The organism is Lachnoclostridium phocaeense (genome assembly GCF_959599685.1).
In the GTDB taxonomy this organism is placed as follows: Bacteria; Bacillota; Clostridia; order Lachnospirales; family Lachnospiraceae; genus Claveliimonas; species Claveliimonas monacensis.
Genome location: NZ_CAUGIN010000016.1, coordinates 1 through 57,671, shown reverse-complemented (window position 1 = coordinate 57,671; position 57,671 = coordinate 1). Strand labels below are relative to the sequence as shown.

The following is a 57,671-nucleotide window of genomic DNA, read 5'->3' as shown; positions in this document are numbered from 1 at the left end:
AGTCACAACCAGAAGTATCCACAGATAGGGAGGGAAGAAGATCCAGTCTGAAAATTCACTGCCCAGTGCACGGATCCAGAATTCCGCTGTTAAGAGCAGCGGCACGAACAGGTCAAAAGCCAACTGACGCCACTCAGCTTTCCGTACATTGGCAAATCGTTCTTCTTCTGTGACGATTGGCGGCGCATCCGAATCCATGCGGCGGAAGATACAGAACTTGCGCTGTCCATCGATCAGTTCCCATCCAGCGACTCCACAGTAATCTGCGTATTCCACCGCCTGTCTCTCGGGCTTCAGGTCCATCTCACTGCCTTTGGGAAACACTTCCACGCAATACGTAATATCAACCGGCTCACCTTTTTCAAACAGCAGTCCCATCTGCCATTTTTTAAAATGCCATCCATCAAGCGACATCTCGTGCAGATATTCAGCAAATGCATCGCACTCTGTATAGCGAAAACTGTGGAACACCCGGCGTATCTTACCAGCCTGTACCTGTTTTTTCTTTCTTCCCATCTCAGTCACCTCCTGACTATCTGCATTGAACACAGTAATTATCGAGTATCGATATTTCTACTTTTATAATAATATCGACACTCGATATTGGCAAGTTCAACCTGCGTCATCCCCTTTTCCCTACGAAGTTTTGCTATCATACTTCCAGTTTACTCTACTCGTCCGATAGTTTCCCCGGTTAAGTTTCCGTCTCGACAAAGAAAAGGGGATCCACAGTTTCACTTTCACCTGTTCTTCCATCCCCGGCCTTTTCCATTTCCACCATTTCCGTCCTGTCCGCTGCCGATTTCTGTACCATCAGAAACACTGCTTTCACCGCCCGTTAAACTCTGAATCAGATCCAGGATCTCCCGCATGGACATATCCCGGATTTCTTCTGCGGTAACGGATGGATCAAGCTCCTGCAATTCTAAAAATGCCCGGTATTTTCCGTAGGAAAGCCCCAGCTCGTGGGCCTCCTCCACTTCCTCCGGTTTTGCCAAATAACAGTAGGCGTTTCTTTCTCCGGCAGTACAGGCCCGGACATCAGAAAGGATCTTCTCAGTCTGGTCTTTATCGTCCCCGACAACGGTAACCGTCAGAACACCGTCATTTGACAGCAGCGTCGCCACTTTTTCATTCTCCAAAACCTGGTTCACTGCCTCGGAATATCCCAGATTCCGTACATTAAGGGAGCTCGCCAGTTCATTACCGTCATCATTCCATCCCTCAACGGAAACCACCCGGTCAAATCGATTGACAGCCAGTTCAATGGAGGGATTAATATCCATGCTGATCTCTGCAGTCGGGGTGAAGTACAGCCAATATCCTCCCAGAAAAAGGAGAAGCATACAGGCTGCGGCCGGGAGGAAAGCTCTGAAACCTGCTTTTTTTGCCCGTTTATAGCCGTTTGTTTTCCGAAAAACATACTCCTTCGTCTTTTGCTTTAATTCTTCTTCGGCCTGCACCTGATCCAGCGCACTTTTCAGCCTGTCATTCATCTTCCTCACCTCCCAGCTTCTCCCGGAGCAGTTGCTTGGAACGGTTCAAAATCGTATAAACCGTATTCACATTTTTTCCCAGGATCCGGCTGATCTCCGGGGCCGTGTACCCTTCATAGTAATGCAGATACACGGCATCCTTATATTTGACGGGAAGCGACAGGACCGCCTCCAGAACTTCCCGGTGATTCGGCGGCATTACAGCCGGCTGTTCCATGATATCATCCAGCGAAATCGTGCGGCTGCGAAAAAAATTTTTCAGCAAATCCTTGCAGGCGTTTACGGTGACACGGAGGATCCACGCCTTTTCATGTTCCGCACTTTCAAACAATACGGAACTAAGGGCATATTTCAAAAAGACTGTCTGAAATATGTCCTCAGTATCCGCATGATTTTTTAAATGGATCATACAAAGCCGCCGGACCATATCCGCATACTGTTAAACTGCCCGGTTGACCTCCTGTTCACTCCGCATCGTATCCCCACCTGCTATTTCCTATCTTCCACGTCCGCCGCGAAATCCTTTGCCCTGTCCCGCTCTCTGTCTGGCGTCATGGTCGCAGACTCCATCGTGATCCGCATCTACATAATTTCCCCTGCAGTTATTTTGCGAGAGGCCTTCTTTTTGATCACTGGCATAGTTGTCACAGATGCCATCCTGGTTAGCATCCGTATAATTTTTCCCGCCTCCCTGGCCAGCCGCAAAAACACTGGTTGTGCCAGCAGCCAGTACCACAGCAGCCAACAAAACGCCAGCCCATGTCCTTTTCAACCGTTTACTCATACATCATACCTCCTGTCATTTTGAATAACCATATCCGGTTTCATCTATAACACGACCAAACAGGAGGAATCCATTCATTTTATTCTGATCTTTTTTCTATAATGTAGGACTGTAAGCTTTTCTGGCAGCCATTTTTCTCATAAAATGCTTCCACTCCCGGCTGTGCGCCAAAGAATAACATACTTGGCGTATGTTCTCTGGCAAGCGCAAGAAGTCTGCTGCCTATGCCCTGTTTCTGGTATTCCGGCAGAACCAGCAGCTCTGTAATAGTTCCAAAAAAATACCCGTCTGTAAGAATGCGCAGGCAACCCACAAGTTCATTCTGATCATAGGCTGTAATATTCAGAGTCTTTGTCAGCGCTTCCTGGGTACGCTCCATATCATAATCGCCCTTCCATATCCGATTGACAAAGGGAAGGAAAACCGAAGCGGTAAGCTCTCTGTCATTGATTTTGTATTCCATATCCCACCTCCGTGATCTTATCTCTGACAGGCATGTGCAAATTTCAAAAGTCCGAACACTTCACAAAATTCTATTTACGGTCAGATCCAGATCGTTCTTTTCTGTTTGGTTTTCTTTTAACAGCCAGCAATTTCATATAATCCTCAAACTCATCCGCATTGACCGGTTCAAACATGACCCACTTCCCATCGCGATAGGTTTTTGCCTCATCATACTGCCTGCATACAGAATCAGAAAGAGTATGCCGTATCTCTTCAAATTTTGTTCTTTCATCTTTTCCAAAGATGATCATAAATCCAATACAATTCCTTTTCGCATACAGGCAGCAAAGTGTTTTGCCACCTCTGCGGTATTTATACTCGTAAGTCCAATCTTTGCCGCCAGTGTTCCACAACTGTTCCATTTCATACTTCTCATCAATAGCCGCACACAGCTCCAGCCAGACATCAGCCAGCGATTGCCCGAGCAATTCTGTCATTGTTGATTTGGATGGTATATTCTCAAGCATGGTCACCCCTCCCTAAATTCAGTGTTGCAGTCTCTCTTAGTCTTTCATTTCCAGACAGCTACATTCCAACAATCTTCCTGACAGTATTGGCCGTCCTGATTGTCAGTTTGCCGGCGATGCCAGCACTGGCTGTTTTTGACCACCAGTTTGTCTTCTGATAATCCTTCCGGACAAACGACCAGAAGATCGCACCACCATATTCCAGGATCTGCTCCAGTTCTTTCTTAGGTTCTCCGATTTCGGCATACACATCAGAAAATGTGGCGGGTGATATGATGAATATCAGATTATCGTATATTTCCTTATCTTCTCCGCCCCACCAGTCCGGTGCATTCTGCAAAATATCTTCCAGTCTCTCCTTTAAGATAACGAAAACAGGGACGGCAAACCCAAACTGCTCCTCTACCATTGTTTCAATCTGCTCTGCAAGCTCGTCTGTATTGTCCTCCCCGCTTGAAAAAATCACATTTCCACTGTTCAGATATGTCTTGACTTCCGTAAACCCATGATTTTCAAAACTCTTCTTTAGTTCCGCCATCGGGATCTTATTTTTGCCGCTTACATTGATCCCCCGTAAAAATGCAATAAATCTTTTCATAGAAATATTTTACACTCTCCTTATTGTTCATTATGCACCTCATTATTTTCACATACAGGCAGCGGAAGTTTCAAAGCAGATATCTTACAATCATTGCAGCCCTCACAATAGGTTTTTCAGCTTTTCTGTTATATTGTCAGTTCCTTTTAACCCAGTCATGGGAACTTTGATGTTTCCCTCGGAAAGCCGATGGGAAATCTCCTCCATAAACAGTCCCATCCCCGGGATTTCAGCATTATGATCCGACGTTGTACTGACACCGCAATTAGGAGAGCGATCTGCTCCGATAATTCCCACAATATCAAATCCATGTTTCCTGTATTCCAGGATCTGATCCACTACATACTCTGCTAATTTTGTCAGTTTCCTGCACGGATCTCCTTTTTTCATTTCTGCACGTATCCGGGTGTTCTCTACGACCACCGGGCTGTCCGCGCCATAAATATTTCCCCTGTCAAGGCCCAGGCAGGTCAGCTCCGGACAAGGCATCTGAACAATACCAATATCAGCCTCAAGAAAAAAATCGACAACTTCCTTGAACGCAGCCGGATAAACTGCCGTGCCATCCGAAATGGCATTCTGGTTTAAAAAACAATGTGCAATAAATACAACTCTCTTGCTTCTTCCATCTTCAAACATATCCCACCTCCGCAGATCTTCTGCAATCTACAAAATACTGTTCAGCAGTATCCCAACAAAAATTGAACCTGCTCCCACGATCACGAACATCGTTCCCACCACACACTGGATAAGCTGGCCGCTCTTTTTGATGTAAGAGGACTTCGGATTTTTCAAGTTGTAAATGACACTGCATTCATTTCCCTCAACGAAAATGCCATTTGAGGTCCACCCTGTGTTTTGCATATATCTTATTCCGCATACATCGTACTCAAATACAGCCCTTGTACTTCGTCCGTCTGTTTCAATCCTGGTGATCCTGCCTGTTGTCCGGCCTTTGTATTTTATAAATTTGATATATCTGGGAACAGAAACAATAAGTCCCACCACTAGAAATAAAGCTCCCATGATCCAGAATGCTATCATAGCTGTCTCCCGCATTTCTACTTAAGTTCAAAAAGAACCTTCTCATAATCCTTCACGTAGTATCTGATATTTTTTCTTCCTCTCTCAACAACCGTATGCCCCTCTGCCTCCAGCTTTTCTTTCTGAGCAGCGATACCACCCGGGTATTTTGCGTTCAGCTCCCCGTTTGCCTTCAATGTTCTCCAGTAGGGCGTCTTATCCTCCGTCCGCTGATGACTTGCCCAGGCTGCAATAGATACAAAAATGCCTGCCGTGATCGGGTCTGTAAAATCAGCGCCATTCTCTTCTGCCAGATATTCTCTGATGGCGCCGACAGTAATGACTTTTCCCCGGGGAACCTTTTTCATAATCTCATCGTAGGTGACCGGAGGGGCAAAAAACATCTTTTCCCCGCCGTACTTTTTGATCGTAGCCTGGTCTGTGACGATCTGTATTCTGGGCATATCCGTGTCTTTGTGGAGCATTGCGTTAAAATCTTTCTTCTCTTCATTTGCCATGTCTCTCACCTCTTGCATTCATTATACAGAAGCATAATATCTCATACAATGAGACGGTTTAAAAAATTTCCCCTTTTTTATATCTGCTATTGAAGCGTAACATTTAAGCAGCGCAAATAACAAGAGAGCAGGAAAATCCTGCTCTCTTTCCAAACGATAATCCATTTTTCACAGCAGCAGTGTGACCAGATCATCTCTCGTCATACTCTGCCAAATATTTTTTCACATAGTCCACGTCGGACGGGCAGTCCAGGTAGTCGCTGCCGTACTTCTGACGGGTCTCCGCACCTTTTCCTGTGACAAGGAAGAGGGTCTTGCCCTCAGAACTCTCGATGGCAGCCTTGATCGCCTCTCCCCGGTCCTCGATCATCTCATATGGACAATTCTGCGCCTTTACATACTGGGCAATATCAGCAGATATGTCTGCCACTGGCTCATATCCCGGATCTTCTGCCACAAGATAGACTTTCTTTGCGTACTGTCCGGCCACAGTCCCAAGATCGCGGCGGCGGATCAGGGCCTTCTTTCCCGGGCATCCAAAGATTGCGACAATATCGTAATCCGGATACTCCTCTTTCATAGAAGAGAACAGTTTTTCAAAGCTCAGTTTATTGTGGGCGTAGTCCACGATAGCGATCTTGCTTTTATCTCTGCTGGCATAGAGTTCCATGCGTCCGCTGGACCGGGCCCTCTCAAGACCGGAGTGGATATACTCCCGCGGGATGCCCAGCTTTGTGGCCGCCGCTATGACGCCCAGGGCGTTTTCCACATTGAAAAGTCCGGGCATGGTGAGGACAAACTCCTCGTCAAAATCTGCGCATTTCACAGAGAACAGCGTCTCGTGCCCGTCTTTTCGGATATTGTAGGCGTAGAAATCTGCCTCCGGGTTCTTCGTGCTGAAGGTAAAATACTCTTTCGCGTCTTTGGCGTATGTCAGGATACGCTCAATATGATCTGCGTCCAGGTTGACAAAAGCCCGGTCCGCCTTGGCAAACATCCTCATCTTGGATGTGAAATAGTCCTCAAAGTCTTCGTGTTCGATGGGGCTGATGTGGTCCTCCGAGATATTGAGGAAGATAGCCGCATCAAACCGCATATCGTCCACCCGGTGATATTTCAGCGCCTGGGATGAGACTTCCATCTCTGCGTACTCAATACCGCAGTCCAGCGCATTTCTCAGGTGCTGCTGCAGCTCCACTGCCTCCGGTGTGGTGATGTGGGACTCCACCAGGCTCTTTCCGTCATAGATGTCAATGGAAGAAATGACGGCGCTCTCTTTTTTCCCCAGAGCCTCCATGTAATCATCCACCACAGCCTTCATGTAGTAAGCGGAGGTAGATTTTCCTTTTGTACCGCCGATTCCTGTCACCACCAGATTCTCCCAGGGACGGTTGTAGAAGAAATTGGCCAGCACGGACATGGCCTCCCTTATGTCTTTCACAAGGATACAGGGCACCTGCTGCTCCAGGTCAAAGGCCTTCTCACTGATATAGCAGACAGCTCCCCGCTCCACTGCCTCCCGCAGATAGGTCATCTTGAAAGCCGCGCCCTTGCAGATGAACATGGTGTCAGCCCCTGCCTCTTTTGAGTTGTAAGTAAGGTTGCGGATCACATGGTCCTCTTCCCCCTCCACTCTGTTCTCCAGGAGCATACCCCTCTTTTCAAGCAGCTCCACATAATCCTTCACGGTATAATACTGCATCTTTCCCATTTAACTGATCTCCCTCAATGATTTTCTTATGTATGTTTTTACTGGTTTTATTGATATTCTGCCCCTGAGCGCAGGATGGCCTCCCGCACCAGCACATCCATGGCATCCAGACATATGGTGGGTATCTCGTGCTTGCCCTTGAACACAGAGAGCTCGGTACAGGCCAGGATCACTGCATCGCAGTTCTTTCTCATAAACTCACTCATAACCCGGTCAAATTTGGCCCGGTCTCCTCTCTTTCCGCTCTTAATGTCATCATAGATCAGGGACATCACATCTCTTTGCCGCTCCGGTGAAGGTTTTACCGGCGTCACGCCCAGCTTTCGGCATTCTTTGTGATAGATCCGGGAACCGATGGTCCCGTCTGTCCCCATAATGCCGATCCGCTTCACATCCGGGAGCTCTCTCACTGCATATGCCACACTCTCATGGATCATGTCAATGATAGGAATGGACACAGCCTTTTGGATCTGCTCATAATAATAGTGGGATGTATTGCAGGTGATGGCAATATTGGCTGCCCCCAGCTTTTCCAGTGTCCTTGCATCCTCCTGCAGCATATGGACCAGCTTTTCGCTGTCCCCGCTCTTGATGGCCTCTGTCCGGTCCGGTATATCCGCATGGCTGAGAATCACCATGTTGATGTGATCCTGGTCTTTCTGCGCCTTTGTGTGGGCGATAACATTCTCATAGAAGTAGCTGGTGGCCTCCGGCCCCATGCCTCCGATCACGCCAAGTATCTTTTTTTCTTTTCCTTCTCCCATTGGCTCTCCCTTATTATTCCTGACAGTTTACTGGTAATATTTGTTGAAATAGCCGTACTGTTTCCAGTGTGTTTTCAGCATCCTAAGGAAACGCATAGGCTTCAGATCGCCCCGCATGAAGACAGGATTGACCATTTTCCCCTCTTTCACAAGCTTCTTCATCTTCGCCACCATGGCCGGATCTTTCACGTGCTTGTAGGCAACGCCCTTTGGCACTGTCATCCAGAGATGCTCCTCTGTGGCCTCCTCATAGGGCAGTTCCCGGTTGTAGATGTAATCCTCCACAAAGTATTTTGCCACATTGAACCCGGAGCCTGTCACATAGTAGTTGCTGCGCCCCTGTCTTGTGTTGATCTCAAAGAAACGGTAGGTACCGTCCCTCTTGTCATATTTGATATCAAAGTTGGAAAATCCCACATAGTGGAGATCCTCCAGAAGATTTTTCACTCTTCCCATGAGCTCCTGATTTGGCTCTGTGATGATGACCGCATGGTTGCCCAGGCCGTGGGGAGTATGTTCCTCAAGAAGCACATGTCCCAGGCACATCATCTTCACCTTCCCGTTCCGGTCAGAGTAGGATGTGAGGACCCTCATGTACTCGTCATTTCCCGGGATCATGTCCTGGATGATCAGATCATCGTCATATCCCGCATCGTAGATCTGGGTAATGATCTCCTCCAGTTCCTTCCTGCTGCCCGGCTTGTAGATCTTGTTCTGTGTGGGGAACGGGTGCTCCCAGTAGGCGATGCTGTTGGACGGTTTCAGGATCACCGGATAAGGGAAATCACAGGCAAAGTCAAGCCCCATCTCCTTCTTATATACAATGGTCTTTGGATAATCCACGCCGTGCTTCTCGCAGAGCTGATAAAACCGCTCCTTCTGCTGCAGGCTGTCCATCAGATCGAAGTCGATGTAGGGAGCAATGACATTGTCCGGCAGCTCGTTTTTATGACGGCTTGCCAGCGCCACATAGCTGTCCCCGCAGCCGATGAGCAGGATTTTCTTATCCTTATGCTCCCCGGCAAAACGACTGATCCTCTCCAGGAAATAGTCGTCCGTATCGATCTTCGGATTACCCTCGTATATCGTGATCTGGCTGTTGAAGCTGGGGCCTGTCTGGTACTTGCCAAAGACGTATGATTTTACCTGATACTGCTGGTAAAATGCCCGAGCCACACTGTAAGTATTAATATCCCCGCCAAGCAGGACGGGAATGAATTCTCTTTCTTTAAATTCCATGATTTCTGCCCTTCTCTCCGTACAGATTTATACTAGCATATTATAACGCAGGAATACCCTGGCTTGTCAAGTAATGCGCCCCTTTTGGGATCCCTTTTACAACTCTTCCAGCTCTTCCTTAAAGCCTTCTCCCACCACCTCATTGGACTCCATGATAATAGTAAAAGATTTGGGATCCACCTGTCTTGCCAGCCTTTTGATGGTGTACATTTCTTTATTGTTGCTGGCGCACATGACAATGTCCTTCTCCTGCCCTGTGTAACTGCCGGTTCCTTTGATGATGGTGGAGCCTCTGTCCAGGTATTCATCGATCTTGCCGGACACCTCTTTACCCTTGTCCGTAACGATCAGCGTCATTTTTCCTTCGTCTATACCGTACATGATGCGGTCCATCACAGTGGCCATGAGATACGTCACGATAAGGCCGTAGATAAATCCGTCCACATCCTTGAACACGATCACGCTTCCCAGCACAATAGTCATCATGTCCAGCACAAATGTGATCACGCCCAGCGTCATGTGGGGCTTCACTTTCCTGATCGCCACACTGATAAAATCCTGCCCTCCGGTGGATGAGCCTCTCATAAAGATCAGCGCGTATCCGACGCCTGTCAGCACGCCCATGCACAGAGCAGCCAGGAGTCTGTCTCCTTCATATACAGGAAGAAGAGGAGACACATAGTCCATCAGAAACGATGAGATGACCATGGATTTCACTGACTTCAGAAAAAACGTCCTTCCCAGAAATTTATAGCAGAAGATCGCCACCGGCACATTCAGTATAATGGTCCCCGCGCCCACCGGAATGCCAAGGAGGTGATACAAGATAATGGCCATGCCGGAAAATCCCGCCACCGGGAAATTGGCATACAGGGCAAAGTTATAAATTCCTATGGCAATGACCATACCTGCTACAATATCTATCAGTATGTCCATGCCTATCTCTTTCCAATTGATGCTTTTCATTTATTCTTTCTTCCTTTCCACTTCAATGACAGCTGCCCGTCGGATGCCCTCTCGTGGAAGAGCGGCGGCCTCTCTCCGGGCGTATCGCACAAAAAAGCAGCTGCAAACTATAGAATTATAATTCGCTGCTGCTCTTTTACTTATTCATTATATCGGTCTGTTCCTGGTCTGTCAATCGTTGGTGTCATCTTCCGCTTTTTTGAGAAAGCTGCCTCTCACCACCGCGTCCTCCCCGAACTTTTGGCGGATCTGATCCAGAGCCCGGGACAGTTTCTCCTGCTTCAGGGCGTTTGCAGAGCTTCTCTTCTGCTCTCTGGCTTCTGCAGGCTTTTCTCCCGGCACGCTTCCCTTACCCGCTTTTGCTGTTCTCTTTGCCATCTGCCCTGTCCCCGCCGGAGCCTGTGCATGAGGCAGGTCAAAGATGCTCATCTGCCAGGGCTCATCCTCCCTCACCAGCTTGGAGGTGCGGATGCCAAGAAGACGTATGGGCCGCCCGTCCCACAGCTCATCAAAGAGTTCCATGGCAGTCTGGTATATCCCTGTGTCGCTTGCCGTCTCTGCAAAGAGCTGCTTCTGATGGGAGCTGGTCTCAAAGGTGGCGTACTTGATCTCCACGCTGACCATGCCCGCCTTCTGTCCGGCTTTCCTGAGTCTTCCGCCCACGCTCTCGGCCAGTCCGAGGAGGATCTTGGCCGCCTCCTCCCACTCTGTCACGTCCGCAGGCAAGGTGGTGGAGTTGCCGATTCCCTTTGCCTCTGTCTTCCAGGTGACCACGGGGGAGTCGTCAATCCCGTTGGCAAAATTCCACAGCATCCGTCCGTGGCTTTTCAGATGCAGCTCCAGTATCTTAGGGTCCGCCTGAGCCAATTCTCCGATGGTGCGGATGCCCAGCTTTTTCAGCGTCTCCACGCTGGAACCGCCGGCCATGTACAGCTCCCGTACAGGTAGGGGCCACATCTTCACCTTGATCTCTTCCGGGAAAAGGGTGTGGACCCTGTCCGGCTTCTCAAAGTCCGAGGCCATCTTGGCCAGCAGCTTGTTGGAGGAGATACCTATATTGACTGTAAATCCGAATTTCTCCCGCACCCTGTCCTTGATCTCAAAAGCCGCGGACACGCAGGAGTGATACCTGTGGGCGATACCGGTGAAATCCAGGTAGCACTCGTCCACGCTGACCTGCTCAATGTCCGGCGTATAGGTGTGCAGGAACTCCATCAACCTTCTGCTGTACTCGTGATACAGAGCATGGTCCGGCGGCTCCATGTGGATATCCGGACACTTCCGCAGGGCATTTGCCACCGGCTCTCCGGTGTGTATCCCGTACTTTTTTGCCGGGATAGATTTGGCCAGCACTACGCCGTGTCTGGATTTCCGGTCCCCGCCTATGATGGCGGGAATGGTCCTGATATCAAGCGTGGCGCCGCTTTTCAACTGCTCCACAGCAGTCCAGCTCAGGTACGCCGAATTGACATCGATATGGAATATGATGCGGGACATAGGCTTTCCTCCTCTCCCCCCGGATCCGCGGATTTCTTCTTTCATTGTATCCGGCCCGCCGCAAATGTCAATAAATACACTGAAAAAGGGGCGACGCCTCTGTAAAGCGCCTCCCCTGTGTGTTTCATTTCTGGATATTGCGGACTACTATACAGCTGTCAGTCCCTCTTTTACCCTGGCCGTCAGTTTTCCATCCTGGTCATCTATGAGGATCGTGTCGCCGCTGCCCACATTGCCCTCAAGCATCAGCCTTGCGGCCGTTGTCTCCACATTTTTCTGCAGATACCGCTTCAGCGGTCTTGCGCCGTACATGGGCTCGTATCCGCCCTCCACGATGCGGGCCTTGGCAGCCTCTGTCAGCTCAATGCCGACCTCCTTCTCTCTCAGCCTGCGGTTTACGTCCGCCACCAGCAGGTCGATGATGTGGTAAATGTTGTCCTTTGTCAGAGGCTTGAACATGATGATCTCGTCCAGACGGTTCAGGAACTCCGGACGGAAATGAGCCCGCAGGTCGTCCGTCACCGCCTTCTGGCTTGCCTCGCTGATGTTTCCGTTCTCGTCAATCCCTTCCAGCAGGTAGGCTGAACCGATATTGGATGTCATAATGAGAATGGTGTTCTTGAAGTCCACGGTCCGCCCCTGGGAGTCTGTGATACGGCCGTCATCCAGCACCTGGAGGAGCACGTTGAACACATCCGGGTGGGCCTTCTCCACCTCGTCAAAAAGGACCACGGAGTAGGGCTTTCTCCTGACCGCCTCTGTGAGCTGTCCGCCCTCATCATACCCCACATATCCCGGAGGAGCTCCGATGAGCCTGGACACGGAATATTTCTCCATATACTCACTCATATCGATGCGGACCATATTATTCTCATCGTCAAACAGGCTCTGGGCAAGCGCCTTTGCCAGCTCTGTCTTACCCACGCCCGTGGGTCCAAGGAAGAGGAAGGAGCCGATGGGTCTTGTCGGGTCCTTGATTCCGGCCTTGGACCGGATGATGGCCTCTGTCACCAGCTCCACAGCCTCGTCCTGCCCTACCACACGCTTGTGCAGCTCATCGGCCAGGTGCAGGGTCTTGCTCCTCTCACTCTCGTTCAGCTTGGCCACCGGGATGCCGGTCCACTTGGAGACGATCTTGGCGATCTCATCCTCTGTCACGCTCTCATGCACAAGGGAGAGGTCCTCGTCTTTGACCTTCGCCTCCTCGGCCTCCAGCATCTTCTGAAGCTCCGGAAGCTTCCCGTACTGCAGCTCCGCCGCTTTCTCCAGGTCGTAGGACTGCTGTGCCTTCTGGATGTCGCCCCGTATCTGCTCAATCTGCTCCCTCAGCTTCTGCACTCTCTCCACGCTGACCTTCTCGTTGTCCCACTGGGCTTTCCTTGTGGCAAACTCAGCCCGCAGCTCTGCCAGCTCCTGCTGCAGATGCGCCAGGCGGTCCTGGCTCAGCCGGTCATCCTCTTTTTTAAGGGCTGCCTCCTCGATCTCAAGCTGCATCACCTTCCTGCGGAGCTCATCCAGCTCTGCCGGCATGGAGTCAAGCTCTGTCTTGATCATGGCGCAGGCCTCATCCACCAGGTCAATGGCCTTGTCCGGCAGGAACCTGTCTGAGATGTATCTGTGGGAGAGGGTGGCCGCAGCCACAAGGGCGCCGTCTGTGATCTTCACGCCGTGGAAGACCTCGTACCTCTCCTTCAGCCCGCGGAGGATGGAAATGGCGTCCTCCACTGTGGGCTCATCGACCATGACCGGCTGGAAACGTCTCTCAAGAGCCGCGTCCTTCTCTATATACTGTCTGTACTCATCCAGCGTAGTGGCTCCAATGCAATGGAGCTCTCCTCTGGCCAGCATGGGCTTCAGCATATTGCCGGCATCCATGGCGCCGTCTGTCTTTCCGGCTCCCACGATGGTGTGGAGCTCATCGATAAAGAGGATAATTTTACCGTCGCTGTTCTTGACCTCCTCAAGAACGGCTTTCAGACGCTCCTCAAATTCTCCTCTGTATTTCGCACCGGCCACCAGGGCGCCCATGTCCAGGGAGAAGATCGTCTTGTCCTTCAAAGTCTCCGGCACGTCGCCGCTCACGATCCTCTGGGCCAGTCCCTCCACGACGGCTGTCTTGCCGACGCCGGGCTCACCGATCAGAACCGGGTTGTTCTTTGTCTTCCTGGAAAGGATCCGGACCACATTGCGGATCTCGCTGTCACGTCCGATGACAGGATCCAGCTTCTGGTCTCTTGCACGGTCCACCAGGTCTGTTCCGTATTTGTTCAGAGTATCGTAGGTGGCCTCCGGATTGTCGCTTGTCACCTTCTGGTTGCCTCTCACTGTGGAGAGAGCCTGCAAAAAGCCCTCCCTGGAAATGCCCAGCTCCCGGAAGAGCTGCTTTATCTCCCGGCTGGGATGCTTCAGAAGTGCCAGGAAGAGATGCTCCACAGAGACGTACTCATCGCCCATCTGCTTCATCTCGTCCTCGGCGCTTATGAGTGCCTTGTTCAGATACTGTCCCACATAGGGCTGGCCGCCCTGCACCTTGGGCCGCTTTGCTATGGCCTGCTCCACCCGGTCCACGACCAGATTTTTATCCAGTCCCATTTTCTCCATCATCTTTAAGATCAGGCTGTCATCCTGGGTCAGCAGAGCATAGAGAAGATGCTCCTGCTCGATTTCCTGGTTGCCGTACTCCATTGCTGTCTTTTCGCAGTCCTGGACCGCCTGCAGGGATTTCTGTGTAAATTTATTTATATTCATAAAGGTCCCTCCTTGCCTTTCACTGAAAAGGCGCCCTCTCAGGCACCTGGTTTTCCTGTTCTATTAGGAATATAACACTTTTTATCAGCACTGTCAACACTCGAGTGCTAATTTCTGAATTTTTCAACCGTCTACCCCAACCTAGTAAAAATTCCCATAATATCCTCACTTTCAATTTTTAATTTCCTGTTCAGCAACTTAGGATTTACTTAACAATATGTGCCGTGATAATTGTATAACTATCTGAATTGATAGTGATTTTGATATTTTCAACTTCACAATACCAATTTTTACCTCGTTTGTATATATTGCATTTTTTATCTAGCATCTTATTTTTGCAATACTCAACAACATCATCTGTATCTATTTTTAGATTTCTTTTTATTCTACCAACTCCCATTTCAGTTGTATGAATTTTGTCAATATTATCAAGTAATATCTTTTTATTTTCCATTTTTCTCCTTAAATTCCAGTTTATCGCTCGTCATACAAATAGGGATTTGTCAATTTCTTTTCATATACAATAATGGATATGGATTCCCCTATACAACCAGTTCACCTATTGCATAATTTTCAATACCATATTGTAGTAACTGTTTTCCTACTCCTTGTCCTCTGTATTCATTTGAAACAAATAACATTTTAGGCGTCCCATCTCAAATCAAGTTTCATATCTTTTGCGATTTTCTCAACTCTATAACTGGTATTTGTCTATTAATCGCCTAATATATTGCGTACGGTTCCGTACTTTTACCGTCATACACAAATACCTTTATTTCCGTATTTTCATCTACTTCGGCATGAACACCCACTGTATATTCTTTATCGGTTACTTTCAGAAAAGAACAGCTGCCACCTGCGGGAATGTTATCAGAAACAATTTCCTTCTCTCCCGCGCTTAGTAAGTGAACAACAATATCAAAATCATTTCTATTCTGAATCGTCAGTGCTCCTGTTTGGGATATAACCTTTACATCAGAATAAGTTATTACATACTCGTCAGAGGATTCTGCACAAGATACTGAGCAATCCCACTGTGTTATATTCCCTGTAGCTTGGTCTTTTCTATATGATTCAGAAGACCTGTATATTACGAATATAAGAATTGCAATTATAGCAAATACAAGCAATGAACTTAATAATAATGTTATTTTTTTCTTCATTGCCATTCCCTCCACAAACTTCGATTTGTCGTCTTGTTCGACTTCTTGAAAAACTATAATTTAGTCAACTTGGAATTATAGTTTTAAATCATATTCTTTTGGGCTTTGAGCACTTATAGTCACAAATCTTAATTGCTCTTTTTTATCATAAGCATTTTTTAATATCATATATCCATTGATCATGCTAACAGAATATCTTTTTATAATGCTTTTTAAATTGTTGTATATTTTTTTGCTACTTTCATTATCATACCAAATTGTAGATACCGTTGTAGGCAAAATAGTATTCTCAGCATATAATCCACCCAAATCAATAACAATACTTGTTTCATTTGACTTTTGATTTATATGTTTATAATTATCAAGTCGTACTATTTTATCGCTTTTTATAACAAGATACTGATTTCCTATATGACTTCCATTAAGAGAAAAGCCAAAATTATCTGTTTTAGTAATGTCTGTTATTTTATTGCTATCGCTTTTACCGCACCGATAATAGTTTACTATATTGTTTTTTTGAAATTCATTGAATATATTTTCTAAATCTTTTTTCGTTCCAAACACTCGAAAGCTTCTTGAAATCATTTTAATCACCCTTACAACTTCCAATTTTCTGCTCGACAACTTCCAAATCATCAATCTATTTAGCCTATTATAACACCCTGAATATTCCCCTGTCATTCTATTTCTCGCTCATACGGAATGGCCATACAGAAAGGGAGCGGAACATCATCTGTCCGCTCCCTTTCAAATATTTTTTCATCATCCTCTGGAGACCGTCCACATCTCCTTGATCTGGCCGGAGATATCGCTGTAGTTCCAGGTCTTCTCCGTGTTGCTGATGCTGAAGGGGTCGTTGACCGTCACCTGGCCGTTCTCATAGCCGGTGAGCACGATGAAATGTCCCCCGTCCGTGAAATCCCCCGGCAGCATGCTGCAGATCACAGGGTGTCCTGCCTGCAGCTGGGCGGCGAGGGTTCCCTCATCCATCATTCCCTCCTGGCAGGTCAGGCCCCACTGCCGGGCGGCGCTGTCCAGGAAAGCCCAGTAAGTGTTGTTCTCCCCGTCTATGAAACCGTTCTCCTCGCTGTATTTCGCAAGCCGGTAGGGGGTGGCTGTCGTGTCGCCGGTCAGTCCCACGATGACCATGGACATGCAGGTAGGACCGCAGCCGCTTGAGGCAATGGTGCTTGTGCCGTAGGAGCTGTACCCCCACCGCTCGTCCCACTGGAGAAAGTGGGGAATGGCCCCGTTCCCTGTAGATGTCTCCACCGTCTCCGGAACAGGCTTATCTTTATTCTCTGCATAGTCCCGCACAAAATCCAGCGTCTCCTCATTCTGGTCAATAAGGCCAATGATCTCGTCCGGACATCCCTCAGCTCTCGCCTGCTCCTTCACAGCAGCGATCTCCTGGGCTTTCTTCTCCTCCGGTGTGAGCTGCTGCTCCCTGGCCTCCTGCTCCTTCTGGCGTTCTTCCTCCCTCTGCCGGGCTTCCTCCTGGATTCTCTGCTGCTCGGCATAGTGCATGGCAAAGCCCCCCGCAATGCCGGCTGCCAGGATGAGGACAGCTGTCCCCAGTATCAGTCTCTGTGTTTTTCTTCTGTCTCTCTGTTCCTTCAGACCTCTGCTGCCATCCGCAGATTTTCGCTTTTTGTCTTTCCAAATATGTATCACGTCTATCTTCCTCTTCTGCTATGGTTATTTTCTGATGGACAAGGCCGCCAGCAGAGCGCCTGCGGCAATGCAAATATCCCCCAGATTAAAGGTCAGTCTGGAAAGTCTCTTCCATCTGCTCTTAAAAGCTAAATAGTCCACGACCTTTCCCCGCATGGTGCGGTCGTAAAGATTGCTGAACGCTCCTCCGGTGAGAAGCATCATCCCCGCTTTTTCCACTGTATGTCCCTTTTTTCTCATAAGAAATGCATCCCGCACAAGAAGGACAGCTCCCAGCAGAGCTGAGAGCTTCATCACAAACTGAGGATATTTCTCCAGCAAATTAAAAGCGGCGCCCCGGTTGTACACTTTCCGCAGGATCAGATGACCGCCGACCATCTCCAGGTCCTGTCCCTCGGCCACATTGTCCAGGACATATTGCTTGATCCCAAGATCCAGAGCCGCGGCCGCCGCTGCAATGGTATAGAATATCATTTACATTTCCTCTTTTATGCGCACGATCTGCTCCTCGTATTTCTCGATCTGCTCATCTCTCTTCTCGATGGCCTCGCACAGAGCGATCATGTCCATATCCTGTATCTCATTTTTGGTAAATTTTTCGTATACGGCTTTTCCGATATCCTCGAAATCTCTCTGATTGCCCCTCTTCAAAAAGCGGATCTCACTTTTCAACTTCTGGACTTCCATCGTGTCTCCCGCCTTTTTGCTCAGATCACTCGCCACATCTGCCACTTTTTTCCCAAATTCATCAAAAAAATCTGCCATAATTCATCTCTCCTTTGCCTCAGATCTGTCTTAAGCGGTCCAGCGTCCTGTACAGATCCAGCGTTCCGTATCCCCACTCCCTGTTGGGATACGCTTCCCCCGGTCTCTGCCGCGCTCCAAGGATCAGCAGGTTCTTGAGCTGAAGGGTGTCCGCCCCTCTGCTGCCTGTGTAGTACAGGATCCATTCCATCAGGAGCGCCGCAGCACCGGCCGTGATGGCCGCAGCCGCGCTGGAACCGGACCGGACAGCAAACCTGCCGCCTGGCAGCGCCCCCTTCACATCTACTCCCGGGGCTGCCAGATCCGGTTTTATCTTGTCAGTTCTAGTATATCCTCTGCCGGAATGAATATCAACACTATTCTCCCGCCCATTGTAGAAAGCCGCTGTGATAGCCGAGCGCACTGCCGACGGGGAGGTAAGAGTGATGTCCGGATTGGAGCGCAGAAAGTAGACCTCCCCGTCCAGGAACTCCTGCACAGGCAGCCACATGTGAAAGGCGCCTCCCGCAAGCTGCACCGGCTCCACCTGGATCTTCCAGATGCCGGGAGCCGGCGCTCCAAAGCGGAAAAAGATGAGCTGGGAGTCATTTCTCTCCACCAGCAGGCGATAGTCCACAGTCACCAGAGTACCCTCAAAGACAAACCGGAACTGGGAGCTGCCTCCCTGGATAATGGGGATCCTGCCCCGCACCTCCCCGGAGGGGGAGACCAGGGATACAGTCAGGATGTTGGGTATGTCTGTCCACAGCTCTGCCACGAATCCGCGCACGTTTTCCCCAACCCGGATCTCCACCTCCTCCTGATCCTCCGCACTCTCCAGCATGCCATAAAAGTGGTGACGCATGGAGGCCTCATTGCCGGTCCCAACTACGATCCCTTTGTTGATACTGTTAGAATAGTATTCCAGCATCACCGCGAGAGGAGTGGTGCCATTGTGCCCACCCATAGAGCTCCCCAGGGCAATACACAGGATCAGGGGAAGCCCCCTCTTTGCTGCCAGTTCCGCCAGATACCGTATGCCCAGCATAATGTCATTTTCCTGGTAGCAGGGCGCATTTTCCGCTATATAGTAAAAATCCCGCAGATACTGTTTCGCCTCCTTCAGCTTGACAACGCCAATCACCGCCTCGGGAGCTGCCCCCAGAAACTGGTTCTCCTCGTCCGCTCCCCCGGCAGCCAGGCTGGCCACATAGGTGCCGTGTCCATTCTCATCCCGGCTGGGCACTACCGAAAAAGGATCTTCCTCCCTTAGTGCCCTGTCGATAGCTTCCCTTGTGTATTCACTCCCGTAAAACAAACCTTCCGGCATCTCTCCGTCCTGGACAGTCTGGTCCCAGATCGCCTCCACCCGGGTACTCCCGTCCAGGTTTCGGAACACAGGATGCGTATAATCGATACCTGTGTCCACAAATCCGATCATCACATTCTCTCCCATCAGCTCCAAAGTGGGGTAGTTCTGTACCGGAGTGATACCCGCCTGTCCCATAGCCGCCATATCCAGGAGGGTGTAGCACTGCGGGATAGAACTGTACGTAAAACTACCGAAATTCAGAGGGTCCGCCAGCACCTGCTCCACGTAGATCACATCGTACCCGGCCTGGGTCTTCTGCCGGCAGAGCTGTTCCTCCGGCACCGTAAACGCGATCCTGCTTCCTTCTGACTGTATAATAAAATCCCTGTACTCTTCCGAGAGGATCCGCTGACGGCAGATCTGTCTGTCCGCCATATAGAAAACACCTCATATACTTTTGTATTCAGTATATGAGGTGAAAATCACTCTATGACGTTTTTAAATCCCAGGACTTTCCCGGCCTTCCTTCTGTCTTCCTAGCTCTCCAGCCGCAGGGGAGCCTGTCCCCGGAGGGTGATGACCGGCCCGCCGGTACCCTCTATGTAGCTCTCCGTGATGGTGACCTGACCGATGCTGTCATCTTTGGGGATCTCATACATGATATCCAGCATAAAGTCCTCAATAATGGCGCGCAGCGCCCTGGCCCCCGTATCCTTCTTCATGGCCTTTCTGGCGATGGCGCGCAGGGCGTCCTCGTCAAAGTCCAGCTTCACTTCATCCAGCGCCAGCAGCTTCTGATACTGCTTGAGGATGGCGTTCTTAGGCTCTTTCAGAATCTTGACCAGCATATCCTCATCCAGTCCCCGGAGGGTGCAGATAATGGGAAGACGTCCCAGGAACTCCGGTATCATTCCGAAATTTCGCAGGTCTTCTGTGGATACCTTGGACAAAAGGTCTTTGTCCTGATCATACTTATCCTTCAGGTCCGCGTTAAAACCGATGGAAGACTGTTTGGTCAGCCTCTCCTTGATGATGTTGTCCAGATCCGGGAACGCGCCGCCACAGATAAAGAGGATGTTCCTGGTGTTGACCGTGGTCAGAGGCACCATGGCGTTCTTGCTGTTGGCCCCTACCGGCACTTCCACTTCACTGCCCTCCAGAAGCTTGAGCATTCCCTGCTGTACAGACTCACCGCTCACATCCCGCTGGTTAGTATTCTTCTTCTTGGCGATCTTGTCGATCTCATCAATGAAGATGATGCCCTGTTCTGCCTTTTCCACATCGTTGTCTGCCGCCGCGAGAAGCTTGGACACAACGCTCTCAATGTCATCCCCGATGTAGCCGGCCTCGGTGAGGGAGGTGGCGTCTGTGATGGCCAGAGGCACATCCAGCAGCCGGGCCAGGGTCTTCACCATGTAGGTTTTTCCCGAACCGGTGGGCCCGATCATAAGAATGTTGGATTTCTCGATCTCTATATCATCCATCGTGTCTGTGGCCACCCGCTTGTAGTGGTTGTACACTGCCACGGAGATCACTTTCTTGGCATACTCCTGCCCCACTACATACTCGTCCAGTCTAGCCTTGATCTTGTGGGGAGCCGGAATATTTTTGATATCAATGAGAGGCGTCTTCTCCTCCCCCTCTTTTTTCTTCTTGACTTTCTGCTGGCGGGGAGCCGCGTTTTCCAGATCCGACATGTTAAAGATCTGGACACCCGGTATGTTCATCAGTTTGCTGTAGTCGATCTGACCGCTTGTCATGGCGTCAAAACTCTTCTGCATGCAGTCCGAACACACGGAAATATTGTTGGGGAGGTCGATGAGCTTTCCCGTCACACTCTCGGGCCTGTGGCAGATAAAGCAGAACTTCTCATAGCCGTCATCCTTCTTTGTATCTTCCACATGCACATCTTTGTCTTCTACTTTTTCTATTTCGTTTTCATTTCTGTTGTTCTCGTTCTCTGACATGATACATCCTTTCTATTACAATGCCCGGACATCCCCCTGCTCCAGCATCTGAAGAAACTGCTCTTCTGTCAGTATAGGTATGCCCAGTTCTTTTGCTTTCCTGTTCTTGGACGATGTGGAGGCGGCATCATTGTTGATCAGATAGCTGGTCTTTGAGGTGACAGAGCCTGTCACCTTGCCTCCCCTGCTCTCGATCAGGCTTTTGAGCTCGCTCCGGTTTGCAAAATGTTCCACGCTCCCGGTGATGACAAAGGTGGTCCCCTCCAGGTTCCTTTCTCCCTCATCTGAAGCCTCCTGCTCTACGTGCACTTCCCCCAGAAGTTCCCTGTACACCTTCCGGTGCTTCTCATCTCCAAAGTAGTCCACATAGGCTTTCGCGATCACGCCACCTACGCCGGAGACAGCGCTTAAGTCTTCCTCTGTCAGATCCGGCATCTCCTCCGGTGACACGCCCGTCTCCCGGCAGATCACCCTGGCATTAGCCACGCCGATGCCCGGGATGCCCAGGCTGTAGAGCAGGCGGGGAAGAGTAGTCGCTCTGGCCTTCTCCACGCTCTCCATCAGGTTCTGGTAAGATTTCTCCCCAAATCCCTCCATCTCCTGGATCTCTTCCTTATAACGGTCCAGGTGAAAAAGGTCATCATAGGTGCGGATAAACCCTCTGGCAATAAACTTTTCCAGCGTAGCTTCTGAGAGTCCTTCCATATTCATGGCATCCCGGCTGACGAACAGGGCATAGGCTTTGATCTGCTTCGCCTGACACTCCGGGTTGGTACAGTAGAGCGTCTTTGCACTGCCGTCCTGCCGGATCTCCGTCCTTCCCTGGCACACCGGACAGGCTTCCGGGATATCCCTCACGCCGCTGCCAGTGAGATTTCTGGCAATCTGGGGAATGATCATATTTGCCTTGTACACTTCGATCCGATCGCCGACGCCCAGCTTCAGCTCCTCCATGATGCTGATATTGTGCACGCTGGCACGGCTCACTGTGGTACCCTCCAGCTCCACCGGATCGAAGATGGCCACCGGATTGATAAGGCCGGTCCTTGAGGGGCTCCACTCGATCTGCCGCAGGATGGTCTCCCGGGTCTCGTCCGCCCACTTGAATGCATAAGAATCTCTGGGAAATTTTGCTGTCCTTCCAAGAGATTCCCCGTACCTTATATCATCATATATTAGCACAAGACCATCTGAGGGAAAATCGTTTTGCGCTATTTTTTCTGAAAATTTAATAACTTCCGCCTCAATATCTGCCGGCGCCACCACATAGTGCTCCACCACGTCAAAGCCCTGGCCCTTCAGCCAGTCCAGCTGGCGGGCCCTGGAGTTGCCGAAATCCACTCCCTCCGCCCGGACAAGGGAAAAGGCGTAGAACTGCACATTCCTCTTTGCCGTGATCTCGCTGCTCCGCTGGCGCACAGAACCGCTGCACAGGTTCCGGGGATTTTTATACCGGGCATCCGCATCCGGTATCTCCTGGTTGATCCGCTCAAAGTCCCGGTAGCCGATGACAGCCTCCCCCCGGAGGATCAGCTCCCCTTCGTAGGGGATGCGCAGCGGGATATTCTTAAACACACGGGCATTGCCGGTGATCACTTCCCCCACTTCACCGTTCCCCCGGGTAACAGCCTTCGTCAGCTCCCCGTTCTGGTAGGTGAGGACGATGGTGAGCCCGTCCATCTTCCAGGACATGACCACATCATGCTCTCCGGCAAATGCCCGAAGGTCTTCCACATCCTTTGTCTTGTCAAGGGAGAGCATGGGGCTCTCATGCCTCTCTTTTGGCAGTTCACTGACCACCTCGTATCCCACATGGATGGTGGGGCTGCCTGCCAGGGTGACATGGAGCTCTTTCTCCAGATGGACCAGCTCATCGTAGAGGGCATCATACTCGTAGTTGCTCATGATCTCCCGGGATTCCTGGTAGTAAGCCCGGCCGGCCTGGTTCAGAAGATCCACCAGCTCCTGCATCCTCTGCCTTTTCTGTGTTGTCTCCGCTTTTCTATTTTCTGTCCCGCTCATATTTTGCTTCTCCTGTCTGCTTTTTTCTGGTTTCTCCGGCCAGGGAGCGGAGCATCTCCAGCTCCTCCCCCTCCACTTTCCGGTATTCGCCGGGCTTCAGGTCGCCCAGCACAATATTCATGATCCGCACCCGCTTCAGCGTCCGCACTCTGCAGCCGCAGGCCTGGCACATTCTCCGGATCTGCCGGTTCAGGCCCTGGGTGAGGATGATGCGGAAGGTATACTTTCCTTCCCGCCGCACTGTGCAGGGCCTTGTCACGGCGTCCAGCCCTTTCTCCTCATCCACGATATGGACGCCAGCGCTCATCTTCTTTATAAAATCCTCCGTGATCTCCCGATCCACGGTGACCTTGTACTCTTTTTCATGGAGGTTTCTTCCCCGCATGATCTGGTTGATCAGATCCCCGTCATTGGTCATGAGCAGAAGTCCCTCCGAGTCCTTGTCCAGTCTTCCCGCGTAGGTGACGCGGACAGGGTAATCCAGGAAGCGGACAATGTTGTTCTTCGTCCGCCTGTCCTCTGTGCAGATGATACCCACAGGTTTGTAGACAGCCAGGACGACCTTCTCATCCTTTCCGCCAATGATCCGGCTGCCCACCTGGACCCTCTGGCCCGGCTGCACCTTCATGCCGCATGAGGCCCGCACGCCGTCCACCAGCACCTGTCCGCTCTCAATGAGGCGGTCCGCCTCCCTGCGGGAGCAGATGCCTGCCTCGCTTATATATTTATTAAGACGGATCCCTTCCATGTATCCTCCTGCCTTCCTGTCTTTTCTCCCGCGCTCTGCGCGCAGATATTACCACTACAATGTGGTCATTAGGTAATTATACCATGCTTTCCATCCCCGTGGAACACTCGGAAATCAAAAATCAGTGTTTGTAAAAAGGCAGAAAATATACTAAAATGGTTGTAATGCTATTCACACTCAGAAAGGATTATTTCTATGACCATCTTAACGCTGGACACGAAAAAATGTATGTCCTCCCTGCTTCTGTCAGAAGCATTTGACCACTTCTTTTTCATCGAGGGAGAGATCACAACCTTTGGAAAATTTACCATGGACGGCTACATGCAGAAAGACTTTTTCGAGGAGCCCCCGCAGCAGTCCTACGCCTTCTGGAAGGACATCAGACCCTACTGCTTTTCTCTCATAAAAGGAAAGCGCACTCCTCTTGGCTTCCGGTTCATTTTCTCCCTGTCCGGCGACGACATTCCCGCCTTCCTTGAAGAACACAGGCTGGACTTCACGCCCCAGGAGATCCAGGGACTTTTCCTGAATTTCCGCTTCGACGGTTCCCGCCTCACCTGCACCACAGGGGTGTCTGTTTCAAAGTTCACACTGGACAAATCTCTTGAGCAGACCTGGGACAAATGGGCACAGGTCCTCTTTGCAGGACTTCAGATCCCCTTCGAATCAGAACTCTAAAAAGGACTGCGCCCCTCTGCGCAGTCCTTTTTCTATATCTTCATGTATGTAGGTCTTTAGCCTTTCAGTCTCTCTGTAAAATCAGCCATGGCCTCTGAGATCTTGATCTGCTGGGGACAGACTGCCTCGCAGCTCCTGCAGCCGATGCAGGCGGAAGGTCTCTTGTCCTCCGGGAGCGTCGACACCACCATGGGCGCGATAAATCCGCCGCCTGTGAAGCAATGCTCGTTGTAGAGCTCCAGTATCCTCGGGATATCCAGCTCCTGGGGACAGTGGCTCACGCAGTAGTGGCAGGCTGTACACGGAAGGACGATCTTCTTCACCATGTCGTCGGCAATGCCAAGAAGGGTATCCATCTCCTCTTTATTCAGCGGCTTATCCTCCTCAAAGGTGGCGATATTCTCTATCAGCTGCTGTGCGTTTGACATACCGGACAGAGTCACCTTCACCTCAGGCATGCTCTGCAGGAACCGGAACGCCCATGCCGGGATGCTATCCTCCGGGCGGAGCGCCTCCAGCTTCTTTGCGGCCTCCTCGTTTATCTTTGCGAGGGAACCGCCGCGCAGCGGCTCCATCACCCACACAGGGATGTCATATTCCTTCAGGAGCTCCATCTTGCCCTTTGCGTCCTGGAATGTCCAGTCCAGATAGTTGAGCTGGATCTGGCAGAATTCCATGTCTTTTCCGTACTTCTCAAGGAAACTCTTCATCACGTCGTAGTTTCCGTGGGCGGAAAATCCCAGATGGCGGATACGTCCGTTTTTCTTCTGCTCCATGAGATATTTGTGGATGCCGTGGGACTCATCCAGGTAAGCGTCTATGTTCATCTCGCACACATTGTGGAAAAGGTAGAAATCAAAATACTCTGTCTGGCACTTCTTCAGCTGCTCCTCAAAGATTTCCTCCACCTTGTCCATGTTGGAGAGGTCGTAGCCCGGGAATTTATCAGCCAGGTAAAAGCTCTCCCTTGGGTATTTGGAGAGAACGCGGCCCATCACCAGCTCGGAGGTGCCGTTGTGGTATCCCCAGGCAGTATCGTAATAGTTTACACCGTGGTCCATAGCATACTGCACCATATCGGCTGTGGCGGCCTCGTCTACCTTCGCGTCATCGCCGTCAATGACCGGCAGGCGCATGCAGCCCATGCCCAGGGCAGACAGCTTTAAATCTTTGTAATCTCTGTAGATCATCTTTGTCCACTCTCCTTCTCTTCATTTCAGTCATCCTGTATAAAAAGTATCAGGGAACTATATTTTATTATAATTCCCCGATACGAGAACCGCAAATACTTAAATAAAATACCCGGTCATACTTATTTTCTATACTTTTTATTTTGTCAGCAGCAGCATGATCTCGTTGCTCCTCTGTACAAAGGCTGTCATCTCCTCCGGTGTCAGAGGCTTGTGTGCCAGCATGGCCATGTCGTAGAGCTGTTTGCAGATGACAGGTGTGTTCTCATTGTCTCCGTGCTCTGCCACAAACTGTACAAGAGGATGGTTGGCGTTCAGCGTCAGTGTGATCTCGCCGCCAAACATGGATGCATCCATGCCTGCCATGCCGTACATTCTCATCATCTCCTGCATACGGCGGCTCTGCTCGGACAGGGTGATCATGGAAGCCACCTTGTCGTCTTTCAGTTTCTCCACTTTCACGTCCAGCTTGTCATTTTCCATAACTTTGCGGAATGTCTCCACAAGAGCGTCCGTTGTCTTCTGGAAAGCCTCTTTGTCCTCTTCTTTTACTTCCTCTTTTGCATTGTCCGTAATGTCCGCGTCAATGCGCTGGAACTGCAGGTTCGGGTTTCTCTGCTCAAGCTGGGTGATGAACGGAGAGTCGATGTTGTGGTTCAGGATCACCGCATCCTGCCCCTGGTTTTTAAACATGTTAATGTACTGGCTCTGCTGCTGCTCGTCAGATACATAGTAGATGGTGGTCTTGGGCTCTTCCTTCTTCTCCTCGCCCTCCTTTGGCTCCTCTTTTTCCTCCTTGGGGTCGATGAGCTTACCGCCGTTTGCCTCCACGCACTCTTTCAGCGTCATGTATTTGTGATCCAGGCTCTTGAAGAGGATGTAGTCCATCATCTTGTCGCAGAATTTCTCGTCCTTCAGGCAACCGAACTTGATGAACGGGCTGATGTCATCCCAGTATTTCTCGTAGTTCTCCTTGTCAGTCTTGCACATGCCGCTCAGCTTGTCGGCAACCTTCTTGGAAATATAGTCTGCGATCTTATTTACAAATCCATCGTTCTGGAGCGCGCTTCTTGATACGTTCAGCGGCAGGTCCGGACAGTCGATGACTCCCTTTAACACCATCAGGAACTCCGGAATGACTTCCTTGATGTTGTCCGCGATGAACACCTGGTTGTTGTACAGCTTGATGGTTCCCTCGATGGAGTCGTACTCTGTGTTGATCTTGGGGAAGTACAGGATACCCTTCAGGTTGAACGGGTAATCCATATTCAGGTGGATCCAGAACAGTGGCTCCTTGTAGTCCAGGAATACCTTCCGGTAAAACTCTATATAATCTTCCTTTGTGCACTCATTTGGATGCTTTGTCCACAGAGGCTGGGTGTCGTTCACCGGAACAGGACGCTTGTTGATCTTCACCCTGTCTCTGGCAGGAGATACTTCCACCATCTCCTTCTCCCCGTTCTCGTTCTCCTTCTCCTCCATCTTTGCATCCTCGTGGATGTGCTCTACGACCACATCATCGTCCCGAAGGTCCGCCTCATCGATGGTCTCATACTCCTGCTCGGCATTGGCCTTCTCAAGGAAGATCTCCACCGGCATGAAGGAGCAGTACTTCTCCAGCACTTCACGCACTTTGTACTCGTTGGCAAACTGGAGGCTGTCCTCATTTAAGAACAGGGTGATCTCCGTCCCCACTTCCTGCCGGTCTCCATCGGACATCTCATACTCTGTGCCGCCGTCGCTTGTCCAGTGCACAGGAGCTGCCCCCTCCTGGTAGGAAAGTGTGTCGATGTGTACTTCGTCCGCCACCATGAAAGCGGAGTAGAAGCCAAGACCGAAGTGACCGATCATGTCATCCTCTGTCGTCTTGTCCTTGTATTTCTCCAGGAACTCTGTGGCTCCGGAGAAAGCGATCTGGGTGATGTACTCCTCCACCTCGCCGGCTGTCATTCCCACACCGTTGTCGATGAATTTCAGTGTCTTGTCCTCCGGGCTGACGATCACACGGATCCGGGCCTTGTAGTCATCCGGAAGCTGGTACTCTCCCATCATATCCAGCTTTTTCAGCTTGGTGATGGCGTCGCATCCGTTGGAGATCATCTCACGGACAAAGATATCGTGGTCTGAATAGACCCATTTCTTGATAATAGGAAAAATATTTTCGCTGCTGATAGACAGACTTCCTTTTTTTGCTGCCATTTATATCACTCCTTAAATCTCAATCTGTTTTGTGCGGGACCTGACCCGCACCCTCTGCATGTTATGATAATACCCGGGAGCGCAAATGTCAATATAAAATTAGCACTCATCGCAAATGAGTGCTAATAACTTTATAAAATCCATAAACCTTCTATAAACTTTGCTCTTCATGTCTACTCCACGCTCTTCAGAGACTCTACCATGTCTATCTTCTTCAGCTTGAAGTACATGACCCAGTTGACGAACATGGAAAAGCCGAGCGTGAACAGGAAGCTGTACAGATAGCTGGTAAGATCCAGCACCCTGCCGAACATGACGTCGTCCACCTCCACAGTGACAATGACAAACTGCAGCAGCACCCAGCCAAGGGCCATGCCCGCCACCGCGCCGATGAGGGTGAGCAGGACATTTTCCCTGTACACATAGGCAGCCACCTCCGTGTCGTAAAAGCCCAGCACCTTGATGGTTGCCAGCTCCCTCTTTCTCTCCGTGATGTTGATGGTGTTCAGGTTGTAGAGAACGATAAAGGCCAGCATGCCCGCCGAGATGATCAGCACCACAATGACCAGGTTCAGACTCTGCAGCATATCGTCAAGGCGGTCCTCTATACTGGAGGTATAGCTCACGTTCAGCACATTGCTGTCTCCAAGGAGCCTGCCGCCCACTGCCTCGATCTGGTCTGTCTGCCCCTCTTTCATCTTAAACAGCACGCCGTTGGAGGCGGCCTCTTTCCCGAACAGCTCCCTGTAGTAGTCCGGTGAGAGGTACAGGTAGTGTCCCATATAATTCTCGCAGATGGCGTCTATGGTCACTTCCTTCACACCCATGCCGTCGTCCTCCAGAGTGACTGTATCTCCCACCTCCACGCCAAGGTCGCTTGCCGCCTTCTCGGTCAGGATCACCTGCTCCTTCTCCAGGGAGTAGGTCTCCGGCTTTGTCCGGCTGTGGAAATCCAGGAAATCGCCTACGTTTTCCAGATTTTCAGGCACTGTCAGATAGATTTCCATGGAAGTATCTCCCGCTGTCACTTCCAGGTTCTGCATGCGCACCATCAGCTCCCCGCTGACTGCTGACTCGTCCCTGACAAGGGCCGCTATCTCCTCCTTGTCCTCCCGGGAAATCCCCGCGTCAAAGTACACCGCCGCATCGTAGGTCTGGATGCTGTTGTACTGCAGCTCCGGTATGACAAAGATACAGTCCTTCAGTCCGAAGCCCACCACCATCAGGGCCATACAGCCTCCGATGCCAAACACAGTCATGAAGAAACGCTTCTTGTACCGCACCAGATTCCGGATAGAAGATTTCCAGGAAAAATTCAGATGCTTCCATATGATCTTCACCCGCTCCAGAAGGATGCGCTGCCCCTGCTTCGGTGCAGGCGGCCGCATGAGCTGGGCCGGCACGGAGGCAAGCTCCCTGTAGCAGGAGAAAATGGTCGCCGCCAGGGTGCACAGCACGGCGATCAGCGTGGCCTGAACGGCATAGCTCAGGTGATAGGGCACGAGGATGTCCGGTATGTGCTGATACATGATCTTGTACGCATAGATGATGATCCAGGGGAACACCTTCTCACCGAACAGGACGCCCAGCACGCTCCCTCCCAGGGTGGCTGTCAGGGCGTAGGCTATGTATTTCCCGGCAATGGAGAGCTTGCTGTATCCAAGGGCCTTCAGCGTGCCGATCTGTATCCTCTGCTCCTCCACCATCCTGGTCATGGCAGTCAGGCTGATGAGAGCCGCCACCAGGAAGAAGACCGCCGGGAACACCTGCCCGATAGCCCGCATCCGGTCCGCATTGTCCCCGTACCCGTCATACTCGGTGAGGGCGCTGCTGCGGTCCTGGACATACCACTGAGGATTTTCAATCTTGTCGATTTCCGCCTGGGCCTCCGCAATATCATTTTGCGCCTCCTCCAGCTGCCTCTCGCCGTCGGCGATCTGCGCCTCCCCGTCAGCGATCTCCTGAGCCGCCTGGGCAGCTCCCTGCTCGTATTCGGACCAGCCGGCGGCAATCTCCTGCTCTCCCGCCGCCAGGTCCGCCTTTCCGCTGGCGAGCTGGCTTTCCTGACTGTTTATGAGAGCCCACGCCGCGTCGATCTGGGCCTGTCCGGCGTCAATCTGCTGTTTGGAGTCCTCCAGTGTCTGACGGGCGGCGGCCAGCTGCGCCTTGCCGTCCTCGATCTGCTGCCCGTAGGCGAGGAGCTCCTGCTCTCCGGCCAGGAGGGTCTGCTCCCGGGCGAGGAGTTCCTGCATTTTCCCCTGCAGCCCGGCCACTGCCTCCTCCGCACTCTCGTAGGAAAAATCCTCTCCCTGTTCTGCGAGGGCGGCAAGGGCCTCTTGTTCCATGTTCTCCGCGAAAGAAAGCCTTGTGTTCGCATCAGTCTGCCGATCTGCCAATTCCTTCTTGATCTGCTCCCAGCTCTGCAGATAGTCCGTCTCTTCCTGAGTCCTGTTCTCCGGTGGAATAGCAAGGATTTCATCATATTTTCCCTGCCCGGAATTCAATTCGTCTTCTATCCCTTTGAGCTCCTCCCTAAGAGAAGAAAGATGATCCGCCAGCGTCTCCATCTGGGAAATGGACGTTGTCAACAGCTCCTTCCCCGCCGCAATTTCCTGTTTTCCCTGCTCTATGAGGGGCATCTGCTGGGCATACTGGGCAAGGTACTGCACCTCCGACGCGTCCAGCTGCGCCTGCTGCTGTTCCAGCTGGGCCATACCGCTCTCATACTGCTCCCTGCCGCTGTCCAGCGCCGCCTGCTGGGTGCTCAGCTCCTCCTTGCCCGCGGCAAGCCGGGCCTCCCCATCGGCGATCTGCTGCCGGGCCGCGTCCAATTGGGCCTGGGCGTCCTCCAGGGCCTGCCTGGCATCAGCAAGCTCCCGGGCAGCCTGGCTCCGCCCCTCCTCTAGCTCACTCCGGGCGTCAGCCAGCGTCTGGCTCTCCTCGTCCACTGTGGCCTGGGCATCGGCAAGCTCCCCCTCCGCCTCGTCCACGATCTCCTGCCGCCGGGCCTGGCACCTCTCATCCTCGATCTTCTCCAGGGCGTCCACGGCTGCGTCTGTCAGAGAGGTATATCCGTCCGTGTAGGCGATCTCCTGCTCCGCGTCCGTCACCCGCACGCAGATTTCCGAATAGACATCCATACAGAAAGAGTCCGGATCCACAGCGATAAAGCCGCTGACCTCACCGTTTCCTATGGTGCTGCTTCCCCTCCCGAAAGAAATATAGAGAGGGCTGTTCCCTATGCCGACGACCTCAAAGACATCCGTTGTCAGGCTGTCCTCCAGCGGGTCCTCATCTCCTGAAGACAGAGTGATGGTATCCCCCACTCCGTACCCGGATGCCAGGGCGAACTCCTCATCCATGAGGCACTCCCCCTCTTTCTCCGGAAGGCGGCCCTCGCTCACCTGGACATCATTAAAGTGTTCCTGCATGGCCATGACATGAACCACCTGCTCCGTGTCGCCTGTATTGCAAAGGGCGTCCATGCTGTAGGTACCCTCCGCCAGCTCGATGCCGTCCACATCCTCTATGGCCTCCACATCCTCCTCCGTCAGCCCCATGGTCCCCATGACCTTGATGTCCATGAGATGCTCTTTGTCAAAATAGGCATCTCCGGAGATGCGCATGGAAGGCTCCGAGGCGCGGATGCCCGCATAGAAGGCAACTCCAAGCGCCACTATGAGAAAGATGGAGATAAATCGTCCCCAGGATTTTCTGATTTCCATAAAGAAATCTTTGCGCAACATGTTTTTCTTCATACAACCCCTACCATTCTATCGTCTCGACCGGCACCGGATGCGGGTTGGTCTCTATGCTCTCCGCCCTGCCGTTCTTGATTCTTATGATCCTGTCTGCCATCGGCGCGATGGCGGAATTGTGCGTGATCAGGATCACTGTCATCCCCCTCTGACGGCAGGTATCCTGCAGGAGCTTCAGGATGGCTTTTCCCGTGTTGTAATCCAGCGCACCCGTAGGCTCGTCGCACAGGAGAAGCTTGGGATTTTTCGCCAGCGCCCGGGCGATGGAAACCCTCTGCTGCTCTCCTCCCGAGAGCTGGGCCGGGAAGTTGTCCAGCCTCTCGCCCAGGCCCACATGCTCCATGACCTCTCTCGCGTCCAGCGGGTCCCTGCAGATCTGGAGAGCAAGCTCCACATTCTCCAGGGCTGTCAGGTTGGGGATCAGATTGTAGAACTGGAAGACAAATCCTATATCGTCCCTGCGGTATGCAGTCAGCTCCTTCCCTTTGTATTTCGTGATATCCTGCCCGTCTATCCACACTTCCCCGCTGGTGGCTGTGTCCATCCCCCCCAGGATATTCAGGACCGTCGTCTTTCCTGCGCCGCTGGGCCCTACCACCACGGCAAACTCCCCTTTTCTGATGTCAAATGTGATGCCGTTCGCCGCCGCGATGTCGATCTCACCCATGTGATAGATTTTTTTTACATCCCTCAGGGACACGAACTCTGACATATATGTATCCTCCTAACACAGACCGGTATGTCTCTGCTTATATAGTGCTATTATAACACCTGGAGGGACGGATGTACTATCTGAAAAGGGAAGTTTATAAGAATTTTATCTTCTTCAGGCAGGTCCGTATCTGCCTGCTGTATGAGCGGATCATGCGCCCTGCAGCCATACCTCTATTCCTCTGTCATGCAGCTCGCAATGGCCTCCTCGATATAATCCTTCAGATACTCGTCGATTTCCTCCGCTGTGTGGAAGGCGCCTTCCACGTCCGGGTCATAGGCGTAGTCCCGGTAGATCTTTGTATGCTTTCCCGGGTGCTTCTTCAGCTCCAGAGAATGCTTTACAGAGCTCCAGTAACATTCCAGCCGGAAGTATGCCTCTCCTTTTGCATGCAGCTTCGCATAGTACTCGTCTATCTCCCCCGATGAATGGAAGGCATCTTCCACATCAGGATCATACGCATATTCCCGGTAAATCCTTGTGTTCCTTCCCGGGTATCTGCGCAGCATGTCCGAGCGGAACAGTTTGTCGCTGTCTGTGTACTGTTTCATATTCATCCATCCTTTCTGCATTTACTGTTTTCCAAGCATCTTCTCCAGTTTTCTGATCTGTGCAGAGACCTTTTTCTCCATTTGTTTCAGCTCTGCAAGCAGCTTTTCCGCCTCCTCATAGTCCGCCGGGGGCACAGGGCTTTCCCGGTAGCGGCAAAAAGACAGATCGTACCCGTTGGCCGCCAGCTCTTCCCTGTCTACCAAAAACGACTTGCCGGACCTGTCACGGTCTTCTTCCTGCTCCCGGCAGTGGAACTTCCTGATCACAGCCGGAATACCATTCTCGCCGGCGGGGGTCCTTCTCCCATCCAGGCTCATCCCTACAGCCTCCAGCTCGCAGAACCAGACAAAGTCCGTTCTGTCACCGGCGTCCCTGCACCTGGAAAAGACAAGCAGCGCGGTCCGGATCCCCGTGAAGGGCAAAAATACGCCGGCCGGGAGGCCTATCACAGCCTCCAGCCTGTTTTCCTCCACGATCTCCTTTCGCAGCGCCCTGTGGGACCGGGAGGAACCTGACAGCACATCCGGGCTCACGAGACAGGCGCACCTTCCTCCCGGCCGCAGCATCCGAAGAAAAAGCTCCGGGAAAAGAAGTTCGGTCCTCTTTGACCTGAACCCCTTCTGGAGGTCCGGGGAAACCATATCGTAATCTGTCATACCACGAAAAGGCGGCACAGACAGGATCAGGCTGCAGCAGCTCCTGTCTGTATTCTGCTCTGAAAGGCTGTCCAGGCAGGAAAGAGAGACAGCCGCAGTGCCGCATCTGTTTAGATACGCGTTTCCAACGCGGGTCAGCACCGGGTCCATATCATAGCCCCTCAGAATGTGAGCCGGCCTTCTCCCCTCCTTTTCACATTGTTCCGCAGCCGCCAGCAAAAGCTCCGGGATGCGGCAGGCGGGATCGCAGATGCTGTCTTCCGGCCCGGGCCGTGTCAGACCAGTCATCAGCTGAACGACAGGCGCAGGGACCCGGGCGCAAAGACCGCTTCCTGCACAGAGCTTCTCAAGCAGATATTCAAAGCTCTCTTTGGTGAGTCCTTCCAGCTCGTCCAGCAGCCCCAAGATCCTGGCAAGCAGAGCGGGGCCGGCGATTTTGAAGACCGCCCCCCGCATACACGAGGGATCGCGGGACTCCAGAATGCCTTTCATAAACGGGAAGGCCCAGTCACGCACCGTCCGGTACTGTTCCTCCTCCGGAAACATCCGGAAGACACTCCACCGCAGATGAGCGCCGGGTACACGGCGCCCGCCCGCGCTTATCTCCTCCGGGAAGATGTCTCCGCACAAAGTCCCGTCAGCCTTTCTTTCCAGATCCCGGATCAGAAGCAGGCAGGCGATCTGGTCCAGCATCTCCATGCCTCTGCCCAGTCCGCTTCCCTCTAAAAGACGTATCAGGTCATCGAGTTCTTCCATCCTGGTTTTTTCGAGCATTTCTGTCACCTCTCTTCGTTCCATTTGTACGACGTATAGCGTCCGCCGCTGATCTTCAGGATCTCGTTTTGTTCCTGGAGCTCCCTGAGGGCTCTCTGGATCGTGATCTGACTGATATCCGGACATGCTTCCATCAGCTCGGACTTGGTGATGCTGCCGGGATGATTCCTGTCAGCCTCACGCACCCTCTCTTTTTTGGATACTCCACTGCAAAGAGGGGCTGTCCTCAGAGAGAACTCTCTGTATGTCTCCCGCAGCGCGCAGAGGAAACCTGTCACCGCCCCCTGCAGGCTTCCGGGCGATTCCGCCAGCCCCAGAAGGCCCTCTTCCAGGCATGTGTAGCTGATCACATGGTGTCCGGAACGATACAGCAGCAGCCGGGCGAGGAGGCAGAAAAGACGCCGGTTCCCTCTCCGAAAGGGGCGGGCGGCCAGAAAGTCAAAAAGGAATACGGAAGTCAGCAAAAGCGGCTCCGCCCCGCCCGCATTGAGCAAATCCTCATATATCCGGCAGTCCTCCTCTATATCCGACATCCTCCGGCTGTCCCGCGGCCCCTTTCCCTGTCTCGTGGCCAGCTTTTTCTGGAACTCTGTCAGCAGAGGAAGGCCCATCTGCAGATACCTGTAGTCATTGCGGATCATCTCAAGCGCATCCCTGTACCCCGCCGCCTCCTTCTCCCCTTCCGTCACAGGGATCGTCTTATTCTGAGCCAGCTTTTTCAGGCGCCCCCTGGATACCGCAGCCTCTGACAGCCTGCATGAGGCGTCTATGCTCCTGACCCTGGCATCTGCCTCCAGGTATACAAGGACATCCGCCCCCTCTTTTTCCAGGAACGATTGTCTGCCCCTGCACTCATAAATTTCGGTGAGCAGAAGCACGATGTCCTGGGTGAGCAGACTGCGGCACCTTTTTTCATAAGTATCCTTTTCCACCCTCTATCCCCCTTTCTATGTCCTGATTATATCATCAAATCTGCGGCACGGCATGCTCCCGCCCATTTTTAATTTAATCATTTTATCAGATTTGATTAAATTAAAACCCGTAAAAAAACAGGGGAGCTGAAGGGGCGGGAGCCCCTAGCCAATCCCCCCGTTAAGCGCCCCCAGGACAAACACGGCGATGGTGAGAATACAGAATACATATTTGTAGAGAGGATAATACCATTTTCCGATGGGATGCTTCCTCCCCGTGGACACAGCTTCCTCCACCGCTCTCCTGCCCCATACCCAGGCGAACATGATTCCTGCAAGCCCGGCTCCCAGAGGGCAGATGTAGATGGACACAAAGTCCATCCACTGGGAGACGATCCCCTGGATACACAGGGAGACTGCCGCTCCCACCGCCGCAATGACAATGACAGCCTTTGCCCGTCCAAACTTCAGGTTGTCCTGGAGCGTGGCCACCGGCGCCTCATAGAGATTGACAAGGGAGGTAAGCCCGGCAAACAGGGCCGCCAGGAAAAAGATGAACATGACGATCTGCCCTCCGGGCATGGTGGAGAACAGGTGGGGCAGAGAGATGAACATCAGGCCCGGCCCGCTCTCGGAGAGCACAGCCCCCGTAGTGGCCATGGCGGGAATGATGACCAGGGCCGCCAGCATGGCCGCGCAGGTGTCACAGATCGCCACCGTGATGGCGGAGCTCACCGTATCCTCCTTGTCCGACAAGTAAGAGCCGTAAATGATGGTCCCGTTGCCCGCCAGAGACAGAGAGAAGAAGGACTGCCCCAGGGCAAACACATACAGCATGGGGTCCTTAAAGGCCTCCGGCCGGATGGTGAACATCCACCTGTAACCGTCCGCCGCCCCTGGCTGAAGAGCCACGTAGACTGCCAGACCGATAAAGAGCACATAAAAGACAGGGATCATAACCTTGTTGGCCTTCTCGATCCCGCTGCTGATCCCCGCCGCCATGATGACGAATGTGATCACCAAGACAATGATAAGCCACAGGTTATTTCCAAAGGAGCTGGCCATCTGCCCAAAGGACGCCGCAAAGCCGTCCACACTGTCGGATTTCAGCACAGATCCGGTGATGCTCCCGGTCATATATTTGACGATCCAGCTCACCACCACAGAGTAGCCAATGGCAAGCGCCAGTGCCCCCAGCATGGGAATGGCACCTATGGCACGTCCGATGTTTCGTTTGCTCTCCCCTCTGGAAGCGCAGGCAGTGCCGAAGGCCTCCACAGGGCCAGACCGCACGGCCCTTCCAAAGCTCATCTCCCCCACAACTCCTGAAAAGCCAAGCAGCACATCAAAGATCAGGTACACCAGCAGAAAAGAACCCCCGTAAGTCGCCATGCGGTATGGGAAAAGCCAGATATTTCCCATACCCACCGCTGAGCCTACGCAGGCAAGGATAAACCCGGTCTTTGAATTCCACCACTCTCGCTTCTGTGATCCATTTGTATTCTTCATCATTTTCTCCTTCTCATTTTCCCGGCATCCGCTGCCTTTTTTCTGCACAAAAGAAGGCCGCCGTACCGAGTGGACATGCCGCCGGCGCAGCGCCTTCCTTAAATCTCTCTGTCTCATGATTCAATTCCGGACAAGGTCAGTACCTGTCGTAGTACCCCAGATAATCCTCCGACACGATGGTCTCACTGGGCACCAACTCCAGTTCCAGCTCCTCATCCGTGTTGGAAAACACCGCCCCCTGAGGCAGCACCACATTCCTATATATGCTCTCCGTCTCGGAGCTGTCAGTGAGCCACGGGTACAGTGTCTGAAGTTCATTCCCCTCCTGATCGCAGATGGTGATCTCCGGGGCCCCATAGCCAGAGACTGCCGAAAGATCGTACACACCCGCCGGGAAATCCTCCCCCACTGTCAGCGTCTGCCCACCGCTGATGCGGACGCTCTCTGTCAGAGGATTGGGCAGCCCGCCCGTCGTCTGTTCGGCCTGGGCATTGTCCGCCGATAGCGTCAGATAGCCATCGCCCGATATAGATACCACCGCCCCTGTATAGAGACGGATATCATCCACACTGGTGACCTCGTCATCCACAGACTCATAGAGATAGATCCCGTTCTCCGCATCGTCCACAGACAGGGAGATATAATTGTCCCCCTGGCCTTCCATCACATAAGTCCCCTCCGGTATATGTACACCGACCACGTAATCTCCCTGGGCAAACTGCTGGGAATAGCTCACCCCGTCGGCAGGGATCTCCCTGGTTACATAGGCATAGGGGTCATAATCATAGTCCTCATAACTTTCATAGTCTGTATAACTGTCATATTGACTCTCATCGATGTACTGGTCCACCAGCGGGAAAATGACCGACACCACGATCACCAGAATGATACTGACTGTAACGAGCTTACCCACCCTGGACCTTCTGTCCCGCTTTTCCCCCTCTATATAAGTATTGTAAGGCTGGGCCTTTTTCCGGCTCCTGCCGGATCTGGCCCTGCTGCCGGATGACTGTGCCAGCGCGCTCCGTTCCTTCTCTTTCTGCTCCCTCTCCTGCCTGGAGCGGTCCTTGCGTCTGCTGTCATACTCGGGCTGATGCACATGAGTCAGGGGCTGCCCGTCACAGCTGCTCCGGTTGATCCGGTAATGTTTCTCTGATTTGTTGTTGTCCAGACCGCACTCTGTACATACGTTTCCGCTGTCCAGCTTCCCTCCGCACAGGCTGCACCGCTCTTTAAAAAACATAATCCCGCCCTCCTTGTCCCCTCTGTCTGACAGAACTCTATCTTAACAAGAAGTATACCATACTGCGGGCTGTTTTTGCACCCTTGCCCGGTTAAAATTTTCTTCCTACAAGGTCATCCAGGCTCACCTCGAAAACATCCGCCATCCTGCAGAGTATAAAGATATCCGGAGTCCTTTTGCTGTGCTCATACGAAGAAAGGGATGTCCTGTCCACCCCTATCTTTGCCGCCAGCTGACGCTGTGTCATATTCTTTTCAAGCCGGAGCAGGCGTATGCGGGCTCCGACTCTGCACTCCTCCGTCCTCATCCTTACATGTTTTCCTCCAGGTTTTCTTTCATGTCACGGATCATGCGCCGGATGATCTTCAGCTGGGCGCCGTCAAGCTGTTCCAGCTCCTGTGATATCTCGCCGAGGTAAACGCTCCCGGAATCCTCCAGGCTGTCACACAGAAGGTGGTCTGTCGTTGTCCCCAGCGCATTTGCCGCCTTCACCACAAAATCCAGGCTCGCTTTTGTACTGCCATTTTCCACATGGCTGATGTGGGGAATGGAATACTCTATTTCATAAGACAGGTCCTGCTGGGACATATCTCTCATCTTCCGTATTTCTTTCAGCCTCTTCCCAAGCATTTTATAATCCATGATCTCTACCTCCGGCGCTTGTACATCCATTTTATTAGAAAGCGTTTTCTTTTAACATGCACCATAGAGATACTTATATGTATATACTTTAAAATGAAGTTAAAAAAATTTTCTCCACTGACTTTCCGCTTTTACATCACCGGAATTGCCAATGGAGAAATTTTCTCCCTTATATTTTCGAGCTGCCCTCCTGCAGCTTGCCGCATATGCGCAGCAGAGCCTGTACGTCCTCTTCTCGCTTCTTATCTGACGCAGATCTTCTCCATCTTCTCTATCACATCCGCGCTGTCATATTCATCTGCCATGACTACCAGGCTGTCCCCCGGAAAAAGCCTTGTGCTTCCCTTGGGGATCAGCTCCCTGTCTCCTCTTTTTACTGCCACGAGAAGACTGTCCCGGGGCCATTCCAGATCCCGCACCAGTTTCCCGGAAGCCGCTGATCCCTGGCCCACCACAAACTCCCGCAGGATCTTCTCTCCGCTCTCCTTCACCTGCTCCCCTCTTCTTTTCAGGAGTCCCGCGAGCAGGCTCTCGTATATGGGCTCTGATTTCAGCAGAGAGGCCACGATATAGGCACAGATGGAAACCACAGCCAGGGAAAAGAGCTGGCTCACTGTCCCCGTCATCTCAAAGATCAGGATGATCCCTGTCAGGGGGGCACGCACAATGGCTGTAAAATAGCCCGCCATAGCAAGAAGCACAAAGTTGTTCAGATAGATCATGTCAATGCCGAAAATCCAGTTCCCGGCCTGAGCAAAGATCCCGCCAATAAAGGCGCCGATGATGAGCAGCGGAAAGAAGATCCCTCCCGGAGCCCCCGATCCAAAGCTGACTGCCGAGAATAGGAAACGGCCAGTCACCAGAAACAGCATCGTGCCCGCAGCCATTCCTCCTGCTGTCAATTCTTCCACAAGGCTGTGCCCTGTCCCCAGGAGCTGAGGAGCTACAAGCCCCAGGACCCCCGCCAGCAAAAAGGGGATCAGGATCTTTCCCGCAGTGGACAGCCCCGGAATATGGTTGTACAGGGACTGGACTTTCAATGTGAACCAGTTGTAGAACACTCCGAGAAGTCCCAGCACACATCCCAGCAGGACGAGAAGCCCATAATACTCCGGAGGCAGTGTCTCTGCCAGTGTAAACTGAAAGACCGAGTCCGTCCCCAGCACGGCTGTACACAGAAAATCCGCCGTCAGGGACGCGGACATGACAGACAGCAGCACGGACACCGAAAAATTCTTGTGCACCTCCTCCAGGGAGAACATGACTCCCGCCAGGGGCGCGTGAAAGGCGGCTGCCAGCCCGGCGCTGGCCCCGCATGTCAAAAGATATCGCTCCTCCGTCTTTCCCCTGTCAAGATATCTGGAAGCGCCCTTTCCCACCATGGCTCCCAGCTGTATGGAAGGGCCTTCCCGCCCCAGGGCCAGCCCGCCCAGTATACAGAGAAAGCCTCCTACGAACTTGGCGGGGAGCACACGCCACCACGTCTGGTCGATCTTTCCGATCATCTCCCCCTCCAGCTGGGGAATACCGCTGCCGGATATGAGGGGCTCAAAGTCAACCAGCTTTGCCACCAGAAGAGCCAGCAGGACCAGCACTCCGAACCACAGAAGGATCCACAGGGGCTTTCCCGTTATAAAATCCAGGATCATTTGCAGCCATCGCCCGGCATTTTCCAGGAGCAGCCGGTAGAGCAGGACCACCAGGCCGGCAATGCCGCCCACAATGATACCCTCTCCGATCAGAATGACCTGAAAATGTTCCGCCCGCCGGATGGTCGCGGATATACCTTTTTTCTCTTCATCCATTGTCTCATTCCTCCGGGGATCATTTTATCATATCAGGGAGTACTTTGCATTGCACTCACCTCAATTCTCAAACGGCCGATATCTCCTGCCAGGCGGGAAACCCGTAGGCGCTCCTGGCACTTTTCACCGCAGTCGTTATGGCCTCGCTCATGGCTTCCGCCGCCAATGTACCTACCAGATCCTGGTCAGCTGACACTTTTGTGCCATCTGCAGCTGCCACTGACACTGCGTAGATACTATCCCCGTCTGCCGAAGTGTGGACCGGCCTGATGGACCGGGCATAACCATCGTGAGCCATCCCCGCAATCTTACAGAGAGCGGGCTTCTGAAAATCCGCATTTGTCAGGATAATGCCAATGGTAGTATTGCCTGTAAATTTATTATCCACTACCCGGATATCCGCGCACATCAGCTCTTCTGTCAAACGGAAAGAATGCCTGTCCTCTGCCAACAGCCCCGCCAGTTTCTCTCCGCTTCTCCAGTCGTAAATGTCGCCCAGAGCATTGACCGCCACTACTGCCCCCACCTGCAGATCCCCGATCTGCATAGCATAGCTGCCGATACCGGATTTCATGCAGTACTCCATACCTGCAAATTTCCCCACCGTAGCTCCACAGCCCGCACCATAATTCCCGTCTCTGTAGTTTCCTTCTTCCGCCATCAGACACGCCTCGTACCCCATGTTCCTGTCCGGTCTGGCTGACGGATTCCCTACTGTAAGATCAAAAAGATCCGATTGACAAACAAGCGGGACCTTCGTCACACCCACGTCAAAACCAATCCCTTTTTCCTCCAGATACTGCATGACTCCATCGGCAGCGCCCAGCCCAAAGGCACTCCCGCCTGCAAGGACCACCGCATGAATCGCCTGGGCGGCAGCCAACGGCTTCAGAAGTTCCGACTCCCTGGAAGCCGGGCCCCCGCCCCTTACATCCAGTCCAGCCGCCATTCCCTGTTCTGCAATAAATACCGTGCACCCGGTGCCCCCTTCTGGGTCCTGCGCCTGCCCGATCTTAATTCCGCTGATATCTTTTATACGAATCTTACGTTTCATCTCTTTCCTTCCTGTCCGCCCTACCTGTGCATAGAAAAGGACTCTTCATCATAATGTTTCAGGTTATCGTAGATTCCTCTGTCGTCTGCCTCCCGGATCAGCGCATCCCTGGACTTCTTTGCCATCATCTGGTCTTTGAAGGAGCTGGGTCCTCCCACGCAGCCACCCTCACAAGCCATACCCTCGACAAAATCCTCCGGCAGGCGCCCTACCTTCATAAGGAGCAGGGCCTTCTTGCACTCCGCAGATCCGTTTGCCTTACAGACTTTGATATCCACATCGCTGCCGGACTCTTTCAGGCTCTCCAGCACCGCTGCTGTGACACCGCCGGAATTTCCAAATCGCTTGCCAAACACAGAGGACTCCTGATAGGTATTCTCCGACGCTTCCAGCCGCACACCTTTCGCCCGCATCATGGCCCGTATCTCGCTGTATGTAAGCACATAGTCTGCATTTCCCTCGATCTTCTGGTCCACCACCTCTGATTTCTTGGCCAGACAGGGACCGATAAACACAGTCACGGCCTCCGGATCCTTCGCCTTGATCAGGCGGGACACGCCGCACATGGGAGACACGGTAGTGGAGATGGCATCGCTCAGCTCCGGATAATGTTTGCGCACCATGTTGACAAATCCGGGACAGCAGGATGTCACCTTCTTCTTGCCCTCCTCATAGGCTTCCCGCCACTCCTGCGCCTCGCTCTTGGCTGTCAGGTCTCCTCCCAGCCCCACTTCTACAAATCCGGTAAAGCCCAGCTCTTCCATGGCTTTCTTCCAGCTGGCCATCGTGATCTCCTGGCCGAACTGTCCCTCTGTGGCAGGGGCCAGCATGGCATAGACATGCTTCCCGGACCGGATGGCATCGATCACATCCACGATCCATGTCTTGGAGCCGATCGCCCCGAAGGGGCAGCTGTGGATACACTTCCCGCAGCGGATACACTTTTCCTCATCAATGACAGAGATGCCGTACTCGTCATAGGAGATGGCATCCACCGGACAGCTGAATTTGCACGGCCGCTTCAGATGGGCAATGGCATTGTAGGGGCAGGCCTCGGCGCACTTTCCACACTCCTTGCACTTGGAGGCATCGATGTGGGTGCGGTGGCGTCCCCTCTCGATGGCCCCGAATTTACAGGCATTCATACATGCCTTTCCCAGACAGTTCTGGCAGTTCTCCGTAACTGTGTAGCTGGAGATGGGGCAGTCCTCACAGGCGGAACTGATGACCTGGATCACATTTCCGTCATCCACCGGCCCCGGCGCCTTTCCCTCTGCCAGCCGCACTCTCTGCCGGATGATCTCCCTCTCCTTGTAAATGCAGCAGCGGAACTGCGCCGTCGGCCCGGGAATCAGGGTAAAGGGGATATCCTCCTTCCTCTCTTCCAGCTCCCCGGCAAATGCAAGTCTCGCCACTTCCTCCAGAACTGCATGTTTAATCTTGATCACATTAGCGTCTGCGTACTTCACTTTTTTCTCCTCCATAATTACTCATTCATTCTGCGTGTCAGATACCCGGATGCTGTATTTCTCTGCTTACAATCATATCATGTGAGAGCGCTTTTTTCCAGCAGCACCTCTACTCTCCCAGCACCGCATAGTCTTCAAACATGATGCGGAGGCGGTCTATCACTCTGGATGTATGGTAATGACCGCAGTACCATCTCTGATAATCCAGTTTTTCTTCAATCTTCTCCAGCCAGATCTCTGTGGACTTATCCACCATGGACTGATCGATAAAGGGAAGATATTTATCCACAGGCTCATATTTCAGGGGCAATGTGTGGCTCAGGACATAGTCCACCTTCCACTCTGCCCTGTCCAGCTGCTCTTCCACATATTTTTTGATGCCGGGGGATGGCTGTTCATTGTCATACCAGGCATATCCCTTCTTCTGCCGGTAAAATTTGTCCACACTGTAAGCACCCCCGATGGCAATAGCCTTTTTGCCGTCAAAATCATAGATCTCCCCGTCTTTGGCAAACAGAAGCGACGGGTAGGCATCTTCCACGTAAGCCACAGCGCCGCTCCAAAGCGTCTCCCTGTACGTCTTGATGGCAAAAGGCCTCTGCTCATGGTTTCCGTGTATACAGAAAAATGTGAGCGGCAGCTCTGCCAGGTGCTCCTTGATCGCCGCTGCCTTATTCCCGAGAAAATAGTTGATGCCGGCATCCCCCAGGATAATCAGGATATCCTCCCGTGTAGTCCGCCTCTCCCTGCAAAAATCGTCAATACGGTCAAACACCGCATGTGTATCCCCTGTCAGATAGATCATAACTTTATACCCCCTTTGTTAAAATAAGTTCCAAAAATGCCTCCCCGTACTGTTTGACTTTCTTCTCCCCCATTCCGTTCACATCCAGCAGCTCCTCCCGGGTCCGGGGCATCCTGACGCACAGATCCCGGAGCGTCTTGTCTGAGGCCACCATATAGGGCGGGATCTTTCTCTTTCCCGCCAGTCTCATGCGCAGCTTCCGCATCTCCTCAAAGAGCTCCTGCTGGCTCTCTGTCAGGTCTGCTGTCTGGGCCGGCCATCTTCCCGAAGCACCGGCCTTCCGGCTTTTGCCTCTTCCCTCTTCTGCCTTCTCTTCCTTTTTATAGGAAATGATAAAGGATTCTGCCCCCTCCTCAAGCAGCTCCTCCGAGCGCTCTGTCAATTTCAGGAGCATATATTTATCTTTCGTCTGCCTCAGATAGCCCCGCTCCACCATGGCGCGGATCACATCCTGCATCCGGGCTTTTCCAAGTTTACTCTGCTTCCCGTAGGACGGGCTCTTGTCCATGCCCCGGTCGCGTATCCTGGCCGTGTTCTCCCCAAGGAGCGTACCGGCGATCATGCTCTGCCCGAAGCGCTGTCCGCAGTCCCGCACACACCGGACCACATCAGCAGCTGCCTCCAACGCATCCATCTGCTCCATCTCAGCCAGACAGTTGCCGCAGCTGCCGCACCCGTCTTCCGCCTGCTCGCCAAAATAGCGGAGGATATAGCTGCGCAGGCATCCTGTGGTAGTGCAGTACCCCTCCATTTTCCGCAGACGCTCCATGTCCTGCTCCCGGATCATCCGCCTCTCTTCTTCTGTGTAATCCTGATCCACCTCCTTGCTCTCCAGAAGGAGCCTTCCGATCATAGTGTCCTGGGGAGAGTAAAAGAGGATACACTCCGCCGGCTCCCCGTCACGGCCGGCTCTTCCAGCCTCCTGATAATAGTGTTCCATACTCTGGGGCATATTATAATGCAGCACAAAACGGACATTGGACTTGTCGATCCCCATTCCAAAGGCATTGGTGGCAATGATCACCCTGCCCCTGTCATATATGAAATCCTCCTGACTCGCCTTCCGCGCCTCAGGGCTCATGCCTGCATGGTACCTGCCCACGGAAAATCCGGCATTCTCCAGATAGAGGTACAGCTCGTCCACCCCTTTTCTGGTGGCGCAGTACACAATTCCGCTCTGGCTGCTGTGCTCTGCCAGGTACCGGCGGACGCGCTCTTTCTTGCTACCGCCTTTTTGCACCTCAAAATAGAGGTTGGGTCTGTCAAATCCCGTCACGGTCTCGTAGGGGCGGACAAGTCCCAGAGAGGACAGGATATCCTCCCTGACTTTTTCCGTGGCTGTGGCCGTGAAGGCGGAGACCACCGGCCGCACAGGAAGCTGCCGGATAAAGGAGCTGATCCGCACATAGCTGGGGCGGAAATCCTGGCCCCACTGGGAAATGCAGTGTGCCTCGTCCACTGTAATCATAGACAGGTGGGCATGGCCGGCAAAATCCAGAAACCGGGGCGTCTCTAAGCGCTCCGGAGCCACATAGATCAGCTTGTACCTACCCGCCTTTGCCAGTTCCAGCGCCCTCGCTGTCTGGGACTCCGTGAGGGAACTGTTGATGTAGGCCGCATGCACCCCCGCCTCATTGAGGGCTTTAACCTGATCCATCATCAGAGAGATAAGGGGCGAGACAATCACTGCTGTCCCCGGCATAAGGAGGGCCGGGATCTGATAGCACAGTGATTTGCCCGCCCCTGTGGGCATAACAGCCAGCACGTCCCGGCCGGAGAGGATCTGGTCTATGATCTCCTCCTGTCCGGGGCGAAAGGTATCGTATCCAAAATATGTTTTGAGTATCTGCTTTTTCTGCTCTTCTTCCAATCAGTCTTCCTCACTTTTCTCCATTTCATCCGCATAGATCCGCCAGGTCCTGTCGTCGAAGAGAGCCCACTCGACAAGCTCCAGCTTCCCCGGATGCTCCCTGGCAAACTCCCTGGCAGTGCGCACTGCAATCCCGGCCGCCTCCTCCACAGGGAAATGATACACGCCCGTTGATATGGAAGGGAAGGCGATCCTGCGCACCCCCTTTTCCACAGCCAGCTCTAAGCAGGACCGGTAGCAGGAGGACAGCAGCTCTCTCTCATTATACCTTCCTCCCCGCCACACTGGACCGGGCGTGTGGATCACGTATTGGCACGGGAGCCTGTAGGCCCCGGTAATCCTGGCTTCTCCAGTCCGGCAGCCGTGGAGGGTCCGGCACTCCTCAAGGAGCCCCGGGCCTGCTGCCCGGTGAATGGCGCCGTCCACTCCTCCGCCTCCTAAAAGACTTGTATTGGCCGCATTGACAATGGCATCCACATCTGTAAGTTTTGTAATATCGCCGCGCACAGCTTTAAACACCGTCCCGCTCATGGCGCATCCCTCCCGTGCTCTCTTTTTTTGCCATTATAACACAAATAAGACACACTGCCCACTTCCGGGCCAAAAGCCGGGCGGTGGGAAAAAATAAAAAAAAGGGAAACATGCAAAAAGCGAAATTTCGCTTGATATACCATGAGAAATTTCGCTTCTTTATTGACTATTACTGCCCATCCCCGTATCTTTTGACAACTTTTTTCTGAATGCGCAAAAGAGCCTCTGCATCCTGCGGTCCCAGAAACTCCAGCAGCCTGGCCACATCCCCCAGAGCTCTCTCCCTTTTATCCTCGATCTCTTCCCTGCCTGCAGCTGTGACAGCCACGATCACCTGTCTGTTATCCTGACAGTCCGCCGTGCGGGTAATCCACCCTTTGATTTCCATATGCTTTAGCAGGGCAGCGATCCGGGCCGTGCTGACTTTCATCTCCCTGCTGAGAGCCTTCGGGAAAGCTGTTCCTCCATGGTCTGTCAGATAATTCAGCACAAAAAACTCTCCTTTTGTCAGCCTGGCAAGCTCTTCATTGGCCGCCACATGGGACCATTCAGACCGTATTTTCAAAAGTTCTTCCGCCATCTCTTTATAATCCATGGTTCCTCCCATTTGCAAATGCTACTCGTGTTAGTAAAATCATATGCCTCAGCATCCGGTTTGTCAATCATTATTCCCCGGGACACTGGGCATCACGTACCGCTGTTGAGGCAGGCTGTCCTAGACTGTGTAGACGCCCTGCGCCTTCAGCTGCCGGATACACTGTTTCCGCACAAACCAGAAGCACACTGCCTGCATGGCGATAGTGAAGATCCAGGATGCCGGGTAGGAGATAAACAGGAAATGCAGGGATCTGTGCTGCGGAAAGAATCCATAGATCCATACAATCCTTGTCCCTACCGTCCCGATGACAGACAGGATCATAGGCACGGCTGAGCGGCCCATTCCCCGCAGCGCCCCCGGGAAAAGATCCATGATACCGCACAGGAAATAGGGCACTGTGGTGATGGAGAGGATCTCCAGACCGCACTGGATCACCTCCGCCTCAGACGTATAGATCCTGAGGAGCTGAGATCCGAACACGTAGGCCCCCACTCCCAGCACAAGAGCCGCCCCGGCTGACAGAATCATACAGTCTGCCAGCACCCGGTCCATGCGCTTCTGTTTTCCCACACTGTAGTTCTGGCTTGTAAAACTCATACAGGCCTGGGTTACCGCATTCACCGACACGTACAGAAATCCCAGGATGTTGTTGGCCGCCGTGTACCCGGCCATGGCCGTGGAGCCAAAGGAGTTGACCGAGGACTGGAGCATGGCGTTGGAAAAATTGATCACCGTGCTCTGGATGCCCGCAGGGATCCCCACCTGGAAGATCCGTTTCACATAGACGCTCTTAATGGCAAGTTTTGAAAACCTGAGCTGATAGCTGCCCTCCGTCCGGTGAAGGCACCAGAGCACAAGAATGCAGGAGACCATCTGGGACGCCACCGTGCCCACAGCCACACCGGCCACCCCCAGCGGGATCACGATGACAAGCAGCAGATCCAGCGCCACATTGGCCATGCCTGCCACACACAGGAACATCAGAGGCCTCTTTGTGTCCCCCACAGCCCGAAGAATGGCAGCGCCGTAATTGTAGAGCATAAAAAAGGGCATTCCCAGAAAATAGATCCGCATATACACAGCAGACTGCCCGATCACATCCCCGGGCGTGTCCATCATCTCCAGGGCAAAGCGTGACAGCCCGAATCCCACAAACGCCATGACAATGCCGCTGATCAGCGCCAGTGCAATGGCTGTATGTACTGCCTCCGACATCTCTTTGTCCCGCCTGGCCGCATAGTATCGGGCTGCCAGGACGTTGGCTCCCAGGGAGATGCCGATGAAAAGGTTGGTAAAAATATTGATCAGCGCTGTCGTGGATCCCACTGCCGCCAGAGCCTGGCTTCCGCTGAATCTTCCCACCACGATAATGTCCACTGCGTTGAACATCAGCTGCAGGATACTGGTCAGCATCAGCGGGAGTGAGAAGGAGATCAGCTTGTCCATGATGGATCCGTTGCACATATCTATTTCATATTTATTCTTTTTCAAAGTACTTTCCCTCCGCTTCCTTTTCTGCACAGGCTATCTTACTGCGTTCTTCCTTTTTCGTCAATAGCTTCCATCACAGCCACTCACTGTATCTGCGGATATAGATTTTCTTGATCACTGTTGTCAGAATCATGTACGCCGCGATGATGCCCAGCAGCCACACAAAGTAAACGGCAGGCAGACCGGTCAGCCCAAGGGCCTCTCCTGCCGGGGTAAAAGGAAGCGCTGTGACAATCCCGATCCCGGCCAGGGACAGCAGCGTGACAGACATGGACGCCCGGCTCTGTATAAATGGAAGCTTTGCCGTGCGGATCATATGGATGACCACCGTCTGGCTCCACATGGACTCCACAAACCATCCTGTCTGGAAAAGAGCAGCATACAGTGCCCGGGCGGCCGGATCCTGGAGTTGCGTGAACAGTTGCCCTCCTGTAAACATGGGGCAGATCACAAAGTACATCAGCACGAAAGTTGCGATATCAAACAGCGAGCTTACCGGCCCGATCCAGAGCATGAACCGGCTGATCCCGGATGCATCCCATTTTCGCGGTTTCTTCAGCCAGTCCCCGTCCACATGATCCCAGGAAATCGCCATGCAGGAAATATCATAGATAAGATTCAGCAGAATCAGATGGACAGACTCCATAGGAAGGAAAGGAAGGAATGCACTGGCTGCCAGTATGGAAAAAATATTCCCGAAATTGGAGGAGGCCGTCATCTTGATATATTTGATCATATTCGCATACGTCTTTCTTCCTTCTGCAACTCCCTGCTCCAGTACCATCAGATTCTTTTCCAAAAGAACCACCGAGGAGGACTCCTTCGCAATGTCCACTGCCGTATCCACGGAAATTCCTACATCCGCCGCCTTCATGGCCGCCGCATCATTGATCCCGTCCCCCATATAGCCCACACAGTGGCCTCTTTCCCGGAGCACTCTGACAACGCGGGCTTTCTGCGAGGGCGACAGCCTGGCGAACACTGTGATCTGCTCTGCCTTTTCCCCCAGCTGGACATCTGTAAGCTGTTCTGTCTCCTCCCCCAGAAGGACCCTTTCCGCATCCAGGCCTACCTGCCGGCAGATGGACCGGGTAACCATTTCATTGTCTCCGGTGAGAACTTTTATGCTGACTCCATACTCTTTCAGTGTCCTGACTGCCTCTTTTGTGTCCGGTTTCGGCGGATCCAGAAATGCCAGAAATCCAATCAGAACCATATCTTTCTCATCCTCCACACAGAACTCTCCTTCCGGGGCAGGATCCGTTTTCTGGGCAATGGCAATGACCCTCATGCCTGTTTCATTAAGTTTATTACATCTGGAGAGAACCATCTTTCTCACCTCGTCTGTCAGCGGATGGACCTTCCCTTCGCATTCAGCGTAGGCACAGCAGCCCAGCATCTCTTCCACCGCACCTTTGGTCACCATCTGCGTTTTCCCCTCTGTGTCCCTCACCACCACACTCATACGACGGCGCTGAAAATCAAAGGGGATCTCATCGGTCTTTGTATATCTGCGGATCAGTTCCTCCGCCCCCAGCTCTTTCTGCTTTTCGATCACAGCAATATCAATGAGGTTTTTCAGCCCTGTCTGGAAATAACTGTTCAGAAAGCCGTGCCGCAGCACCCTCTCATCTTCCTGACCGTCCACATTCAGGTGGCATTCCAGGACAACCCTGTCCATGGTCAGCGTCCCTGTTTTGTCGGTGCAGAGGATATCTGCTGCCCCAAGGTTCTGTATTGAGTTCAGATTTTTGACAATGACTTTTTCTCTGCTCATAGCCAGGGATCCCTTAGCCAGAGATGTGGTAACGATCATGGGCAGCATCTCCGGGGTCAGTCCCACAGCAACAGAAATGGCAAAAAGCATCGCCTGCATCCAGTTTCCTTTGGTAAACCCGTTGACAAAAAGCACCACCGGCACCATGACAAGCATAAACCGTATCAGCACCCAGGATACATCATTTACTCCCTTTTCAAATGTGGTTTTTACCGGCTTTTCGTCCATCGCCTCTGCCATAGTTCCCAGCATGGTACTGTTCCCTGCGGCAATAACCACCGCCCGGGCACTGCCGCTGATCACATTGCTCCCCATGAATACCAGGTTCTCCATGTCTGTCAGAGACACGGCTCTTCCCTTTGCCTTGCCTGTCTTTTCCACCGGCTCACTTTCGCCTGTCAGGGCAGACTGGCTGACAAAAAGATCTTTTGCGTCCAGGACTCTCAGATCCGCCGGGATCATGTCCCCTGCTGACAGATATACGATGTCCCCTGCCACGACATCTTCCATGGGGATTTCTCTTCTTACTCCTTCCCTCTCAACGCAGGCTGTCGTGTGGATCATTCCGGCCAGCCGGTCAGCCACATTTCCGCTTCTTGTCTCCTGCACAAAACGCAGCACGCCGGAGATCAGTACCATGGCTGTAATAATGCTCACGGTCGTATAGCTGCGCTCTCCGGGCGCTGCAAACACAATGTCCGTGAACGCCGAAATGCAGGCCAGGATCAAAAGGACAATGGTAAAGGGGTTAATAAAGGCTGCAAAGAGTCGTCCCGGAAGAGAATACTTCTTCCCGTATGTCAGTATGTTGGCGCCGTATTTTTCTCTGGATCTTTCCACTTCCTTTCTGCCAAGTCCGCCCCGGTCAGTTCCATACTTTCTGAATATTTCATGTTCCGGGCAGAGAGCCGCCTGGTACATCTGCCCCCTGTTTGTTTCCTTTTCTTTTTTTGCAGAAACCTCTCCTGCCAGCATCATTTTTCTAAAGATTTTCTTCATGACTGTGTACCTCCCAACTCTGTAGATTCTGTTCAGCATTGCTGGTAAGGGCACAGCGGCATCCTGTCGGAAGATTTCTGCCAGACCGATCCGTTCCCGGCCGCTTTCTGACAATAAAAATCCACCGCCTGTAAGATTTCTCTCACAAAGCGGTGGAAAGCGCACACAAATATATGCTACAGCCAGGCACACCCATGCCTCCGTAACTTCACCCATACATTCCGCCGTTTTGTGATTCCGCTGTACTTCCTACTGTGATACATAAATGTGCCACCTGCCTTTCTTTCTCTGCACTCTTTCTTTATTCTTCCTCTCCGGGAGAATAAAAAAACCTGTATGTCCGACAGACATACAGGGAAATATACCTTTGTATATTCGTCTGAGCTTTAACTCTGCAGGGCGGTGAAACTGTATTATGATACACCTTGCTTTCGATGTACCCTGTTCAAACCCTCTCATAGTGTCTCCACTATTTCGCGGCAACAGTCCATATCCCTTGCAGTAGCCTTACCTACCGAACAGCATTAAAATAACACAGATTTTCGGCTCTGTCAACCTCTTAAAACCTCTTGATCTTCCTGGTTGTAGTCTTCTCAAACTCCTTATCCCGCACCACCAGGCTGTAAATTTTCTTCTGGGGAGCCGCCGTCTTATTGTATCCGTCAATGACCTCCTGGAGGGCCGCACGCACGTCCTTAACCTTTTTCTTCTTCACATAGTCCTGGTCCGGATAAATTTCCGCCTCGATAACTCCACCCTTTTCCCGGACAAGCACTTCACCTACAAGCCGGCTGGCGCTCAGCGCGTTCTCCAGCTCCTCCGGGGACACATTCTCGCCATTCTTCGTGATGATCAGGTTTTTCTTGCGGCCTGTCAGGTAGACAAAGCCCTCCTCGTCCACATAGCCCAGGTCGCCGGTCTTCAGCCACCCGTCCTCCAGTGTCTCCGCCGTCTCTTCCGGCATCTTGTAGTAGCCCTGCATGACGCTACTTCCCTTCACCCAGAGCTCTCCGTCCACTGTCTTCGCCTCGCAGTTGGGCACAAGCTGTCCCACGGAGTCGCTTCGGATATTCCACCTCTGGGAGATGCTGATTACCGGGGAGCACTCTGTCATACCGTAGCCCTGCTGGATCACAATATCATATTTTTTAAACATTTCGATATATTTCGGATCCAGGTAGGCGCCGCCGCTGCAGATAGTGTGGAACTGCTTTCCGAACACCTGATTCTTCACGATCTTCGCCGGCAAGAGGGAGGCCTCCTCCAGCTTCTTTGCCATGGTCTCGATCATCAGCGGCACCATCAGGATCATCTCCGGCTTAAAGAGCTTGATGTTTTTTGCCACCCGCATCAGAGAGTCGTTGATGCAGATCACCGCTCCCAGGGACACCCCTTTCAAAATATCCATGCTGAGACAGTAGGCGTGGTGGATGGGCAGCACGGTCATGATGACGATCCGCTCCGGAATCTTCATGTCCAGGCAGGTGGCATTCTCCGCCACATTTCTGTGGGTCAGCATGACTCCCTTGCTTTTGCCGGTTGTTCCGGAAGTAAACATGATGGTGCACAGCTGATCCGGCCCAGGCATGTAGTCAAAGCTGCCCTTATGCTCTCCCAGCAGTTTCCAGAAAGCATATGCGCGCTCTCCATGTTCCTCCTGCTGCATGGAAACGATCACCCGAAGCTGTGGGCAGCGCTCGCCTGCCAGAGCCGCCACGTCTTTTCTGGCCTCATCGTAGACAAGGACGGTGGAGTCGGACCGAACGATCAGGTCACACACATCCTCTGCCGGGAGATTCACATCCAGAGGCACAACCACGCTGCCGCTGTCCACTGTGCCAAAGTAGGTCACCAGCCACTCGTAGGAGGTCATCCCTATGACAGCGATATGGCTGCCCTGCTCTCCCAGATCCCGCAGCGCACAGGAAAAGCTCTCGCTGTCCTCTTTAAGCTGGGTGTAGGTTTTAGATGCCACTTCATTTTTACTTACTTTATAACGGATCGCGTCCTCCGGGCCGTACCTTTCTTCCGTACTAACCAGGATCCCGCGGACTGTACTGCAAAGCATATCTGATCTTCCATCCTTTCCCCGCTCGGTGTTAATTTCCGGCGGTCAGTTTTTCCAGATAATCTACTGCTTCCTGGACCGTGCGGATATCCGCCGCCTCCGTCTGCTCCACTTCTACATCGAACTCATCCTCGATCTCGCCCAGCATGCTCATGAAGTCAAAGGATGTAAAGCCCAGATCTTCCATGAAGCGGGACTCGGGATGGATATTCTCCGGCTCCACCTCTACATAGTTACAAATGATATCAACTAACTTCTCAAACATGGTCTTTCTCCTTTTTCTATACTAATTTAATGATTTCTCCAATGGTCAGATCCGGGTTCTCCGCACCCTTGAACATGATCCTGCACAGATAGTAGTACAGGTACTCCAGCTCTTCCCTGGACACAGCCTTGACCTGGTGCTCAAAGTTAAAGTCCAGTCCGTTGTCCTCGGGCCGGTGCATGACGGTCAGGTACATACCCTGGGGGCAGATGCCGTTGGGATACCATTTTGTCTTGTACCGGATATCCCCAAGCTGGGTCAGTCCGTTTTCCTGCAGAGTCATGGGCTGATAGGTCAGGGAAATGGGCTCGTAGGTCAGCCCTGCGTGCGGCTGGGGATATAATTTTGAACGGTATGCAAAATAGGCAGTGGGATCATAGTTGGCGTGTCGGAATATTTCATTCTGCTTGTCACGGATGGCATACACTCCGTCAATGAACTTCATATCTTCCGGAAATACCGTGCGGATCGGGAAAGAGTGGATCCTTGTTCCGCCGGATTTTTTCTCTTTCAGGGTGGCACGCCTTGCAATGGCATTGTTGATGGACACATCCTCAAAACCGTTCATCTTCTGGAAGTAGGTGCGAAGACCCATGAGAAGAAGACAGGCCAGGGACACATGGTATTTCTCGCAGAAATCCATCAGCCGCCTGGTTGGCTCCTCCTCCAGATGAAAGATATCCAGGGCAGACTTTGTATCATCTGACGCATTGAACGCCGTGCGAAGGTTCGGATTTCCGAACATTTTTCTGGCAGCTTCCAGCTTGTCGGTCCCGTGGATCCCGTTGTAGATGGGCTCTCCTTTTTCGATCTCTTTCTGGAAAAAGTCAATGTCCCGCTGCCGGGCTTTGCTGCCTGCCTCGTAGGCCAGATCCTTCTGGAGCTGCTCAATGTAGGAGGCCATGTCCTTCGGGTAGGGAACGCCCTCATACTTCTCATGGCAGTAGAGCTCTATGACATCCTTCAGGAAAGCGATCAGCGACTGGGCGTCCACGATCATGTGGTGGGCCAGGAAATACACACCGCAAAAACCGTCCGGCATTCGGATCATGACGATCCGGATCAGAGGAGCATCCTGCATCTTAAAAGGCACGGTTGTCCACTTCTGCATCTGCGCTTCGGCCTCCTCCATGGTGCCGCCTGAGAAATCGACAAACTCGATTTTTTGCTCCTCCGGGTCTACCACGTACTGATACCAGTTCCCCTCTTTATCTTTTGCCAGGCGCACCCGCATGGCCTCGCTCCTTACGATGGCCTTATTGATGGATTTTGCCAGAAGATCCCAGTCCAGCTCCACCTCAATGGTCAGACTGGTCCCGATGTTCAGCACCGCGGCTGTGGGACAGAACGGCAGATAGTACAGGTGGAACTTCTGTGCTACAGTCAGAGGGTACACTTTGTGTCCTTTTCTCGTTCTCATCATTTCATTATTCCTCCAATAAATACATCCAGGGCCCTCTCATATCCTTCTGTGTCCTTGTAATAACTCTCGCCGTGGCCCGCGTCTTTCACGATCAGCTTCGTTTTCTGCGAAGCGCAGTTTTTATAGATCTCCTCACACATCCGGCATGGCACAAATGTGTCTTTCTCCCCGTGTATAAAAAGGAAGGGCACTTTCGCCTTTCTCACTTCCCTGGCGGCATTGCAGTCATCCAGTCCGTACCCCGCCTTCTTACGATTCAGCCTGTCCGCGATCTGGATCATAGGAAAGGCCGGGATATGGTACATGCTGTGGAGCACATGGGTAAATACTTCCTTGGCGGATGTGAACGCACAGTCTGACACAATCCCCTTCACCTGGGGCGGAAGATCCATCCCTCCCATCATGCAGACAGTGGCTCCCCCCATGGAATTGCCGTGGAGGAGGATCTGCGCGCCATCGCCGATCTTGCCTATCATCCACTGAACCCACTTCATGCCGTCTAAGCGGTCCATGGTCCCAAAACCGATATAGGTTCCCTCGCTCTCCCCGTGGGCACGCTCATCGATCAAAAGCATCCGGAAACCATGCTTCAGATAATACCAGGAGAGGCTTCCGTAGTCGCTTAACCCTTTGCTCGTATACCCGTGGAAGCAGATGACTGCCTTTGTCCCCTCTTCTCCGGGGAAATATGTACCGTGCAGCTTCAGTCCGTCCTCTGACGTGATCCACACATCTTCGTGGGGCTGCTCTGCCATCCATCCGCTGCGCTCGTGCATGAGAGGAAAGTAACTCTCCCAGTCCACGCCGGACATCTTTATGGTCCGCTCCACCTTGGCGTTGTACCGCTTCATGGTTCTTCTGTAAAAGTAGGCTGTGCCGCCGGCCTCCGCTGCTGCTGCGACACCCAGAAGCACAGCTGCTCCTTTCAGTAATTTGCCCATTTTCTTCACCCGCTATTTCTTTTTGCTGTTGATAAGGTCTTTCAGTTTCAGTGCTTTGTCGATATTTCCCTCCACTTTCAGTTTCCCAAGCGTCACCGCCAGGATAGGGTCTGTCTTCCCGTCCGCAATCTTGAACAGGGTCTCTGCAGAGCAGGTAAACATGGCATCCCTGTCATAGTACTCGTAAGGCTCTACATGGAGCTGTCCATCTTTCACCTCTGCATAAAAAATCCCTTCTGCCTCACCTGTGATGTTAAACTGATATGCCAGATGTTCGTGGATATCGCTTACATCTGCATCCATCAGCATTCCTTTTACCTTTGAAAACATATCTGCGTAGGTCATAACATCCTCCTTCTCGACCACATTCTACATTTTTCGACCGATAGTCATATCCTTTTCTCTGTTAGATTAGCATCTTTTCGGCCACTGGTCAACTATCGTTACTCTCAAAATGCACCTGGAATTTTCCTCTTTTTTGTGCGCTTTTAAGACTGGCCCGCAGCCTTCATCTGTGTTATATTATTTAGTAATGTACATTTTGCACGGACCTGACCGAAAATCAGACACACTCAGAAGAAAGGTGACACTTATGCCAGACCAGGGAAAATATGAGAGAATACTGGACGCCCTCCAGGAGCTCCTGAAAAACCAGAAAATGCAGTCCATCTCCGTCAGCGAGATCGCCCACACAGCCGGGATCGGCAAGGGAAGTATCTATTACTATTTTCCTTCCAAAGACGCCATCCTTGACGCTCTTGTGGAGCGGAATTACGAGAAACCGCTTCAGACAGCAAAGGATCTGGCCTATCAGACCGACATCCCGCCATTTACACGGATGGCCATGATCTTCCAGGCCTGCCGCAGCTCTTCCTCCGAGTTTCTCAAGTCCGCGGACAACGCCGCCTCTGATACACCGGAGAAAGTATTCCTGCGCCAGAAGTACGTCAATCATATCATCACTGAACTTAAACCTGTGCTGGCTGAGATTATCCGCCAGAGTGCAGAGGCGGGCGAGATCCATTTTGATGACCCTGACAGCCTGGCCGAGATTGTCCTGATCGTCCTGACAGTGAAACTGGACAACTCCCTCGTTCCCTCCTCAAGAGAGGAAATCGAGCAGACCATCAGCGCGCTTATCTCCCTGCTGGAGAAGGGCACGGAAAATCCTCCGGGATCGCTGAACTTTTTGAAGAGTCCGCTGGCGTGAGAGGCTGCAGAGCACGAAAGTTCACAGAGCGTATAAAAAACAAGGGTCACGAAAACCCTTGTTTTTATTATGTCTCTGATCTGCAATAATCCTCGATATCAGCCGGGGGCCAAGAAATTTTAATTTCAAAGATTCATTACAGTCAATCGTCACTCCTGTTGATAAAAATTCATTTTGTCTGCCTGTTACTTCTGCAAAAAAACAACTACCTGGCCGCCCTCCACATCAATCACTGTAATATTTTGACCTTGCTTGACATCCATTTTTATCCCCGAACATGCTGGTATCATATATTCTTTGCTCAATATTTCCACCTCAACAACTTCCACTTTTCTGCTCTACAACTCAGGATTTGTTTACTTTATTTCTTTTTCAAATCTAAAGAAATAGTTGTTTTCTTTGGGAATGTTGCCTGCGGTTTCACTTATCTGATGTGGGTCTCTGTGCTTAGGATTAAAAAATTCTACAATCTTGAAACCACATCGATTTACATAAAAGTGAATGTTCCGCTTATCGTAATAGGGGGTATGCGTCTCCCAAATTCTTGTTTGAAAAATTGAGAAAACGTAATATTGAACAAAAAAGAAATGCACAGT

Annotated in this window: 54 protein-coding genes and 1 riboswitch (1 of these 55 running past the window's edge); of the genes, 2 read left to right on the top strand and 52 right to left on the bottom strand. The window is 52.2% G+C overall.

Annotated features, from left to right (window positions below):
* From Q5911_RS08940 to Q5911_RS08810, 27 genes are all read right to left on the bottom strand, one after another.
* Positions 1 to 516, bottom strand: the beginning of a protein-coding gene (locus tag Q5911_RS08940; protein ID WP_083582457.1) for a DUF2812 domain-containing protein. Its footprint begins 798 nt before the window's first position; the window shows 516 of its 1,314 coding nt (coding positions 1-516); its start codon is at positions 514 to 516; the stop codon falls past the left edge of the window.
* A 224-nt stretch (positions 517 to 740) separates the two neighbouring features.
* The gene (locus Q5911_RS08935) at positions 741 to 1,496 is read right to left on the bottom strand and encodes an anti-sigma-I factor RsgI family protein (RefSeq protein WP_303182428.1); all 756 of its coding nucleotides are present in this window, start codon (positions 1,494 to 1,496) and stop codon (positions 741 to 743) included.
* A complete protein-coding gene (locus tag Q5911_RS08930; protein WP_303182427.1) occupies positions 1,489 to 1,923 on the bottom strand; it encodes an RNA polymerase sigma factor in 435 nt (144 codons plus the stop codon). The genes Q5911_RS08935 and Q5911_RS08930 overlap by 8 nt, the downstream gene beginning before the upstream one ends.
* A 69-nt stretch (positions 1,924 to 1,992) precedes the next feature.
* Entirely contained in the window at positions 1,993 to 2,280 is a 288-nt protein-coding gene (locus Q5911_RS08925) for a hypothetical protein (protein WP_303182426.1), read from the bottom strand.
* A gap of 79 nt (positions 2,281 to 2,359) precedes the next feature.
* Positions 2,360 to 2,743, bottom strand: a complete 384-nt coding sequence (locus Q5911_RS08920; RefSeq protein WP_076776300.1) for a GNAT family N-acetyltransferase — start codon at positions 2,741 to 2,743, stop codon at positions 2,360 to 2,362.
* Positions 2,744 to 2,813: 70 nt separating this feature from the next.
* Positions 2,814 to 3,251 carry a DUF3788 domain-containing protein gene (locus Q5911_RS08915; RefSeq protein WP_303182425.1) on the bottom strand — a complete coding sequence of 146 codons (438 nt, stop codon included), beginning with the start codon at positions 3,249 to 3,251 and terminating at the stop codon, positions 2,814 to 2,816.
* 58 nt (positions 3,252 to 3,309) lie between these two features.
* Positions 3,310 to 3,849 carry a DUF1697 domain-containing protein gene (locus tag Q5911_RS08910; protein WP_303182424.1) on the bottom strand — a complete coding sequence of 180 codons (540 nt, stop codon included), beginning with the start codon at positions 3,847 to 3,849 and terminating at the stop codon, positions 3,310 to 3,312.
* A gap of 102 nt (positions 3,850 to 3,951) precedes the next feature.
* Entirely contained in the window at positions 3,952 to 4,488 is a 537-nt protein-coding gene (locus tag Q5911_RS08905; RefSeq protein ID WP_303182423.1) for a CD3072 family TudS-related putative desulfidase, read from the bottom strand.
* 27 nt (positions 4,489 to 4,515) lie between these two features.
* On the bottom strand, positions 4,516 to 4,893 hold the full coding sequence (locus Q5911_RS08900) for a DUF3592 domain-containing protein (protein WP_076780700.1): 378 nt from the start codon (positions 4,891 to 4,893) through the stop codon (positions 4,516 to 4,518).
* Between the two features lie 17 nt (positions 4,894 to 4,910).
* Positions 4,911 to 5,390, bottom strand: coding sequence for an MGMT family protein (locus Q5911_RS08895; protein WP_303182422.1), 480 nt, complete (start codon positions 5,388 to 5,390; stop codon positions 4,911 to 4,913).
* A gap of 190 nt (positions 5,391 to 5,580) precedes the next feature.
* Complete coding sequence (locus tag Q5911_RS08890; RefSeq protein WP_303182421.1) at positions 5,581 to 7,101, bottom strand: Mur ligase family protein; 1,521 nt, start codon at positions 7,099 to 7,101, stop codon at positions 5,581 to 5,583.
* Between the two features lie 47 nt (positions 7,102 to 7,148).
* Positions 7,149 to 7,865 carry an aspartate/glutamate racemase family protein gene (locus Q5911_RS08885; protein ID WP_303182420.1) on the bottom strand — a complete coding sequence of 239 codons (717 nt, stop codon included), beginning with the start codon at positions 7,863 to 7,865 and terminating at the stop codon, positions 7,149 to 7,151.
* A 27-nt stretch (positions 7,866 to 7,892) separates the two neighbouring features.
* The gene (locus tag Q5911_RS08880; protein ID WP_226394285.1) at positions 7,893 to 9,104 is read right to left on the bottom strand and encodes a carboxylate--amine ligase; all 1,212 of its coding nucleotides are present in this window, start codon (positions 9,102 to 9,104) and stop codon (positions 7,893 to 7,895) included.
* 96 nt (positions 9,105 to 9,200) lie between these two features.
* Positions 9,201 to 10,070 (bottom strand): YitT family protein, encoded by an 870-nt coding sequence (locus tag Q5911_RS08875; RefSeq protein WP_076776285.1) that lies wholly within the window; start codon positions 10,068 to 10,070, stop codon positions 9,201 to 9,203.
* Positions 10,071 to 10,241: 171 nt separating this feature from the next.
* On the bottom strand, positions 10,242 to 11,567 hold the full coding sequence (locus Q5911_RS08870) for a DNA polymerase Y family protein (protein ID WP_303182419.1): 1,326 nt from the start codon (positions 11,565 to 11,567) through the stop codon (positions 10,242 to 10,244).
* Positions 11,568 to 11,714: 147 nt separating this feature from the next.
* Positions 11,715 to 14,315 (bottom strand): ATP-dependent chaperone ClpB, encoded by a 2,601-nt coding sequence (gene clpB, locus Q5911_RS08865; RefSeq protein ID WP_076776279.1) that lies wholly within the window; start codon positions 14,313 to 14,315, stop codon positions 11,715 to 11,717.
* A gap of 205 nt (positions 14,316 to 14,520) precedes the next feature.
* The gene (locus tag Q5911_RS08860) at positions 14,521 to 14,769 is read right to left on the bottom strand and encodes a DUF3781 domain-containing protein (RefSeq protein ID WP_087173799.1); all 249 of its coding nucleotides are present in this window, start codon (positions 14,767 to 14,769) and stop codon (positions 14,521 to 14,523) included.
* Between the two features lie 88 nt (positions 14,770 to 14,857).
* The gene (locus Q5911_RS14945) at positions 14,858 to 14,956 is read right to left on the bottom strand and encodes a GNAT family N-acetyltransferase (protein ID WP_143468814.1); all 99 of its coding nucleotides are present in this window, start codon (positions 14,954 to 14,956) and stop codon (positions 14,858 to 14,860) included.
* An 81-nt stretch (positions 14,957 to 15,037) separates the two neighbouring features.
* The gene (locus tag Q5911_RS08850) at positions 15,038 to 15,478 is read right to left on the bottom strand and encodes a hypothetical protein (RefSeq protein WP_242957751.1); all 441 of its coding nucleotides are present in this window, start codon (positions 15,476 to 15,478) and stop codon (positions 15,038 to 15,040) included.
* Between the two features lie 75 nt (positions 15,479 to 15,553).
* The gene (locus tag Q5911_RS08845; RefSeq protein WP_162610269.1) at positions 15,554 to 16,072 is read right to left on the bottom strand and encodes a hypothetical protein; all 519 of its coding nucleotides are present in this window, start codon (positions 16,070 to 16,072) and stop codon (positions 15,554 to 15,556) included.
* Positions 16,073 to 16,240: 168 nt separating this feature from the next.
* The gene (locus tag Q5911_RS08840) at positions 16,241 to 17,152 is read right to left on the bottom strand and encodes a C39 family peptidase (protein ID WP_303182418.1); all 912 of its coding nucleotides are present in this window, start codon (positions 17,150 to 17,152) and stop codon (positions 16,241 to 16,243) included.
* A 24-nt stretch (positions 17,153 to 17,176) separates the two neighbouring features.
* Positions 17,177 to 17,626, bottom strand: a complete 450-nt coding sequence (locus tag Q5911_RS08835) for a signal peptidase II (RefSeq protein WP_076776267.1) — start codon at positions 17,624 to 17,626, stop codon at positions 17,177 to 17,179.
* Positions 17,627 to 17,917, bottom strand: a complete 291-nt coding sequence (locus tag Q5911_RS08830) for a hypothetical protein (RefSeq protein ID WP_303182417.1) — start codon at positions 17,915 to 17,917, stop codon at positions 17,627 to 17,629. It abuts the gene before it with no gap.
* 19 nt (positions 17,918 to 17,936) lie between these two features.
* Positions 17,937 to 19,643, bottom strand: coding sequence for a S8 family peptidase (locus Q5911_RS08825; protein WP_076776264.1), 1,707 nt, complete (start codon positions 19,641 to 19,643; stop codon positions 17,937 to 17,939).
* Between the two features lie 101 nt (positions 19,644 to 19,744).
* Entirely contained in the window at positions 19,745 to 21,175 is a 1,431-nt protein-coding gene (gene clpX / locus Q5911_RS08820) for an ATP-dependent Clp protease ATP-binding subunit ClpX (protein WP_076776262.1), read from the bottom strand.
* 15 nt (positions 21,176 to 21,190) lie between these two features.
* Entirely contained in the window at positions 21,191 to 23,197 is a 2,007-nt protein-coding gene (gene ligA / locus Q5911_RS08815) for an NAD-dependent DNA ligase LigA (protein ID WP_303182416.1), read from the bottom strand.
* Positions 23,178 to 23,945 (bottom strand): pseudouridine synthase, encoded by a 768-nt coding sequence (locus Q5911_RS08810; protein ID WP_076776258.1) that lies wholly within the window; start codon positions 23,943 to 23,945, stop codon positions 23,178 to 23,180. The genes ligA and Q5911_RS08810 overlap by 20 nt, the downstream gene beginning before the upstream one ends.
* 195 nt (positions 23,946 to 24,140) lie before the next feature.
* Here Q5911_RS08810 and Q5911_RS08805 point away from each other — a divergent pair, with 195 nt between their 5' ends.
* A complete protein-coding gene (locus tag Q5911_RS08805) occupies positions 24,141 to 24,623 on the top strand; it encodes a DUF5721 family protein (RefSeq protein ID WP_303182415.1) in 483 nt (160 codons plus the stop codon).
* 56 nt (positions 24,624 to 24,679) lie between these two features.
* Here the strand turns inward: Q5911_RS08805 and Q5911_RS08800 are convergent, their stop codons facing one another.
* The 25 genes from Q5911_RS08800 to Q5911_RS08680 all read right to left on the bottom strand — a co-directional run bounded on the left by Q5911_RS08800 (position 24,680) and on the right by Q5911_RS08680 (position 56,210).
* On the bottom strand, positions 24,680 to 25,813 hold the full coding sequence (locus Q5911_RS08800) for an aldo/keto reductase (RefSeq protein WP_303182414.1): 1,134 nt from the start codon (positions 25,811 to 25,813) through the stop codon (positions 24,680 to 24,682).
* A gap of 138 nt (positions 25,814 to 25,951) precedes the next feature.
* On the bottom strand, positions 25,952 to 28,012 hold the full coding sequence (htpG, locus tag Q5911_RS08795; protein WP_303182413.1) for a molecular chaperone HtpG: 2,061 nt from the start codon (positions 28,010 to 28,012) through the stop codon (positions 25,952 to 25,954).
* Between the two features lie 173 nt (positions 28,013 to 28,185).
* On the bottom strand, positions 28,186 to 31,737 hold the full coding sequence (locus tag Q5911_RS08790) for an ABC transporter permease (protein ID WP_331592228.1): 3,552 nt from the start codon (positions 31,735 to 31,737) through the stop codon (positions 28,186 to 28,188).
* Between the two features lie 40 nt (positions 31,738 to 31,777).
* On the bottom strand, positions 31,778 to 32,482 hold the full coding sequence (locus Q5911_RS08785) for an ABC transporter ATP-binding protein (protein ID WP_191383604.1): 705 nt from the start codon (positions 32,480 to 32,482) through the stop codon (positions 31,778 to 31,780).
* A gap of 173 nt (positions 32,483 to 32,655) precedes the next feature.
* Positions 32,656 to 33,033, bottom strand: coding sequence for a hypothetical protein (locus Q5911_RS08780; protein WP_191383603.1), 378 nt, complete (start codon positions 33,031 to 33,033; stop codon positions 32,656 to 32,658).
* A 21-nt stretch (positions 33,034 to 33,054) separates the two neighbouring features.
* Complete coding sequence (locus Q5911_RS08775; protein WP_303182411.1) at positions 33,055 to 34,464, bottom strand: HsdM family class I SAM-dependent methyltransferase; 1,410 nt, start codon at positions 34,462 to 34,464, stop codon at positions 33,055 to 33,057.
* A gap of 5 nt (positions 34,465 to 34,469) precedes the next feature.
* Entirely contained in the window at positions 34,470 to 35,396 is a 927-nt protein-coding gene (locus tag Q5911_RS08770; protein ID WP_303182410.1) for a hypothetical protein, read from the bottom strand.
* Positions 35,397 to 35,540: 144 nt separating this feature from the next.
* Positions 35,541 to 36,884, bottom strand: coding sequence for a sodium-dependent transporter (locus Q5911_RS08765; RefSeq protein WP_303182440.1), 1,344 nt, complete (start codon positions 36,882 to 36,884; stop codon positions 35,541 to 35,543).
* A 136-nt stretch (positions 36,885 to 37,020) separates the two neighbouring features.
* Positions 37,021 to 38,127, bottom strand: a complete 1,107-nt coding sequence (locus Q5911_RS08760) for a DUF4402 domain-containing protein (RefSeq protein ID WP_303182409.1) — start codon at positions 38,125 to 38,127, stop codon at positions 37,021 to 37,023.
* A gap of 91 nt (positions 38,128 to 38,218) precedes the next feature.
* Positions 38,219 to 38,434 (bottom strand): helix-turn-helix domain-containing protein, encoded by a 216-nt coding sequence (locus tag Q5911_RS08755; protein WP_076776241.1) that lies wholly within the window; start codon positions 38,432 to 38,434, stop codon positions 38,219 to 38,221.
* 2 nt (positions 38,435 to 38,436) lie between these two features.
* On the bottom strand, positions 38,437 to 38,769 hold the full coding sequence (locus tag Q5911_RS08750) for a helix-turn-helix domain-containing protein (protein ID WP_157888381.1): 333 nt from the start codon (positions 38,767 to 38,769) through the stop codon (positions 38,437 to 38,439).
* A 242-nt stretch (positions 38,770 to 39,011) separates the two neighbouring features.
* Positions 39,012 to 40,574, bottom strand: a complete 1,563-nt coding sequence (locus tag Q5911_RS08745; RefSeq protein ID WP_303182408.1) for a ClC family H(+)/Cl(-) exchange transporter — start codon at positions 40,572 to 40,574, stop codon at positions 39,012 to 39,014.
* Positions 40,575 to 40,641: 67 nt separating this feature from the next.
* Positions 40,642 to 41,628: a P1 family peptidase gene (locus Q5911_RS08740; RefSeq protein WP_226394300.1), complete on the bottom strand. Its 987-nt coding sequence runs from the start codon at positions 41,626 to 41,628 to the stop codon at positions 40,642 to 40,644.
* Positions 41,629 to 41,648: 20 nt separating this feature from the next.
* A complete protein-coding gene (locus Q5911_RS08735; protein ID WP_303182407.1) occupies positions 41,649 to 43,112 on the bottom strand; it encodes a 4Fe-4S dicluster domain-containing protein in 1,464 nt (487 codons plus the stop codon).
* Between the two features lie 94 nt (positions 43,113 to 43,206).
* A complete protein-coding gene (locus tag Q5911_RS08730) occupies positions 43,207 to 43,902 on the bottom strand; it encodes a metallophosphoesterase (protein ID WP_076776233.1) in 696 nt (231 codons plus the stop codon).
* A 4-nt stretch (positions 43,903 to 43,906) separates the two neighbouring features.
* Positions 43,907 to 45,772, bottom strand: coding sequence for a DNA helicase RecQ (recQ, locus tag Q5911_RS08725; RefSeq protein ID WP_303182406.1), 1,866 nt, complete (start codon positions 45,770 to 45,772; stop codon positions 43,907 to 43,909).
* On the bottom strand, positions 45,773 to 46,303 hold the full coding sequence (locus Q5911_RS08720) for an O-acetyl-ADP-ribose deacetylase (protein ID WP_303182405.1): 531 nt from the start codon (positions 46,301 to 46,303) through the stop codon (positions 45,773 to 45,775).
* Positions 46,304 to 46,472: 169 nt separating this feature from the next.
* Positions 46,473 to 46,898, bottom strand: coding sequence for a MarR family winged helix-turn-helix transcriptional regulator (locus Q5911_RS08715; RefSeq protein WP_303182404.1), 426 nt, complete (start codon positions 46,896 to 46,898; stop codon positions 46,473 to 46,475).
* Between the two features lie 120 nt (positions 46,899 to 47,018).
* The gene (locus Q5911_RS08710) at positions 47,019 to 48,365 is read right to left on the bottom strand and encodes an MATE family efflux transporter (RefSeq protein WP_303182439.1); all 1,347 of its coding nucleotides are present in this window, start codon (positions 48,363 to 48,365) and stop codon (positions 47,019 to 47,021) included.
* A 100-nt stretch (positions 48,366 to 48,465) separates the two neighbouring features.
* Positions 48,466 to 51,168, bottom strand: a complete 2,703-nt coding sequence (mgtA, locus tag Q5911_RS08705) for a magnesium-translocating P-type ATPase (RefSeq protein WP_303182403.1) — start codon at positions 51,166 to 51,168, stop codon at positions 48,466 to 48,468.
* Between the two features lie 363 nt (positions 51,169 to 51,531).
* Positions 51,532 to 51,694: riboswitch (M-box (ykoK) riboswitch) on the bottom strand.
* Between the two features lie 33 nt (positions 51,695 to 51,727).
* Positions 51,728 to 53,236, bottom strand: a complete 1,509-nt coding sequence (locus Q5911_RS08700; protein WP_303182402.1) for an AMP-binding protein — start codon at positions 53,234 to 53,236, stop codon at positions 51,728 to 51,730.
* Between the two features lie 31 nt (positions 53,237 to 53,267).
* Positions 53,268 to 53,501 (bottom strand): acyl carrier protein, encoded by a 234-nt coding sequence (locus Q5911_RS08695; RefSeq protein WP_076776223.1) that lies wholly within the window; start codon positions 53,499 to 53,501, stop codon positions 53,268 to 53,270.
* Between the two features lie 16 nt (positions 53,502 to 53,517).
* On the bottom strand, positions 53,518 to 54,921 hold the full coding sequence (locus tag Q5911_RS08690) for a condensation domain-containing protein (protein ID WP_281725811.1): 1,404 nt from the start codon (positions 54,919 to 54,921) through the stop codon (positions 53,518 to 53,520).
* A complete protein-coding gene (locus tag Q5911_RS08685) occupies positions 54,921 to 55,865 on the bottom strand; it encodes an alpha/beta hydrolase (RefSeq protein ID WP_303182401.1) in 945 nt (314 codons plus the stop codon). Before Q5911_RS08685 ends, Q5911_RS08690 begins: the two co-directional genes overlap by 1 nt.
* Positions 55,866 to 55,877: 12 nt before the next feature.
* Positions 55,878 to 56,210 (bottom strand): SCP2 sterol-binding domain-containing protein, encoded by a 333-nt coding sequence (locus Q5911_RS08680; RefSeq protein WP_281725773.1) that lies wholly within the window; start codon positions 56,208 to 56,210, stop codon positions 55,878 to 55,880.
* Between the two features lie 247 nt (positions 56,211 to 56,457).
* Between Q5911_RS08680 and Q5911_RS08675 the strand changes: the two genes are divergently transcribed.
* Entirely contained in the window at positions 56,458 to 57,075 is a 618-nt protein-coding gene (locus tag Q5911_RS08675; RefSeq protein WP_281725772.1) for a TetR/AcrR family transcriptional regulator, read from the top strand.
* Positions 57,076 to 57,671 lie beyond the last annotated feature (596 nt).

Coding starts and splice junctions, on each gene's coding strand:
- Q5911_RS08850 (WP_242957751.1), bottom strand. CDS start 15,478: ATGAAGAAAAAAATAACATTATTATTAAGTTCATTGCTTGTATTTGCT.
- Q5911_RS08925 (WP_303182426.1), bottom strand. CDS start 2,280: ATGAGTAAACGGTTGAAAAGGACATGGGCTGGCGTTTTGTTGGCTGCT.
- Q5911_RS08895 (WP_303182422.1), bottom strand. CDS start 5,390: ATGGCAAATGAAGAGAAGAAAGATTTTAACGCAATGCTCCACAAAGAC.
- Q5911_RS08825 (WP_076776264.1), bottom strand. CDS start 19,643: ATGGCGGACAGACAGATCTGCCGTCAGCGGATCCTCTCGGAAGAGTAC.
- Q5911_RS08745 (WP_303182408.1), bottom strand. CDS start 40,574: ATGGATGAAGAGAAAAAAGGTATATCCGCGACCATCCGGCGGGCGGAA.
- Q5911_RS08680 (WP_281725773.1), bottom strand. CDS start 56,210: ATGACCTACGCAGATATGTTTTCAAAGGTAAAAGGAATGCTGATGGAT.
- clpB (WP_076776279.1), bottom strand. CDS start 14,315: ATGAATATAAATAAATTTACACAGAAATCCCTGCAGGCGGTCCAGGAC.
- Q5911_RS08785 (WP_191383604.1), bottom strand. CDS start 32,482: ATGTCAGAGTTCGTGTCCCTGAGGGATGTAAAAAAAATCTATCACATG.
- Q5911_RS08910 (WP_303182424.1), bottom strand. CDS start 3,849: ATGAAAAGATTTATTGCATTTTTACGGGGGATCAATGTAAGCGGCAAA.
- Q5911_RS08675 (WP_281725772.1), top strand. CDS start 56,458: ATGCCAGACCAGGGAAAATATGAGAGAATACTGGACGCCCTCCAGGAG.
- Q5911_RS08880 (WP_226394285.1), bottom strand. CDS start 9,104: ATGGAATTTAAAGAAAGAGAATTCATTCCCGTCCTGCTTGGCGGGGAT.
- Q5911_RS08735 (WP_303182407.1), bottom strand. CDS start 43,112: ATGGAGGAGAAAAAAGTGAAGTACGCAGACGCTAATGTGATCAAGATT.
- Q5911_RS08870 (WP_303182419.1), bottom strand. CDS start 11,567: ATGTCCCGCATCATATTCCATATCGATGTCAATTCGGCGTACCTGAGC.
- Q5911_RS08900 (WP_076780700.1), bottom strand. CDS start 4,893: ATGATAGCATTCTGGATCATGGGAGCTTTATTTCTAGTGGTGGGACTT.
- Q5911_RS08765 (WP_303182440.1), bottom strand. CDS start 36,884: ATGAAGAATACAAATGGATCACAGAAGCGAGAGTGGTGGAATTCAAAG.
- Q5911_RS08935 (WP_303182428.1), bottom strand. CDS start 1,496: ATGAATGACAGGCTGAAAAGTGCGCTGGATCAGGTGCAGGCCGAAGAA.
- Q5911_RS08915 (WP_303182425.1), bottom strand. CDS start 3,251: ATGCTTGAGAATATACCATCCAAATCAACAATGACAGAATTGCTCGGG.
- Q5911_RS08690 (WP_281725811.1), bottom strand. CDS start 54,921: ATGAGAACGAGAAAAGGACACAAAGTGTACCCTCTGACTGTAGCACAG.
- Q5911_RS08775 (WP_303182411.1), bottom strand. CDS start 34,464: ATGCTCGAAAAAACCAGGATGGAAGAACTCGATGACCTGATACGTCTT.
- Q5911_RS08715 (WP_303182404.1), bottom strand. CDS start 46,898: ATGGATTATAAAGAGATGGCGGAAGAACTTTTGAAAATACGGTCTGAA.
- Q5911_RS08885 (WP_303182420.1), bottom strand. CDS start 7,865: ATGGGAGAAGGAAAAGAAAAAAAGATACTTGGCGTGATCGGAGGCATG.
- Q5911_RS08860 (WP_087173799.1), bottom strand. CDS start 14,769: ATGGAAAATAAAAAGATATTACTTGATAATATTGACAAAATTCATACA.
- Q5911_RS08755 (WP_076776241.1), bottom strand. CDS start 38,434: ATGAGGACGGAGGAGTGCAGAGTCGGAGCCCGCATACGCCTGCTCCGG.
- htpG (WP_303182413.1), bottom strand. CDS start 28,012: ATGGCAGCAAAAAAAGGAAGTCTGTCTATCAGCAGCGAAAATATTTTT.
- Q5911_RS08740 (WP_226394300.1), bottom strand. CDS start 41,628: ATGAAACGTAAGATTCGTATAAAAGATATCAGCGGAATTAAGATCGGG.
- Q5911_RS08720 (WP_303182405.1), bottom strand. CDS start 46,303: ATGAGCGGGACGGTGTTTAAAGCTGTGCGCGGCGATATTACAAAACTT.
- Q5911_RS08930 (WP_303182427.1), bottom strand. CDS start 1,923: ATGGTCCGGCGGCTTTGTATGATCCATTTAAAAAATCATGCGGATACT.
- Q5911_RS08920 (WP_076776300.1), bottom strand. CDS start 2,743: ATGGAATACAAAATCAATGACAGAGAGCTTACCGCTTCGGTTTTCCTT.
- Q5911_RS08780 (WP_191383603.1), bottom strand. CDS start 33,033: ATGAAACAGTACACAGACAGCGACAAACTGTTCCGCTCGGACATGCTG.
- Q5911_RS08830 (WP_303182417.1), bottom strand. CDS start 17,917: ATGGCAGATTTTTTTGATGAATTTGGGAAAAAAGTGGCAGATGTGGCG.
- Q5911_RS08700 (WP_303182402.1), bottom strand. CDS start 53,236: ATGCTTTGCAGTACAGTCCGCGGGATCCTGGTTAGTACGGAAGAAAGG.
- Q5911_RS08695 (WP_076776223.1), bottom strand. CDS start 53,501: ATGTTTGAGAAGTTAGTTGATATCATTTGTAACTATGTAGAGGTGGAG.
- ligA (WP_303182416.1), bottom strand. CDS start 23,197: ATGAGCGGGACAGAAAATAGAAAAGCGGAGACAACACAGAAAAGGCAG.
- Q5911_RS08800 (WP_303182414.1), bottom strand. CDS start 25,813: ATGATCTACAGAGATTACAAAGATTTAAAGCTGTCTGCCCTGGGCATG.
- Q5911_RS08890 (WP_303182421.1), bottom strand. CDS start 7,101: ATGGGAAAGATGCAGTATTATACCGTGAAGGATTATGTGGAGCTGCTT.
- Q5911_RS08760 (WP_303182409.1), bottom strand. CDS start 38,127: ATGTTTTTTAAAGAGCGGTGCAGCCTGTGCGGAGGGAAGCTGGACAGC.
- Q5911_RS08835 (WP_076776267.1), bottom strand. CDS start 17,626: ATGATATTCTATACCATTGCAGCGGCGGCCGCGGCTCTGGATCTTGGG.
- Q5911_RS08875 (WP_076776285.1), bottom strand. CDS start 10,070: ATGAAAAGCATCAATTGGAAAGAGATAGGCATGGACATACTGATAGAT.
- Q5911_RS08685 (WP_303182401.1), bottom strand. CDS start 55,865: ATGGGCAAATTACTGAAAGGAGCAGCTGTGCTTCTGGGTGTCGCAGCA.
- Q5911_RS08905 (WP_303182423.1), bottom strand. CDS start 4,488: ATGTTTGAAGATGGAAGAAGCAAGAGAGTTGTATTTATTGCACATTGT.
- clpX (WP_076776262.1), bottom strand. CDS start 21,175: ATGTCAGAGAACGAGAACAACAGAAATGAAAACGAAATAGAAAAAGTA.
- Q5911_RS14945 (WP_143468814.1), bottom strand. CDS start 14,956: ATGTTATTTGTTTCAAATGAATACAGAGGACAAGGAGTAGGAAAACAG.
- mgtA (WP_303182403.1), bottom strand. CDS start 51,168: ATGAAGAAAATCTTTAGAAAAATGATGCTGGCAGGAGAGGTTTCTGCA.
- Q5911_RS08730 (WP_076776233.1), bottom strand. CDS start 43,902: ATGATCTATCTGACAGGGGATACACATGCGGTGTTTGACCGTATTGAC.
- Q5911_RS08710 (WP_303182439.1), bottom strand. CDS start 48,365: ATGTGCAACGGATCCATCATGGACAAGCTGATCTCCTTCTCACTCCCG.
- Q5911_RS08805 (WP_303182415.1), top strand. CDS start 24,141: ATGACCATCTTAACGCTGGACACGAAAAAATGTATGTCCTCCCTGCTT.
- Q5911_RS08790 (WP_331592228.1), bottom strand. CDS start 31,737: ATGGAAATCAGAAAATCCTGGGGACGATTTATCTCCATCTTTCTCATA.
- Q5911_RS08810 (WP_076776258.1), bottom strand. CDS start 23,945: ATGGAAGGGATCCGTCTTAATAAATATATAAGCGAGGCAGGCATCTGC.
- Q5911_RS08750 (WP_157888381.1), bottom strand. CDS start 38,769: ATGGATTATAAAATGCTTGGGAAGAGGCTGAAAGAAATACGGAAGATG.